This window comes from Frigoribacterium sp. UYMn621 (genome assembly GCF_040549525.1).
Classification (GTDB): domain Bacteria; phylum Actinomycetota; class Actinomycetes; order Actinomycetales; family Microbacteriaceae; genus Lacisediminihabitans.
In genome coordinates, this window is record NZ_JBEPTM010000005.1 from 171,559 (window position 1) to 227,922 (window position 56,364).

At 67.3% G+C, this 56,364-nt stretch carries 55 protein-coding genes (2 of these 55 cut by a window edge); 24 read left to right on the forward strand and 31 right to left on the reverse strand.

The window, feature by feature from the left end:
* The 8 genes from ABIB54_RS10705 to ABIB54_RS10740 form a co-directional block, all read right to left on the reverse strand.
* A protein-coding gene (locus tag ABIB54_RS10705; protein ID WP_354575493.1) for an error-prone DNA polymerase crosses the window boundary here: on the reverse strand, positions 1-1,872 show its 5' portion. Its footprint begins 1,572 nt before the window's first position; only the first 1,872 of its 3,444 coding nucleotides appear in the window; the start codon lies at positions 1,870-1,872; the stop codon falls past the left edge of the window.
* Between the two features lie 175 nt (positions 1,873-2,047).
* The gene (locus ABIB54_RS10710; protein WP_354575494.1) at positions 2,048-3,661 is read right to left on the reverse strand and encodes a DNA polymerase Y family protein; all 1,614 of its coding nucleotides are present in this window, start codon (positions 3,659-3,661) and stop codon (positions 2,048-2,050) included.
* Positions 3,661-4,425: a DnaE2-dependent mutagenesis accessory factor ImuA' gene (gene imuA', locus ABIB54_RS10715; RefSeq protein WP_354575495.1), complete on the reverse strand. Its 765-nt coding sequence runs from the start codon at positions 4,423-4,425 to the stop codon at positions 3,661-3,663. The genes ABIB54_RS10710 and imuA' overlap by 1 nt, the downstream gene beginning before the upstream one ends.
* A gap of 107 nt (positions 4,426-4,532) precedes the next feature.
* On the reverse strand, positions 4,533-5,042 hold the full coding sequence (locus ABIB54_RS10720; protein ID WP_354575496.1) for a GtrA family protein: 510 nt from the start codon (positions 5,040-5,042) through the stop codon (positions 4,533-4,535).
* Positions 5,032-5,889 (reverse strand): polyprenol monophosphomannose synthase, encoded by an 858-nt coding sequence (locus tag ABIB54_RS10725; RefSeq protein WP_354575497.1) that lies wholly within the window; start codon positions 5,887-5,889, stop codon positions 5,032-5,034. Before ABIB54_RS10725 ends, ABIB54_RS10720 begins: the two co-directional genes overlap by 11 nt.
* Positions 5,886-7,502 carry a glycosyltransferase family 39 protein gene (locus tag ABIB54_RS10730; RefSeq protein WP_354575498.1) on the reverse strand — a complete coding sequence of 539 codons (1,617 nt, stop codon included), beginning with the start codon at positions 7,500-7,502 and terminating at the stop codon, positions 5,886-5,888. Before ABIB54_RS10730 ends, ABIB54_RS10725 begins: the two co-directional genes overlap by 4 nt.
* 120 nt (positions 7,503-7,622) lie before the next feature.
* Entirely contained in the window at positions 7,623-8,996 is a 1,374-nt protein-coding gene (locus tag ABIB54_RS10735) for a sensor histidine kinase (RefSeq protein WP_354575499.1), read from the reverse strand.
* 13 nt (positions 8,997-9,009) lie between these two features.
* On the reverse strand, positions 9,010-9,681 hold the full coding sequence (locus ABIB54_RS10740) for a response regulator transcription factor (RefSeq protein ID WP_354575500.1): 672 nt from the start codon (positions 9,679-9,681) through the stop codon (positions 9,010-9,012).
* A 188-nt stretch (positions 9,682-9,869) separates the two neighbouring features.
* Between ABIB54_RS10740 and ABIB54_RS10745 the strand changes: the two genes are divergently transcribed.
* From ABIB54_RS10745 to ABIB54_RS10770, 6 genes are all read left to right on the forward strand, one after another.
* Positions 9,870-10,325, forward strand: a complete 456-nt coding sequence (locus ABIB54_RS10745) for an SRPBCC family protein (protein ID WP_354575501.1) — start codon at positions 9,870-9,872, stop codon at positions 10,323-10,325.
* A gap of 63 nt (positions 10,326-10,388) precedes the next feature.
* Positions 10,389-11,984 carry a S53 family peptidase gene (locus tag ABIB54_RS10750; protein ID WP_354575502.1) on the forward strand — a complete coding sequence of 532 codons (1,596 nt, stop codon included), beginning with the start codon at positions 10,389-10,391 and terminating at the stop codon, positions 11,982-11,984.
* A gap of 124 nt (positions 11,985-12,108) precedes the next feature.
* Entirely contained in the window at positions 12,109-13,155 is a 1,047-nt protein-coding gene (locus tag ABIB54_RS10755; RefSeq protein ID WP_354575503.1) for an ATP-binding cassette domain-containing protein, read from the forward strand.
* Positions 13,156-13,235: 80 nt separating this feature from the next.
* Complete coding sequence (locus ABIB54_RS10760; protein ID WP_354575599.1) at positions 13,236-14,003, forward strand: ABC transporter permease; 768 nt, start codon at positions 13,236-13,238, stop codon at positions 14,001-14,003.
* A gap of 65 nt (positions 14,004-14,068) precedes the next feature.
* Entirely contained in the window at positions 14,069-14,896 is an 828-nt protein-coding gene (locus ABIB54_RS10765) for an SDR family oxidoreductase (RefSeq protein ID WP_354575504.1), read from the forward strand.
* A 9-nt stretch (positions 14,897-14,905) separates the two neighbouring features.
* The gene (locus ABIB54_RS10770; RefSeq protein WP_354575505.1) at positions 14,906-16,147 is read left to right on the forward strand and encodes an amidohydrolase; all 1,242 of its coding nucleotides are present in this window, start codon (positions 14,906-14,908) and stop codon (positions 16,145-16,147) included.
* Here the strand turns inward: ABIB54_RS10770 and ABIB54_RS10775 are convergent.
* Positions 16,129-17,868: a gamma-glutamyltransferase family protein gene (locus tag ABIB54_RS10775; RefSeq protein WP_354575600.1), complete on the reverse strand. Its 1,740-nt coding sequence runs from the start codon at positions 17,866-17,868 to the stop codon at positions 16,129-16,131. The genes ABIB54_RS10770 and ABIB54_RS10775 overlap by 19 nt on opposite strands.
* A 147-nt stretch (positions 17,869-18,015) precedes the next feature.
* On the opposite strand from ABIB54_RS10775, the gene ABIB54_RS10780 reads away from it, so the two are divergent.
* The 4 genes from ABIB54_RS10780 to ABIB54_RS10795 all read left to right on the forward strand — a co-directional run bounded on the left by ABIB54_RS10780 (position 18,016) and on the right by ABIB54_RS10795 (position 20,989).
* Complete coding sequence (locus tag ABIB54_RS10780) at positions 18,016-18,417, forward strand: DUF2834 domain-containing protein (protein WP_354575506.1); 402 nt, start codon at positions 18,016-18,018, stop codon at positions 18,415-18,417.
* A gap of 4 nt (positions 18,418-18,421) precedes the next feature.
* Entirely contained in the window at positions 18,422-18,979 is a 558-nt protein-coding gene (locus ABIB54_RS10785; protein ID WP_354575507.1) for a DUF5655 domain-containing protein, read from the forward strand.
* Between the two features lie 45 nt (positions 18,980-19,024).
* Positions 19,025-20,164: a cation:proton antiporter gene (locus ABIB54_RS10790; protein WP_354575508.1), complete on the forward strand. Its 1,140-nt coding sequence runs from the start codon at positions 19,025-19,027 to the stop codon at positions 20,162-20,164.
* 141 nt (positions 20,165-20,305) lie between these two features.
* A complete protein-coding gene (locus tag ABIB54_RS10795) occupies positions 20,306-20,989 on the forward strand; it encodes a Pr6Pr family membrane protein (protein WP_354575509.1) in 684 nt (227 codons plus the stop codon).
* Here ABIB54_RS10795 and ABIB54_RS10800 read toward each other — a convergent pair.
* Positions 20,967-22,364, reverse strand: coding sequence for a flavin monoamine oxidase family protein (locus tag ABIB54_RS10800; RefSeq protein WP_354575510.1), 1,398 nt, complete (start codon positions 22,362-22,364; stop codon positions 20,967-20,969). The genes ABIB54_RS10795 and ABIB54_RS10800 overlap by 23 nt on opposite strands.
* Before the next feature lie 47 nt (positions 22,365-22,411).
* On the reverse strand, positions 22,412-23,089 hold the full coding sequence (locus tag ABIB54_RS10805; RefSeq protein ID WP_354575601.1) for a Pr6Pr family membrane protein: 678 nt from the start codon (positions 23,087-23,089) through the stop codon (positions 22,412-22,414).
* A 140-nt stretch (positions 23,090-23,229) separates the two neighbouring features.
* Between ABIB54_RS10805 and ABIB54_RS10810 the strand changes: the two genes are divergently transcribed.
* Positions 23,230-23,730, forward strand: coding sequence for an 8-oxo-dGTP diphosphatase (locus tag ABIB54_RS10810; protein WP_354575511.1), 501 nt, complete (start codon positions 23,230-23,232; stop codon positions 23,728-23,730).
* Here the strand turns inward: ABIB54_RS10810 and pcp are convergent.
* Genes pcp through ABIB54_RS10825 form a run of 3 tightly spaced genes read right to left on the reverse strand, consistent with a single transcriptional unit; the run spans position 23,708 to position 25,082 of the window.
* The gene (gene pcp, locus ABIB54_RS10815; RefSeq protein WP_354575512.1) at positions 23,708-24,355 is read right to left on the reverse strand and encodes a pyroglutamyl-peptidase I; all 648 of its coding nucleotides are present in this window, start codon (positions 24,353-24,355) and stop codon (positions 23,708-23,710) included. The two genes, ABIB54_RS10810 and pcp, sit on opposite strands and share 23 nt — an antisense overlap.
* Complete coding sequence (locus tag ABIB54_RS10820) at positions 24,355-24,798, reverse strand: hypothetical protein (RefSeq protein ID WP_354575513.1); 444 nt, start codon at positions 24,796-24,798, stop codon at positions 24,355-24,357. Before ABIB54_RS10820 ends, pcp begins: the two co-directional genes overlap by 1 nt.
* Positions 24,795-25,082: a mycoredoxin gene (locus tag ABIB54_RS10825; RefSeq protein WP_354575514.1), complete on the reverse strand. Its 288-nt coding sequence runs from the start codon at positions 25,080-25,082 to the stop codon at positions 24,795-24,797. The genes ABIB54_RS10820 and ABIB54_RS10825 overlap by 4 nt, the downstream gene beginning before the upstream one ends.
* 188 nt (positions 25,083-25,270) lie before the next feature.
* On the opposite strand from ABIB54_RS10825, the gene ABIB54_RS10830 reads away from it, so the two are divergent.
* Positions 25,271-25,678, forward strand: coding sequence for a four-helix bundle copper-binding protein (locus tag ABIB54_RS10830; protein ID WP_354575515.1), 408 nt, complete (start codon positions 25,271-25,273; stop codon positions 25,676-25,678).
* 62 nt (positions 25,679-25,740) lie between these two features.
* Here ABIB54_RS10830 and ABIB54_RS10835 read toward each other — a convergent pair whose 3' ends face one another.
* Positions 25,741-26,094, reverse strand: a complete 354-nt coding sequence (locus ABIB54_RS10835; protein WP_354575516.1) for a hypothetical protein — start codon at positions 26,092-26,094, stop codon at positions 25,741-25,743.
* 210 nt (positions 26,095-26,304) lie between these two features.
* Here ABIB54_RS10835 and ABIB54_RS10840 point away from each other — a divergent pair, with 210 nt between their 5' ends.
* Positions 26,305-27,108, forward strand: a complete 804-nt coding sequence (locus ABIB54_RS10840; RefSeq protein ID WP_354575517.1) for a DUF4433 domain-containing protein — start codon at positions 26,305-26,307, stop codon at positions 27,106-27,108.
* Between the two features lie 34 nt (positions 27,109-27,142).
* A complete protein-coding gene (locus ABIB54_RS10845) occupies positions 27,143-27,916 on the forward strand; it encodes a DUF429 domain-containing protein (protein WP_354575518.1) in 774 nt (257 codons plus the stop codon).
* 408 nt (positions 27,917-28,324) lie between these two features.
* On the opposite strand, the gene ABIB54_RS10850 is transcribed toward ABIB54_RS10845, so the two are convergent.
* Both ABIB54_RS10850 and ABIB54_RS10855 read right to left on the reverse strand, forming a co-directional pair.
* Positions 28,325-28,609, reverse strand: coding sequence for a YrhK family protein (locus ABIB54_RS10850; RefSeq protein ID WP_354575519.1), 285 nt, complete (start codon positions 28,607-28,609; stop codon positions 28,325-28,327).
* A 129-nt stretch (positions 28,610-28,738) separates the two neighbouring features.
* Positions 28,739-30,061 (reverse strand): GNAT family N-acetyltransferase, encoded by a 1,323-nt coding sequence (locus tag ABIB54_RS10855; protein ID WP_354575520.1) that lies wholly within the window; start codon positions 30,059-30,061, stop codon positions 28,739-28,741.
* 71 nt (positions 30,062-30,132) lie between these two features.
* Here ABIB54_RS10855 and ABIB54_RS10860 point away from each other — a divergent pair, with 71 nt between their 5' ends.
* Complete coding sequence (locus ABIB54_RS10860) at positions 30,133-31,461, forward strand: M18 family aminopeptidase (protein ID WP_354575521.1); 1,329 nt, start codon at positions 30,133-30,135, stop codon at positions 31,459-31,461.
* A gap of 7 nt (positions 31,462-31,468) precedes the next feature.
* Here the strand turns inward: ABIB54_RS10860 and ABIB54_RS10865 are convergent, their stop codons facing one another.
* Positions 31,469-34,714, reverse strand: a complete 3,246-nt coding sequence (locus ABIB54_RS10865) for a DEAD/DEAH box helicase (RefSeq protein WP_354575522.1) — start codon at positions 34,712-34,714, stop codon at positions 31,469-31,471.
* Between the two features lie 69 nt (positions 34,715-34,783).
* Between ABIB54_RS10865 and ABIB54_RS10870 the strand changes: the two genes are divergently transcribed.
* On the forward strand, positions 34,784-35,074 hold the full coding sequence (locus tag ABIB54_RS10870) for a putative quinol monooxygenase (RefSeq protein ID WP_354575523.1): 291 nt from the start codon (positions 34,784-34,786) through the stop codon (positions 35,072-35,074).
* 58 nt (positions 35,075-35,132) lie between these two features.
* Here ABIB54_RS10870 and ABIB54_RS10875 read toward each other — a convergent pair whose 3' ends face one another.
* Both ABIB54_RS10875 and ABIB54_RS10880 read right to left on the reverse strand, forming a co-directional pair.
* Positions 35,133-35,777, reverse strand: coding sequence for a histidine phosphatase family protein (locus ABIB54_RS10875; protein ID WP_354575524.1), 645 nt, complete (start codon positions 35,775-35,777; stop codon positions 35,133-35,135).
* Between the two features lie 13 nt (positions 35,778-35,790).
* Complete coding sequence (locus ABIB54_RS10880; protein WP_354575525.1) at positions 35,791-36,129, reverse strand: tryptophan synthase subunit alpha; 339 nt, start codon at positions 36,127-36,129, stop codon at positions 35,791-35,793.
* 57 nt (positions 36,130-36,186) lie between these two features.
* On the opposite strand from ABIB54_RS10880, the gene ABIB54_RS10885 reads away from it, so the two are divergent.
* The 6 genes from ABIB54_RS10885 (at position 36,187) to ABIB54_RS10910 (ending at position 40,334) form a co-directional block, all read left to right on the forward strand.
* Entirely contained in the window at positions 36,187-36,531 is a 345-nt protein-coding gene (locus ABIB54_RS10885) for an MmcQ/YjbR family DNA-binding protein (protein WP_354575526.1), read from the forward strand.
* A complete protein-coding gene (locus tag ABIB54_RS10890) occupies positions 36,528-37,304 on the forward strand; it encodes an EI24 domain-containing protein (protein ID WP_354575527.1) in 777 nt (258 codons plus the stop codon). Before ABIB54_RS10885 ends, ABIB54_RS10890 begins: the two co-directional genes overlap by 4 nt.
* Positions 37,305-37,349: 45 nt before the next feature.
* Positions 37,350-38,354: an LLM class flavin-dependent oxidoreductase gene (locus ABIB54_RS10895; RefSeq protein ID WP_354575528.1), complete on the forward strand. Its 1,005-nt coding sequence runs from the start codon at positions 37,350-37,352 to the stop codon at positions 38,352-38,354.
* 295 nt (positions 38,355-38,649) lie between these two features.
* The gene (locus tag ABIB54_RS10900) at positions 38,650-38,850 is read left to right on the forward strand and encodes a DUF2188 domain-containing protein (protein ID WP_354575529.1); all 201 of its coding nucleotides are present in this window, start codon (positions 38,650-38,652) and stop codon (positions 38,848-38,850) included.
* A gap of 22 nt (positions 38,851-38,872) precedes the next feature.
* The gene (locus tag ABIB54_RS10905; RefSeq protein ID WP_354575530.1) at positions 38,873-39,406 is read left to right on the forward strand and encodes a carboxymuconolactone decarboxylase family protein; all 534 of its coding nucleotides are present in this window, start codon (positions 38,873-38,875) and stop codon (positions 39,404-39,406) included.
* A gap of 115 nt (positions 39,407-39,521) precedes the next feature.
* Complete coding sequence (locus ABIB54_RS10910; protein ID WP_354575531.1) at positions 39,522-40,334, forward strand: SDR family NAD(P)-dependent oxidoreductase; 813 nt, start codon at positions 39,522-39,524, stop codon at positions 40,332-40,334.
* A 46-nt stretch (positions 40,335-40,380) separates the two neighbouring features.
* Here ABIB54_RS10910 and ABIB54_RS10915 read toward each other — a convergent pair whose 3' ends face one another.
* Positions 40,381-40,974 carry a thermonuclease family protein gene (locus ABIB54_RS10915; RefSeq protein WP_354575532.1) on the reverse strand — a complete coding sequence of 198 codons (594 nt, stop codon included), beginning with the start codon at positions 40,972-40,974 and terminating at the stop codon, positions 40,381-40,383.
* A 69-nt stretch (positions 40,975-41,043) separates the two neighbouring features.
* Positions 41,044-41,868, reverse strand: a complete 825-nt coding sequence (locus ABIB54_RS10920; protein WP_354575533.1) for an endonuclease/exonuclease/phosphatase family protein — start codon at positions 41,866-41,868, stop codon at positions 41,044-41,046.
* Positions 41,869-41,923: 55 nt separating this feature from the next.
* Between ABIB54_RS10920 and ABIB54_RS10925 the strand changes: the two genes are divergently transcribed.
* Positions 41,924-42,172 carry a DUF1653 domain-containing protein gene (locus ABIB54_RS10925; RefSeq protein WP_354575534.1) on the forward strand — a complete coding sequence of 83 codons (249 nt, stop codon included), beginning with the start codon at positions 41,924-41,926 and terminating at the stop codon, positions 42,170-42,172.
* Between the two features lie 10 nt (positions 42,173-42,182).
* Here the strand turns inward: ABIB54_RS10925 and ABIB54_RS10930 are convergent, their stop codons facing one another.
* Together ABIB54_RS10930 and ABIB54_RS10935 are read right to left on the reverse strand one after the other, a co-directional pair.
* The gene (locus ABIB54_RS10930) at positions 42,183-43,388 is read right to left on the reverse strand and encodes a cation:proton antiporter (protein WP_354575535.1); all 1,206 of its coding nucleotides are present in this window, start codon (positions 43,386-43,388) and stop codon (positions 42,183-42,185) included.
* 14 nt (positions 43,389-43,402) lie between these two features.
* On the reverse strand, positions 43,403-43,891 hold the full coding sequence (locus tag ABIB54_RS10935; protein ID WP_354575536.1) for a cation:proton antiporter regulatory subunit: 489 nt from the start codon (positions 43,889-43,891) through the stop codon (positions 43,403-43,405).
* A gap of 90 nt (positions 43,892-43,981) precedes the next feature.
* Here ABIB54_RS10935 and ABIB54_RS10940 point away from each other — a divergent pair, with 90 nt between their 5' ends.
* Positions 43,982-44,284 carry a GNAT family protein gene (locus tag ABIB54_RS10940; protein ID WP_354575537.1) on the forward strand — a complete coding sequence of 101 codons (303 nt, stop codon included), beginning with the start codon at positions 43,982-43,984 and terminating at the stop codon, positions 44,282-44,284.
* Here ABIB54_RS10940 and ABIB54_RS10945 read toward each other — a convergent pair.
* From ABIB54_RS10945 to ABIB54_RS10975, 7 genes are all read right to left on the reverse strand, one after another.
* Positions 44,226-45,005, reverse strand: coding sequence for a M50 family metallopeptidase (locus ABIB54_RS10945; protein WP_354575538.1), 780 nt, complete (start codon positions 45,003-45,005; stop codon positions 44,226-44,228). The genes ABIB54_RS10940 and ABIB54_RS10945 overlap by 59 nt on opposite strands.
* A complete protein-coding gene (locus tag ABIB54_RS10950) occupies positions 44,978-46,117 on the reverse strand; it encodes an alkaline phosphatase family protein (protein WP_354575539.1) in 1,140 nt (379 codons plus the stop codon). The genes ABIB54_RS10945 and ABIB54_RS10950 overlap by 28 nt, the downstream gene beginning before the upstream one ends.
* A gap of 93 nt (positions 46,118-46,210) precedes the next feature.
* Positions 46,211-49,528: a glucodextranase DOMON-like domain-containing protein gene (locus ABIB54_RS10955; RefSeq protein WP_354575540.1), complete on the reverse strand. Its 3,318-nt coding sequence runs from the start codon at positions 49,526-49,528 to the stop codon at positions 46,211-46,213.
* Between the two features lie 94 nt (positions 49,529-49,622).
* Positions 49,623-51,791: a transglycosylase domain-containing protein gene (locus tag ABIB54_RS10960; protein ID WP_354575541.1), complete on the reverse strand. Its 2,169-nt coding sequence runs from the start codon at positions 51,789-51,791 to the stop codon at positions 49,623-49,625.
* Positions 51,792-51,923: 132 nt separating this feature from the next.
* Positions 51,924-54,446, reverse strand: coding sequence for a phosphoketolase family protein (locus ABIB54_RS10965; RefSeq protein ID WP_354575542.1), 2,523 nt, complete (start codon positions 54,444-54,446; stop codon positions 51,924-51,926).
* Positions 54,447-54,569: 123 nt separating this feature from the next.
* On the reverse strand, positions 54,570-54,938 hold the full coding sequence (locus ABIB54_RS10970; RefSeq protein ID WP_354575543.1) for a YbjQ family protein: 369 nt from the start codon (positions 54,936-54,938) through the stop codon (positions 54,570-54,572).
* 176 nt (positions 54,939-55,114) lie between these two features.
* On the reverse strand, positions 55,115-56,364 hold the 3' portion of the coding sequence (locus ABIB54_RS10975; protein ID WP_354575544.1) for a RecQ family ATP-dependent DNA helicase. It continues 850 nt past the right edge of the window; only the last 1,250 of its 2,100 coding nucleotides appear in the window; the start codon falls outside the window, past its right edge — the gene reads right to left on this strand; it ends in the stop codon at positions 55,115-55,117.

Here is a 56,364-nt window from a genome sequence, read left to right on the forward strand (position 1 = left end):
CGTGGCGAGCTCCCACTCTTCACCCAGATGCTCCCGCACGAGGTCGAACGTGTGCTGGATGGCGTTGAGCATGCCGAGCCCGAGCAGATCGAACTTGACCAGCCCCATCCAGGCGCAGTCGTCCTTGTCCCACTGCAGCACCGTCCGGCCGTCCATGCGACCGTGCTCGATCGGGCAGACCTCGCCGACGGGCCGATCGGTGAGCACCATGCCGCCGGAGTGGATGCCCAGGTGTCTCGGGAGCTTCAAGGCCTCGAGGGCGAGGTTCGTCACCGCATCCGGGATGTCGTGGTCGACACTCGAGAGCAGCGCACCGTGGCGCTCAACCTGCTTCGACCACGCATCCTGCTGGCCAGGGCTCGCTCCGAGCGCCTTCGCCATATCCCGCACCGCGAATTTGGGCCGGTACTGGATCACGTTGGCCACCTGCGCCGCGTTCTGCCGACCGTATTTCTCGTAGACGTACTGGATCGCCTCCTCACGCCGGTTGGAGTCGAAGTCGACGTCGATGTCGGGCTCCTCCTCCCGCATGCTCGAGAGGAAGCGCTCGAACGGCAGTTTGTAGCCGATCGGGTCGACGGCGGTGATGTTGAGCAGGTAGCAGACCGCGGAGTTCGCGGCCGACCCACGGCCCTGGCAGAGGATGCCGCGATCCCGCGCGAACTTCACGATGTCCCAGACGATGAGGAAGTAGCCCGGGAAGTCCTTCGCCTCGATCACGTCGAGTTCGTGGGCGATACGGTCGCGCTCCGAGGGGGCGAGCTGCGGGTAGCGCACCGGCACGGCATCCCAGACCAGGTGGCGGAGGTAGCTCATCGGGGTGTGCCCCTCGGGAACCTGCTGTTTCGGCAGCTTGGGACGTGCCCGCCGTAACTGGAACGAGAGCTCATCGGCGATCACGACGGTGTGCTCGACGGCACCGGGATAGCGGGCGAATCGCGCCGCCATCTCGGCTCCGGAGCGCAGATGGGCCGCTCCGGATGCCGGCAGCCAGCCATCCATGTCGTCGAGGCTGCGACGGGCGCGCACCGCCGCAAGGGCCGACGCCAGCCGGTACTGCTCCGGCCGCGCGTAGTGCACGTTGCCGGTGGCAACCACCTGAAGCCCGCGCCTCCCCGCGATCTCGAAGAGCGCATCGTTGTGGTCGCTGGCGAGCGGGGTGCCGTGATCGAACAACTCGACGATCACGTTGCGGTGGCCGAACAGGTCGACGAGCCGGTCGATCTGCCGGGTCGCGGCCGCGGGGGACTCCTCGAGAGCCTGCCGCACGGCGCCCTTGCGGCACCCGGTGAGGATCGCCCAGTGCCCCTCCGCGCGGGCGGCGAGCTCGTCGAGGTCGTAGACCGGACGCCCCTTCTCGAGCCCGGCGAGCTGGGCAGCGGTGAGTGCGCCAGCTAGCCGGTGATAGCCCTCCTCGCGGCGGGCGAGCACGAGCAGGTGGCTGCCCTCCGGATCGGCGGAGCCGTTCTGGGGTCGGCTGAGGCCGAGAGAGAGCTCGGCACCGAAGACCGTGTCGATCTGCGGATGCTGCTCCGCCGCCTCCGCGAGGCGCACGACCCCGTAGAAGCCGTCGTGATCGGTCATCGCGAGGGCGTGCAGCCCGAGCCGGGAGGACTCCTCGAGCAACTGTTCGGGGGAGGACGCCCCGTCGAGGAAGCTGAAGCTCGAGTGGGCGTGCAACTCGGCGTACGGCACCAGATCGCCCGCCGGTGCCTGCACTGTCTCGAGTGGCGCCTCATAGGCGCCACGCTTGTGCGACCAACCGGGGCTGTCGCCGCCATCCGCCCTCACCGGCACCTCTCGGGGTCGCCGAACGTCGGACAGCGCCTTCTCGAACTCTGACCAGGGGATCGGCGGGTTGTTCCAAGCCATCAGTCGCCTCCCTGCCGGCTGCCCTGCCGGCTGCCTGCGCGCGAAAGTGGGCGAATGCGGTCATCCCGGGCTGGCGTGCCGACCCGGAATGACCGCATTCGCCCGGATCGCGGGGAGGACGGGGAACACGGGGAGCACGGGCGGCACGGGCGGCACGCGCGGCACTCCACGCCCATCAGTCGTACCTCGCTTCGGCCCACCACACGCGACTGTCGAGCACGAGCAACCAGGCCACCCCGGCATCGTCCACGACCTGGAAACGGCTCGCCCGGCGAAAGCTGTCGGCGTCCCACCAGCGCTCGTCGATGATCCAGGGGCCGGCCCAGGCCGCAACGGGATGCAGGGTGCGGCCATCGGTGGAGAACCTGGCAGGAACGCCGGAGAGCACTCCGCGCTCATCCAGGTCGACGGCACTGCCCGCGGAGTCGATCACCATCGCCGGCTGGGGTGCCTCGAACACGGTGCCGGGCGTCGGGGTGGGCAGTTGACCGGGCCAGGGAAGACCGTCGGGCTTCGCCGTCTCGGTGCGGTCCCCCCACGCCACGAGACTCTGGCGGTCGAGCAGGGTGCGTCCGCCCCCGATCGCGGCGGTGAGCACGGCGCCATGCCCGAGCATGCTCTGCACCCGCGAGAGCCCGTGGTGGATCCGTTCGTCATGCCCGGTGCCCCACAGCCCCTCTTCGTGGTTGCCGATGGCGTCGACGCTCTCTGGCACGACCCGCACCCGGATGATCCCGGAGCTCAGACCACTGCCGAATGGGTTTCCGGCGATGGTGCCGCTGCCCTGCAGTTGCCAGCGCACCCGGTCCACCACATCCGCCGCCGTGAAAGAGCGCGGATGCAGCCAGGTGCGCTCCGACAGCTCTCCCGACTCCGAGTCCACCTCGACGCGGATCGAGGTGCAGACGAGCCGTGCCTGCACCAACTTCTCGATGAAGCGATCTGCGGATGCGCGGAAGCCGAAGGTCACCTGGTCGATGCGGTCGAGTGGCGGTTCGAAGCCCACCGCGCTGTCGAGTTCCTCCGGCACGATCCGGGGCACGACGGCACGACTGTCGAGACCGCGGGCGAGCGCATGCACCCGGGTGCCGGTGTCTCCGAAACGCTGCTCGACATCCCGTGGTTCGAGCAGGGCGAACTCACCGAGAGTGCGGATGCCCAGCCGTCGCAGGAGGGTGGCGAGGGCCTCTTCGCCGAGCAGCCCCACTGGCATGCCCGAGAGGAACTCGGCGGATCCTCCCTCCGGCACGATGCGGATGCGTTGCCGCTGAGGGCTGCGCGCCGCATGCTCCGCGGTGAATGGCCCATCGGCGATACCGACCCGTGAACCGTGGATGCCGAGCGCATCGAGCGCATCGAGCAGCCACAGCGCCGCCTCCTCCTCGCCGCCGTAATAGCGGGCGGGTCCGCGGGCCCGTACCGCACAGGTTCCCGGACGCAGCACCTGGGCTCCGGGCATCGTCTCCTCGATCGCCTCGAGCACCGGCTCGAAGGCGCGGATGTCGAGCGCGGGATCGTAGTCGAGCACCCGGAGTTCCGGACAGCGGGCCTGGGCTTCGCGCAGCCGGAGTCCGCGCCGCACCCCCTCACCGCGCGCCGATGCCGAGCAGGCGAAGACCTGGCCGGCGTCGATGAGGGCGAGTAGGGCATCCGCTGCGGTCGGATTGCTGCCGGTGCCTGTGCCGGTGCCCGCGAGGCGCAGCGCAGCAGTGATGGGCCAGTCGGGGCACCACAGCACGATGGTGCGCAGGGGGGCGCCGGGCGGGGAAAGAGTGGTGGTGCGACGCATCAGGCCGTCGCTTCGTGAAGATGAGCCTCGCGAAGATGAGCCTCGTGCCGGTACGCCTCGTGCAGATGAGCCTCGTGCCGGTTGCTCGTCTCCGGCTGGGTGAACCTGTCGACCTCGGAGAACTGCTCGTTGAGATCGGGCAGCCACAGACGCGCACTCCGCGGGCGCCCGGCGCGACTGGAGACCGTGACCGTGGCCTGCCGGGCGCTGAGATGACCGTTGCCCTGGCCGATACCGCTCCAGCGACTGTCGGAGAGGCTCAGCATCGCCTCGCTCTGCGGCCATGGCCCCAGCACGATGAGGGTCGCCCCGCGCTGCCTCAGCCGGGCGCTCAGGCGCGCGACACTCGAGTCGCTCGCTCGCTTGGGCGGCCGGGTGACGACCACCCCGAGCACATCGGCGATCGCCGCGGTGACGCCGAGCCACTGCTCGCCGGGATGCGGCACAAGCACGAGCCGCTCAAGGTCGATGCCGAAATGCTGGGCAGCCTCCACCCCGAACTCGGGGACGCCGATGACACCGCACCACGAACCCGCCGCAGAGGGACCGGCGAGCAGCGCCATGAGCAGCGTCGCGGAATTATCCACCGAGTAGGTCGCGCCCTCTTTGAGCCCCCCGCCGGGCAGCAGACCGGCGATCGCCGGGTGAGTGGGGATCGTGCGAGTATCGAGAGTGGTCGCCTGCATCGAACGGATGCGCGCCTGAAGCTCTTCGACGGTGGCTCGCGTGGGCGAGTCGTCGAGAACTGCTGCTGCGGAGGCCATTCCCTCATATTCGAACATACATTCGAATATGTCAATTGCCACCGACATCCGTACGGCGTGTCGCGGGAACGGGTTGCCGAGCCGAGAGTGCAGCGGCCGCGGACGATCTACGGAGCGAGTACCTCACTGCGCGAAGCCAGGGGAGCGACGGCGACGGAAGCGCCGCGACGGTGTCCGGAGAAGACCCAGAACCGGTACAGGGCGAACCGGAAAGCCGTACCGAGCGCGAGACCGACCACGTTGGTCGCGAGGTTGTCGTCGAGAACCGAGGTGAAGCCCAGCGCGTAGTGCGAGATCCAGAGACAGCCGAGGGCGATTCCCGCGCCGATCAGGCTCACCACGGCGAACTCGACCCCCTCACGCAACACGGCCGCGCGGCTCGTCATTCGACGCTCGGTGCGGAAGGTCCAGTAACGGTTGCCGATCCAGTTGACCACGATAGCGATCGACGTGGAGATCACCTTGGCGATGATCGGGCCACCGTGAACGAGATGAGGCTCGAACACGGTAGTGCGCAGCGCGTTGAACACCACGATGTCGACGACGAGGCCGACACCCCCGACGAGCCCGAAGCTCAGAAGCTGCCGCACGAGCGCTCTGCGAGAGTCACGCGACACGATTGCGCTCCCCGCCCAAAGTCGTGCGAAGCACGCGCACCTCCGCGGCCCGCGAATCGGCCTGCTCGCGAGCGAGTCGCAGAGCGGATGCCGCGGCGACGGCCGACCGGTGGTCGCCTCTCAGCCGCGCGGGGAGGCCCTGGAGACCCCAGAGCGTGACCCGCAGGATGGCTTCCTTCACAATGCCGGAGCTCATCTTCGACTCGCCGTGGACACGCTCCACGAAGGTGATGGGCACTTCGGAGACGCGCAAGCCCGCGCTGTATGCCTTCCAGAGCATGTCGATCTGGAAGCAGTAGCCCTGGCTCAGCACATCCTGGTAGCCGATCTCGCGCAGCGCGTCGGCGGTGAAGGCCCGGAAGCCGCCGGTGATGTCCCGCACCGGGAGCCCGAGGGCGATCCGTGCGTACAGGCTGCCTCCCTGGGAGAGGATGATGCGCTTGAGGGGCCAGTTGACCACGGAGCCGCCGCGTACCCAGCGGGACCCGAGCACGACGTCCGCATCGTCGAGCGCGGAGAGGAGGCGTTCGAGCTGCTCCGGCTGATGGGAGCCGTCGGCATCCATCTCGACCAGGCGCTCGTAGCCGCGCTCGAGACCCCACGCGAACCCGGCCCGGTAGGCGGCGCCGAGTCCTTCCTTGCCGGCCCGGTGCAAGACGTTGATCCGGTCATGACCCGAGGCGAGTGCCGACGCCATCGCGCCGGTCCCGTCGGGGGAATTGTCGTCGACGACGAGCACGTCGACACCGGGAGCACACCGAAGGACGCGCGCGATGATCTCGGCGATGTTCTCCCGCTCGTTGTAGGTCGGCACGACCACGAGGGTGCGGTTCTCTGTCTGGTTCATGGTGTCTCCCGGGTGAGTTCGTAGACGACGGTTCGATGGACGGGTATCTGGCGTGAAATCGAGTAGCCCAGTCGTTCGAGAGCGGCGATGTTGGCCGGGATCGCGGTCGATCCCGGGGTGGAGAGCTCGAGATCCCAGACGGTGGATGTCGTCTGGAGGGACGGGGCGATGGCCGCGATCGGCCACACCGAATCCCAGATGCCGGAGCGCTGCGTGTAGGGGGTGCGCAGCGTGACATCGGAGAGCCCGGTGAAGTACTGCGGGTAGAGGTGGAGGGCGAGTCGCGGTTTGCGGGAGGGTTTCGCCGTCTCATCGAAGACGACGGCATCACCCGCTTTCGCCTGCGATCCGATCACCTGGGCGGCCTGACGCAGGTCGCTTCCGCCGTCTTTGGCGAACTCGGTGCGCTGGAAGACGTCCGTCGGCAGGGCGAGTGCCAGGAGGGCGAGTACCGCAGCGGCACGGATCCAGCCCGCGGCGGCTCCGCGGCTGAAGAGCGCGCACACTCCGAAGGCCACGAGGATCGAGACCGCCGGCGTGCAGAAGGACAGGTAGCGGATCGTGTACATCGGAGCGACGACGGCATTGCCGAAAATGAGGAGCCCCATCGGCAGCACCACCCAGCCGAGCAGGAGGGCGACCGCCCGGTCGCGCGAGCGGATGAGTGCGACGACGGCGACAACGATCAGCGCCCAGCAGGCGAGTGCGAGCCAGGGGTTGCCGAACCACTGGATCACGAACATCCGGGTGAAGGTGACGTAGTTGCGGCGATCGAGGAAGGAGATCTGGCCATGCTCGCCGAGGGCGTAGACGATGACGGGCGCCGCGAGAAGCACCCCCGCCGTGACCGCTGAGAACCAGCGACGGATGACGGCCCGGCCGGGGCGGGCGGCGAGGAGCGCGACCGCGAAGACCACGGCGAGCAGCACGAGGTAGAGGAAGACGTAGATCGAGGCGGCGAAGAGGAGGGCGAAACCGATCCACGGCAATCGGCGGGTGACGCGGCGCTGCAGGAGTGTGACGAAGAGCACCGTCAGCCAGGTGGCGACCGCCGTTCCGATCGCGTAGGACCGGCCTTCCGCGGCCATGTAGCTCACCCGGGGGAGCAGGATCATGACGAGGCCCGCCACCACGGCGACCGACCGGGGGGACGTGGAGCGCGCGAACAGTCGGTGGGCGAGCACCACAGTGCCCGCGACCGCGACACCGGCCGCGATGGTGCTCGGCAGCCGCACCGATAGCTCTGATGCGCCGAAGGCATCGATCCAGAAGTGCAGGAACAGGTAGTACGCGCCGTGAACGGCGTCGACCCGTCCCAGTTCCCGCCAGATCGTGGCCAGTGGTCGCTCCGCCGACATGACGCTTGCCGCTTCGTCTCCCCAGAATGCCGGGATCCAGGAGCCGATGAAGGTGAACAGCCAACCGGCCGCACCGAGAAGCGCAGCGACGGGACCGATGCCCGCGTCCGCACCGAACCAGCGAGACGGCCGCTGGCCCCCGAATCTCGTGCCACTCTGTCGCTCGGAACGGCGAACCGCCTCGGCATGGTCGACCGCATCGATCTCGATCGCTCCGGTATCTGCTGCGCCGGTGCCGATTTCGGTGGTGCTCACGCGCCGTCCCCCTCGGATGATGTGCTCCGGCGGCAACCGGTACGACTTCATCCTCGACAGCGGGACTTGGCGTTCTGTGCAGATCCGCACCCGTCGGCGTGAGAATCCATACAGGTTGGGCTAGTGCGCCCCATTCGTGGCCAGTGCCGGCAGCGATACCGTCACGGTGAAACCGGCGGCATTCGACAGGGTCACCGAGCCATTGGCGGCCTGCACGATGGCCTGCACGATGGCCAGCCCGAGGCCGCTTCCGCCGTTATTGGCCGCGCGGGCGGCATCCGGTCTGCTGAACCGGTCGAAAGCCACGGGCAGGAAGCTCTCCGGCATCCCTGGCCCGGAATCGACGACGGTGAGCAAGAGCTCGCGGTCGGAGTGCCGGAGCGCGATTCGCACCGAACCCCCGTGCGGCTGGGCGGCGATCGCATTGCTGGTGAGGTTGTTGATGATGCGTCCGAAGTTCTCCACCGCGATGAGATAGCTGGAGTCCGTCGGTTCACCGGCGACGTCGAAGTCGATGGTCACGGTGCTGGCCACGGCGACCATCCGGGCACGGTCGACGGCCGCGGCGAGTTCATCGGCCAGCTGCGTCCAACTGCTCCGGATGTCCGGTGCCCGGGCCTCGAGCTGCGACAGCTCGAGAAGTCCTGTTGCGAGCCCGGACAGGCGTGCGACGGAGCGCTGGGCGCTCACGATCTGGGCCTCGAGGGCGTCGGCGTCCCCGTGGGAGAGATGCGCGAGTTCGAGTTGCGCCATGAGGATGGCGAGGGGGGTACGCAACTCGTGGCTGGCATCCGAGACCAGTTGGCGTTCCCGGTCGACGGACTGCCGAACGTCGCTGATGAACAGGTTGAGTGTCGTCGCGAGCTCGGAGAGCTCATCGGTGGCGGAGCCGATCGGCAGGGGCTCGGTCGATCCCTGTGCGACGAGGGCCTCCGCCTGCTTGCGCATGCGGTCGACGGGTCGCAGGGCCGCGCCGGTGAGCAGCCAGGAGGCCACACCGAACCCGATCACGATCACGAGGGCACCGATCATCAGCGCCTGGGTAATGCGGTCGAGGGAGAGGATCGATGAGTCTTCATTGCGGGCGGTGATGATCGTCCAGGTGCCCTGGTTCGTTATCACCGTCGCGTTGTACACCCGATAGGAGTCATCCGCATTGACCACGGTGTTCGTATTGTCGGGGAGTTTGACGATCTCCGCCACCCGGCTTTCGAGGGTCCGTGGCAGGCTCGATTCCACCACGGTGCCGGCGGGATCGATCACGGCAACCAGCTGCCCGGTGCCAGCCCGTTCGAAGCTCGGTGTCCCGTTATCGGTGATGTCTGTGACGTAGGGGGCCGCATCATGACTCAGCAGGGTTGTCGTGGTGGTGCTGAGGATGTGTTCCACCTGTGCGCGGAAGACAACCACCGCGGCGGTGGCAAGCACGATCGCGATCACCAGGGTGCCGATGGTGATACGCCACCTGATGGTGACGTGGCGGAGGATTCTCACTGCCGCGTCCGGGTCACAGGGTCTCGAGCAGGTAGCCGGAGCCGCGCTTGGTGACGATCCGCACCCCGGAAGCGAGGGGTTCGAGTTTGCGGCGCAGGTAGCTCACGTACTGGTCGACGATGTTGGGATCGATGTTCTGGGTCGACCCCCACACCTCTTCGAGGATTCGCGTGCGACTGACCACCGAACCGGCGTCCCCGGCGAGCAGACGGAGGAGTGCGAACTCCTTCGGACTCATCGAGAGCGGATGCCCACCGACACTCACCGCGACCGCGAGCGAATCGATGCGGAGACCACCGACGGTGAGCACGAGCTTGTCGCCGCTGGCATCCCGGCGAAGCAGCGCTCGCACCCGCGCACTCAGCTCGGCGAAGGCGAAGGGCTTGGTGAGGTAGTCGTCGGCTCCCGCGTCGAGGCCGAACACCCGATCCTCCACCGCATCGCGCGCGGTCAGCAGAAGCAACGGCATCGAACTCCCCGACTGGCGGATGCGCCGGCAGATCTCGAATCCAGACATCTGCGGAAGCATTACGTCGATCGCAGCGAGCGAGAACTCCTCGGTGGAGACCGCGATCAGGGCATCCACCCCGTTGTCGACGACGTGGATGTCGTAGCCCTCCGCGGCGAGACCGCGCTCGATGAGCGCGCCCATCTGCGGATCGTCCTCCACCACCAGGATCTTCACCGGTTCTGTCTCCTTCGATCCGCCTGACAAGCGAATGCTGCAATGCTCGCACCTTTTGCCCGCGGGTACCCTCCCGCGCACGCCGGGTCAACCCTCGCGCCCCAAGGCTGGAATTCTGCTGGGCGCCGAGCCCGGGCCGGCGGGAGGTCCGTACCGTTCGGCGCATCACCGATCAGAAGGAGAAAACAATGGCCCAGGTCATCCAAACCATCGACGTGGATGTTCCCGTCACGACCGCCTACAACCAGTGGACCCAGTTCGAAAGCTTCCCGCACTTCCTCAGCTTCGTCGAGTCCATCTCCCAGATCGACGACACCCACAACCACTGGGTCGTGAAGGTCGGAGGAGCGGAGCGCCAGTTCGACGCCGAGATCACGGAGCAACACCCCGACGAGCGGGTGGCCTGGAAGAGCACCGGTGGGGACGTCACGCAGGCCGGCGTGGTCACTTTCCACAAGCTCGACGACAGCACCAGTCGCGTCACCGTGCAGTTGGACTGGGAGCCGGAAGGACTGGTCGAGAAGGCCGGCGCCGTGCTGGGCATCGATGACGCGAGCGTCAAGGGCGACCTCAAGAACTTCAAGAAGTTCATCGAGGAGCAGGGCAGCGAACAGGGCGCCTGGCGCGGCGACGTGAGCAACTGAGCCACGACTGCGAGCTTGCCGGCGCATCTTGATTCTCGGTAGACGTACCGGTAGACCGTAACCATGTCCGAACACTCCGATACCTTCCCCGACCTGCCCCTTGTTCAACTCCCGGGAAGCAACCGCCAGTCGGCCGACGTGATCGCGCCGGCCGCCGTGCCATCGCCAGAGGGCACGGCCATCGAGGTGACAGTGGTGTTGCGGCGGCGCGCCGGGGCGAGTTTCGATCCCTCGGTTCGTCTGGGTCGCAAGGAATTCGAGGCCACGATGGGTGCGGATGCCGCGGACGTCGAGCTCGTCACGACGACTCTCGAGGGCCTCGGCATCCGGGTCATGTCATCGGACATCGCCTCCCGCCGGATTCGGATCTCCGGCTCGGCGATCACCCTCGGGCGCGTATTCGGCACCCATCTCGAATCGGTCACGAGCCGGGCGAGCGATGGCGCCGAGGTGCAACATCGCAACCGCAGCGGGATGCTGATGGTGCCGGCCGCCCTCGACGGCATCGTCACCGCTGTGCTCGGGCTGGACGACCGCCCCCAGGCGCGCGCCGAGTTCCGGGTGGCGCAGGCTCGCGCGGTGGCGGTGAGCTACACGCCCCTCGATCTCGCCGAGATCTACAACTTCCCCCCGCAGTTCGACGGCACGGGCCAGACGATCGCGATCGTCGAACTGGGCGGCGGCTTCGCTCGGGCCGAATTGGACTCCTATTTCGGGAGCCTCGGCATCACCGGGCCGAAGGTGGCAGCGATCGGCGTCGATGGCGCGCGGAACGTTCCGGGGGCCGACGCTGCGGGGGCGGACGGCGAGGTGCTGCTCGACATCGAAGTGGCCGGGGCACTGAGTCCGGGCGCCGATATCGTGGTCTACTTCGCCCCCAACACCGACGCCGGTTTCGTCGACGCGGTGAGCGAGGCCACTCACGCGGCGATCACACCCACCGCGATCAGCATCAGCTGGGGACAGAGCGAAGACGCCTGGACCGCCCAGGCACGGCACGCCCTCGACCAGGCCTTCGTCGACGCCGCCAGCCTGGGCATCACCGTCACCGCGGCGGCGGGGGACAACGGCAGCTCGGACGGGGCTGCGGATGGGCGGAACCATGCCGACTTCCCGGCATCCAGTCCCCACGTCCTCGCCTGCGGCGGCACGAGCCTGCGGGCCTCCTCTGGACGGGTGATCTCGGAGACCGTCTGGAACAACGGTGCGGGCGCCGGAGCGACCGGGGGAGGCGTGAGCGATGTCTTCGCGCTCCCGAGCTGGCAGAAGCGCGCGGGCGTGCCGGCATCATCCCGCGGTACCGCCGGACGTGGGGTGCCGGATGTCGCGGCAGTAGCCGACCCGAGCACCGGGTACGAGGTCCTGGTGGATGGCGAGAAGAAGATCTACGGCGGTACCAGCGCGGTAGCCCCACTCTGGGCGGCGCTGGTGGCGCGCCTCGCCCAGGCCTCCGGGGCGCCATTCGGACTGCTGCATCCGCGACTCTACGAGCTCGCCTCTGTCGCGGCTCACGAAAACGGGTTCCGCGATATCACGGCGGGGAACAACGGTGCTTTCGCCGCCGGACCGGGATGGGATGCCTGCACGGGTCTCGGCGTTCCCGACGGTGGTGCATTGCTGGCCGCGCTGACGCCACCCCGGGTTCCCTCCGCCGCCTAGAGTTGCGAACCGCAGGCTTCCGGCGAGGCTGCTCGTGTTCGTCGTCGCGGTGCGAATGCCGGTCTGATCGCCGTACTGCCGCGGACCATTGCCCGGTGTCACCGGCCATCGCTACCCTCGGCTCATGGCGTTCATCGAGGCGACAGGCCTGACCAAGACCTACACCCCCAAGGGTGCCGGGCCCGTCCACGCACTTGACGGGCTGGATCTCGCCGTTCCCCAGGGCACCGTCACCGCCCTTCTCGGGCCGAACGGTGCGGGCAAGACCACCACGGTGAAGGTCCTCACCACGCTCACCCGTCCCACGGCGGGCAGCGCGCGCATCGACGGCATCGACGTGCTCACCCAGCCAGAGCGCATCCGCCCGATCATCGGGGTCTCCGGCCAGTATGCCGCCGTCGATGAAAACCTCACCGGGTTCGAGAATCTCGATATGGTCGGCCGTCTCTATCACCTCGGCGCGGCCCAGTCCCGCATCCGCGCCCAGGAACTCATCACCCTGTTCGACCTCGAAGAGGCGAAGAATCGTCCGGTGAAGGGCTTCTCCGGAGGCATGCGTCGACGGATCGACCTCGCCGGCGCCCTGGTGACCCGACCGAAGGTGTTGTTCCTCGACGAACCGACGACGGGGCTCGATCCACGAAGCCGCCTGGGCATGTGGGACATCATCAACAGCCTGGTCGGTCAGGGCACGACGGTGCTGCTCACGACCCAATATCTGGAAGAAGCCGACCAGCTGGCAGACAGCATCTCGGTGATCGACGACGGCAAGGTCATCGCGAAAGGTACCTCCGACGAGCTGAAGGCGTCGATCGGGGGTCAACGGGTCGAGATAACCCTGGTCGACCCTGGCGACAGCGAGGCGACCGTTGAGGTGCTGCGTCGCTTCGGCGATTCCGAGCCGGTGACGACGGCGGAGGGTCGCGAACTCTCGGTGAACGCTTCGGACGCGCCCGTTGCGCTCCAGTCGATCCTCGCGGAGCTCGGCAGTCGCGACATCCGACTGTTCGATGCCGGGATGCGGCGTCCGACTCTCGACGACGTCTTCCTGCGGCTCACCGGCCACTCCGCCACTGTCGAGGCGGCGGATGTCGCACCGAGCAGGAAGAAACGCGCCGAGGAGAAACGCGCTGGGAAACGCGCCGCAGAGAGTGAGGACAGCCGATCATGACCACCGCAGAGCGCACCGCCCCGCTGGGCACGAGCACCGGAACGGGCTCGGCAGTCTCCCACTGATTCTCCGACGGCTGGATCACGACCCGCCGCAACCTGATCAAGATCAAGCGCGTGCCCGACATCCTCGTTTTCACGACGCTCCAGCCGATCATGTTCGTGCTGCTCTTCACCTACGTCTACGCGGGCGTGATCAACATTCCCGGCAGCAGCTACAAGGAATTCATCATGGCGGGCATCTTCGCCCAGACCATCGTGTTCGGATCCACCTATTCGGGTTCGGCGATGGCCCAGGATCTGAAAGACGGGATCATCGACCGATTCCGCACGTTGCCGATGAGCCCCTCCGCCGTGCTGATCGGGCGCACGAACGGCGACCTGTTCATCAATGCCGTGTCCCTCGTCGTGATGATGACCACCGGATTCATCGTGGGGTGGCGCATCCGATCCAGCTTCCTCGAGGCACTCGGCGCCGTCGCACTGCTCTTGTTGTTCGCCTACGCGTTCTCATGGGTGATGGCCTTCATCGGAATGAGCGTGCGGAGTCCAGAGGTCATCAACAACGTGTCGTTCCTGATCCTGTTCCCCCTCACCTTCATCTCGAACGCGTTTGTTCCCAGCGATACCCTGCCGCCACCCCTGCGGATTTTCGCGGAGTTCAACCCGGTATCGGCGCTCGTTTCGGCGGTGCGCAACCTCTTCGGCAACACCCCGCCCGGTTCGCCGGTCGCCGACAACTGGGCGCAGCAGAATCCCGAAATAACGGTGTTGATCGGCATAATCGTGCTCTTGGTCGTCTTTGTACCGCTCGCGATCCGTACCTTTGCGAGCGTCAGCAGCCGCTGAGCCGGACTCCGCCTCAGACGCGAAACCGGGAGGCTACTCCCACATTCGCTGGCTAGCGTGGACGGATGACTGTCATCGCGATCACCGGTTCCACCGGGCATGTCGGCGGCCTCCTGGCCCGAGAGCTCGCCGATCTCACCCCCACGCTCGTGGTGCGGGATGCCGCGAAAGCGCCGGCGATCGCCGGATCGCGGGTGGTGGTGACCGACTACGGTGATGCCTCCAACGCGGTGCGCGCTCTCGAGGGCATCGACGTGCTGTTCATGGTCTCCGCCGCAGAGTCGAAGTTCCGGCGCGTACAGCACCGCACCTTCATCGAAGCCGCGGCCGCCGCCGGAGTGCACCACATCGTCTACACCTCGTTCTTCGGCGCCGACCCCCAGGCGGTCTTCACCCTCGGGCGCGACCACGCCGACGCCGAGACGGCGATCCGCAGAAGTGGAATGCAGTTCACGCTGCTGCCGGACAACTTCTATTCCGACCTGCTTCCGTTCTTCGCAGACGACTCCGGAGTGATCCGCGGGCCGGCCGGAGAAGGTCGGGTGTCGGCGGTGGCCCGGGCCGATGTCGCCGACGTCGCCTCCCGAATCCTGCGCGCCCCCGATGACCATGCCGGAGTCACCTACGAGTTGACCGGACCCGAGGCTCTCACTCTCGGGGAGGTCGCCACCCGCGCGGGCGCCGCCATCGGACGAGACCTCAGCTATGCCGCCGAAACGCTGCCGGAGGCCTATGAATCACGCTCTCACTACGGGGCGGAACAGTGGCAGCTCGATGCCTGGGTCAGCACGTACACGGCCATCGCCGACGGCGAGACCGAACGGGTCACGGACCATGTCGAGCGCGTCACCGGACATCCTGCCCGCACCATCGAAGAGGCACTCGCGGGTTAGCGTGGAGGCATGACTCCTTCTCGCCCCACCACCGTCGTCGCCATCACCGGCGGCTATGTCGTGCCCGTCTCATCCGACCCGATCGAGAACGGCACGGTACTCATCGAAGATGGCGTGATCACCGAGGTCGGTGCGCACGTGCGCATTCCTAAAGACGCGGTGATCATCCCCGCCGACGGCACCTGGGTGCTTCCCGGTTTCATCGAGTCGCACGGGCATGTCGGGATCCACGAGGAGGCGAACGGTCCGGCGGGCAACGACACCAACGAGATGACCAATCCCAACATGGCTGCGGCGCGGGCGATCGATGCCATCGACATCGAGGACGAGGGCTTCCGGGATGCCCTCAGCGGCGGCATCACCAGCGTTGTCGTCAAGCCCGGCAGCGGTAACCCGATCGGCGGCCAGACCGTCGCTATGAAGACCTGGGGTGGACGCACGATCGACGAACAGGTGATCAGCGACTCCGTGAGTGTGAAGTCGGCACTGGGCGAGAACCCGAAGCGGGTATACGGCCACAAGGACAAGACGCCGGCCACCCGCATGGGCGTGGCCCTGGTGATCCGCCAGGCCTTCGAGGACGCCAAGTTCTACGCTGCCCAGCGCGCCAACGCCGCCGACAACGGTGAGCCATTCAAGAAGGACCTCTGGCTCGACACGCTCGCCCGCGTACTCGACGGGGAGCTGGCCTGGGACCAGCACACACACCGTCACGACGACATCGCCACCGCCATCCGTCTCGCCGACGAGTTCGGCTACCGGCTCGTGGTCAATCATGGGACCGAGGCCCATAAGATCGCCGACATCCTCGCCGAGCGCGGTATCCCGGTGATCTTCGGCCCGATGTTCACCTCCCGATCGAAGGTGGAGTTGAAGGATCGCGCGATCGCCAACCTCGCGACGATCGCGGCGGCCGGTGTGACCGTGGCGATCACCACGGACCACCCGGTCGTGCCCATCAACTTCCTCGTTCATCAGGCTTCGCTCGCGGTGAAGGAGGGGCTGCCGCGGGATGTCGCGCTCCAGGCACTCACGGTGAATCCGGCCTCGATCCTCGGTCTCGATTCGCGGGTCGGATCGCTGTCAGAGGGGCTGGACGGCGACGTGGTGTTGTGGTCCGGCGATCCTCTCGACATCAATTCCCGGGCCGAGCGTGTGCTCATCGGCGGCGTGACGGTCTACGAGTGGGACGAGACCACCCATCGCGGTATCACCGTCGAGCGCGGCGGCGATCACCGGCCCGCTGCGTAGCCCTGCGCCCCTCGGGGGTTGGCCGCGGCCGTGAGCAGACCGGTGGCCGGATCTCTGCCCACCGACGAGAGCCTGCCGAGGCTCCAGTCACCCGAGACGGTGACTGCGTGCCCGCGCTCACGAAGCTCGTCGATGACGGCCGCGCCCAGGCGCCCCTCGACGACCGCACCCGCCGGCTCCCAGGTGCGCGGCCAGAAGGATTCGGGGAAGGAGGTGGTGTGGAACGCCGGCGCGTCAATCGCCTCCTGCGCCGAATATCCGCCGACGAGGGTGCGCAGGAGGTAGAGCAACTGCCACTGGTCCTGCTGGTCGCCGCCAGGTGTTCCCAGGGCGGCGATCGGATGACCGTCACGGAACAGCATCGTGGGGGTGAGGGTGGTGCGCGGACGACGCCCGGGCACCAGGGCGGAGGGCGCATCCGGGTCGAGCCACATCATCTGCAGGCGGCTACCGAGGCAGAAACCGAGTTCGGGGATGGTGGGGGAGGACTGGAGCCAGCCTCCCGACGGAGTCACCGAGATCATGTTGCCCCAGCGGTCGACGACATCGATATGGCAGGTGTCGCCGGCGGTCACCCCGGCGGGGGAGACCGTCGGTTCGCCGCTTCCGGCGAACCCCGTTGTTTCGACGCTCTCGACGGCACTGCGGAGGGGAGGCAGATACGCCGTCACGCCGGGAACCACTCCGGGGCGGAATTCGCGAGATGCGCCCTCGGCGATGAGGGCGCGTCGCTTCGCCGCGTACTGCGCCGAGAGCAGATGCGTGAGCGGCACCTCCACGTCGCCGTAGTAGGCCTCCCGGTCGGCGAGGCTGAGTTTCTGGGCCTCGATGATCGTGTGGGCGCCCACTGCGGTGGAGGGGTCGAGGTGAGCGTCGTCGAACCCGTCGAGAATGGCCAGGGACTGGAGTAGGGCGGGACCCTGGCCCCACGCTCCCGATTTCGCCACCGTGACACCGCGGAATTCGAGGGTGGTCGCCGGTTCGTAGCTCGCTCGGAAGTCCGCGAAATCCCGTTCGTCGATGACGCCCGCGTGATCAGTGCCGGAGGAATGCCGGTGCGGCGCGCGCGCGAATCGTGCGGCGGCCTCGGCGACGAACCCGCTGCTCCAGGCCCGGCGAGCGGCATCGATGCGCGCCTCGCGGGAGTCGGCGTCGCGGCCGGCAGCCACCAACCGGTCGAGGGTGTCGGCGTAGGCGCGATTGGTGAACAGTTCGTCCGCGCCGGGGAGTCGGCCATCGGGCATCCAGAGCGCAGCCGAGCTCGGCCAGTGGCGCTCGAAGAGTTCGGCGACCGCGGCGATGGTCGACCTCACCCTGCCGAGGAGCGGATGCCCGTCCCTGGCATAGTCGCGCGCGAAGGCGAGCACCTCGCCCAGCTCCCATGTGCCGTGATCCCTCAGAAGCAGCAGCCAGGCGTCGACGGCACCCGGCACCGCTGCGGCGAGTGCCCCGGCCCCGGGAACCAGGTCGAGCCCCTCGGCGCGGTAGTGCTCGATCGTCGCGTTTCGCGGCGCTGGCCCTTGCCCCATCAGGACCACCGGTTCGGAGGGACTCAGGGCGGTGGCGAAGATCCCCACGAGATCACCACCGGGCCCGTTCAGGTGCGGTTCGACGATGTGGAGCACGAATGCCCCCGCTGCGGCGGCATCGAAGGCGTTGCCCCCGCGCTCGAGCACCGCCTGGGCGGAGGCGGTCGCGGTCCAGTGGGTGGAGGCCACCATTCCAAACGTGCCCTGCAGTGTTGGGCGGGTGGTTTCGGGGGCGGGTGGGGTGAAGGGAGTCTCAGAAGTCACAGTCTGTAAATTGTAGGCGCGACCGATGCGAGTCGACGGGGTGCGGATGCCGGCACGAGCGGCCATCATGGGTGCATGACACCTCCCACCGGCACCGGGTCGCCCCGCAGCGGCATCGCCCAGCACTGGACCCCCCTCGCCGTGACCTATCTCGTGCTCGCGGTCATCGGCCTGATCGGTACCTGGACTTTCAACATCTCCGCGATCGTGCAGGTTCGCGATTTCGTGGGCGACTGGGTCAACAGCGGTCCGGCGGTGTCTTCGCTCACCGTCGACCTGCTCATCGCGGCGGTCGCCGGCAGCATCCTCATCATCGTGGAATCGCGGCGGCTCGGACTCCGGGGTGGCTGGATCTATGTCGTCCTCGCCGGCGTCACCGCGTTCGCATTCGTGTTTCCCCTGTTCCTTGCCATGCGCGAACGGGCAATCACCCGGCGAACTGTCGCCGATTCCCGTTCGACCGAACCGGGGGAGTGACGCCATGTCCTTTCAGGCCTACCTGGACACCATCAAGGCCAAGACGGGTCTCGACCCCGAGGACTTCCGGCCGCTCGCCCGCGACAGGGGCCTGCTCGAGCCTGGTGTCACCGCAGGCCAGATCAAGAGTTGGTTGAAGGCGGATTTCGACCTCGGGCCGGGTCATGCGATGGCACTCATCTCGATCCTCACGCCGAGCGGCAGAGCTTCGGCAAGCTCCGACGACAAGATCGACGCGATCTTCGCGGGAGCCAGGGCCCACTGGCGCCCGTTCGCGGACACGCTCATCGAGGCAATACGGGAGTCCGGGCGGGATCTCAGCCTCGCGCCAACCAACACCTATCTCAGTCTGGTCTCCGATGGTCGCAAGTTCGCGATCCTGCTGCCCACTGCCGCGCGTCTCGACATCGGGATCAAGCGAAAGGGTGTGGCCCCGACGGGGCGTTTCGAGGCGGCCGGATCATGGAACACGATGGTCACCCATCGTGTTCGCGTCGATGACGACTCTGGACCGGATCCCGAGCTGCTCGAGTGGTTGCGCCGGGCACATTCCGGCACCTGATGCGGGCCGCAACCGCTCCGTCCGCGCGCAGGCTAGCCTGACGCGATGAGCTTCTCCCTGCTCGCCCTCGTCGTGCTCGTCGGGCTTCTCGGCCCGCTGCTCGCGGGCCGAGAGTGCTGGCACCTGCCCGGCGTGGTGGGGGAACTGTTCGGGGGACTGCTGGTCGGGGCATCCGGTCTTCGCCTGCTCGACTCGAAGGAGCCGACGTTCATACTGCTCGCCAACGTCGGTTTCGCCCTCGTCATGTTCGTCGTCGGTTCACACGTGCCCATCCGCGAGGGAACGATTCGGCGGGCACTCGGCAGGGGGTCGCTCGGAGCGGTGCTTGTCGGGCTTGTCGCCGCTCTCGCCGCGATCGGGCTCGCCGGCCTGTTCGGCACCGGACACGCCGCCCTCTACGGGGTGGTGATCGCCTCGTCATCCGCCGCGCTGGTGCTGCCGATCGTCGGTTCCCTGAAGCTCGGGGACACGACCCAGCTCGTCGCGCAGGTGGCGATCGCGGATGCCGCCTGCATCATCGCCCTCCCCCTGGCGATCGACCCCGCACGGGCGCTCACGACGGGAATCGGTGCGATCGCCGTCGTGGCCGCGGCGGTGATCCTGTTCTTTGCGTTGCGCGCACTGGACCGCAACGGCCTGCGCAAGCGAGTGCGTCGCCTTTCCGAGCGTCGCAAGTTCGCACTCGAACTGCGCATCAACCTGCTCCTGCTCTTCGGTCTCGCCGCGCTCGCCCAATTCGCCCAGGTGTCGGTGCTCCTCGCGGGATTCCTGCTCGGGCTCGTGGTGGCGGCGATCGGCGAGCCACGACGGCTCGCCCGTCAACTCTTCGGCATCACCGAGGGATTCTTCGGACCCCTGTTCTTCGTCTGGCTCGGCGCGTCGATAAGCCTCTCCGATCTCGGGAGCCATCCCGGCATGATCCTGCTGGGTGGGTGCCTCGGGGGCGCCGCGATTCTCAGCCACCTCTCGGCCCGGTTGGTCTCCCAGCCCCTGCTGCTCGGTGTGGTTGCCGCGGGCCAACTCGGGGTTCCGATTGCCGCGGCGGCACTCGGCAACCAACTCCGGGTTCTGCAGCCGGGAGAGGATGCTGCACTGCTGCTCGGTGCCCTGCTCACGATCGTGGCGACGACGGTGGCCGCGAGCGTCCGCGCGCGGCGGCAGCAGCACACCGCGATCGCCACCTGACCCCGTCGTGCGCCATCCCCTTCGATTACGGAGTCGCTTTCGGCGTGCGGGGCGAATGGGTCGACGGGCTGAGACTTCGTAGACTGCAGGGTGCGGTCGAGTCCAGTTTTCCCTGGGACCGCGGCGGAGGTGGACAGCACGGTGAAGCTACGGGGGACATTCGGCGCCCTCCGGCTGCTCATGGCGGCGGTCTGTCTGGTGGCCCTCGTCTCCCGCTTCCTCTGGGGACTCGGGTCGGCGACCTTCACCCCGGGCAACTTCTTCGCCTACCTCACCATCCAGAGCAGCATGCTGTTCCTGGTCGTGACGATCATCGCCGCCGTCGTCTCGCTCCGGGGGCAGGATGATGCACCCTGGCTGGATCTGGCGCGGGCGACCGTGCTCAGCTGCACGGTGTCGTGCGGCATCATCTTCGCGCTGATCATCGAGCAGTCGGGGGAGCGGGGTTTTCGCATCGACGTGCCCTGGTCCGACGTGGTGTTACATTTCGTGCTGCCGGCGGTGGCCGTTCTCGACTGGATCATCGGCACGGGGCGCGGCGTCGCCCCGTGGCGCAGCATCGCCATCGTGCTCGTCTTCATGCTGGGCTGGGGACTGGTGACGCTCGCGCGGGGCCCCATCGTGGGCTGGTACCCCTACTTCTTCCTCGACCCGGCCCAGCTGGCGAACGTCGCACAGTTCTTCTTCTACGGCTCGATCGCCGTGCTGCTGTTCGGGGGCATCTCGACCGCGCTTGTGGCGGTGAGTCGCACCATGCCGCTCGGTGAGCGCTGGACGGCACGCTGGGAGGTGCGCTCGGCGCTCACGCCACCGCGAACGGAGTGAGAGAGGTCAGAACGGATTCGAGAAGGGCGTCGTCGCTGAGTTTCACCACGCGTCGAGCCGCCTTGCCTCCGACTATTCCGACCAGGACGGGTTCGCCGGTGATCGCCTGGAGGTTTACCCAGTCCGTGATGTCGCTGTCGGTGCCGACGAGGCTCCAGACCGCCGCATCCGTCGACCAGAACGGCTTGTCGAATCTCAACCAGACGGTCTCCACCGCACCCATCCCGAGGGCGGCGATGGCGGATCGGTGAGGGAATGGCAGAAGGGGGTCGAAGGCCACCGCATTCTTCTTGAGCACACCGAGCGGCACCGTGACGATGACGCGGTCCACCGTGAGGGATTCGCCCGTGCCGAGTTTGAGACTCACCGATGAATCGCTGTAGGAGACGCCGAGCACCGCTGTGGACAGGGACACCCGGACTCCGTCGAGAGCATCGGTGATGAGTGCCGAGTACCCGCCGGTGACGATCCTGTCGCGGGCCGGCAGGTCCGCGAGACCGTACCAGGTGGAGAGTTCCGAGGCGCTCGCACCCGTCTCCCCGGCGAGAGTCGCCAACGCGGTGTCGAGCAGATCACTTCCGGCGAGTCCGTCCACGGTGGTGCCGGCCGCCGTCGCCGCTGCACCCGAACCCTCCAGCGCCGCGGTGAGACTCGGGTCGACGAGCTGGGCTTCCGCCCAGGTCCGAGCGGTGCCGAGTGCCGGGCCCGCGACAGTGTTGTCCGCGGTGTGTCCATCCACTCCCTGGGCACGAAGACCGGTGAGGGGGTTCGACTCGATGCCGAGCGCGGCGAGTCGCGAGAGCAGCGACTGGTCGGCCACTTCGCCGAGCCGCCACGCACCGAGCTCGACACTGAGCGGCCAGGACTTGGGCGTGCGGGTGTCGATGCGCCCGCCGACACGATCCCGTGCTTCCAGCACGATGACGTCGACGCCGCGTTGCACGAGCGCACGAGCGGCTTCGGAGCCGGCGGCACCGGCGCCGATGACCGCGACCTTCTCGCCGGCCGACACCATCCCCAGCACCTCGGAGGCGACCCTGGCTCCGGACTGCTGGGCTCCGAGCACCGTTCCGGCGCGGTCGGCAGAGGTGGCCTCCCCGGCGAAGAAGACTCGTCCGCCGACCGACTGGGACAGATCATCCCGATGCTGCGGTGTCGCACCGGGCGAGAGGAAGCTCTGGGAGCCTCGGGCGAAGGGATCCGTCGACCACGCACTCCGTTCGATGCCGGAGGGCCGTGGCACGGGGAAGGACGGAGTGGGGGAGGGCGTCGCGGATGTCGTCGGACGAGGGGATTTTTCGACGCACGCCGTCACCACGAGCAGGGAGAGTCCTGACCCTGCACCGAGGAGGAAACTGCGGCGGCTGAACGACATCTCAGCGCCACTGTACTCGGAACACCCGGGGGCGGCCGACGGGCGCCTCAGGGCGCGGCGCGGTCAGCCCTCGCCGTGAGCCGCGCAAAACCGATGGCGGCCGAGGCCACCGCCACGATGAACGCGGCGATCCCGACGACGTAGACGAGAAGGCTCGGGATGCCACCCGGGCCCGCCGGCTCGAGGAAGGGGTAGGGATACCAGCCGGTGAGCGCACCGCGGATCATCGTGAAGGCCAGCCAGGCGAGCGGATACGAGACGACGAGCCAGAGTCGCTTCCACGGCACGCGGGCACGCCCGGGAGCCAGCAGCCAGTCGAGCACAATGAAGATGGGCACCCAGACGTGCATGACCTCGTTGCACCAGCGCGGCGGCTCGTAGCTGCCATCACCCGGGATGTTGCGCAGCAGCACGTTGTAGACCAGCCCGGTGATCACCGCGTAGGAGAGGACGGCGACCCGCACGCTGGTGAACAGCTCGGTGTCCCGCGGACCACGAAGCGCGAGGCTGCCCCCGACCAGCAGCACCACGACGTTCATCATGCTGGACTCGATGGTGAAGTAGCTGAAATACTCTCCGGGTTTGAACGAGTCGTGGAGCAGGTCCGCGGTCACCTGGGTGACGAGCGCGGCGAGCACGAGCAGCCCGACGGCGATGCGCAGGAACCCGAATACTCGGCGCAGGGCAGCAGCATCGGTGCGTACCGGGGAATCGACAACAGACATCTTCGTCACCGTTTCACCATAATGGCTCGCCGCTGCGCGCACGAACCACGCGTTCGGTCCGGTTCCGCCCGCGGACTGGGCCGCGCATTCTCCTCTCCCGTGCCGTCGAACGGGCTATCCGCGGCCCCTATGCTTGCCGGATGCCACTGCCTGAGGTCTGCGTCTGCTATCTGCTTCGGCAGGGAGCACGGGGCGAGGAAGTGCTGCTCGGCCGCAAGAAGTTCGGGCTGGGTGAGGGCAATCTCGTCGGGCCCGGCGGAAAGATCGAACCGGGGGAGACTCCCGAGCAGGCGATCAGGCGGGAGGTCGCGGAGGAGACGTCGATCGAACTCGGCCAGGTCGAACTCGTCGGCGAACTGACCTACCCTTTCCCGTTCAAGCCGGCCTGGAGCCAACGGTCGTGGGTGTTCCTCTGCCGGGAGTGGCGCGGCGATGCCCGGGAGTCCGACGAACTGGTGCCCGAATGGTTTCCGGTGGCCGAGATCCCGACCGGTCGGATGTGGGATGACGCCCGGTACTGGGTGAAGGACGCCCTGGCCGGTCGCTTCGTGAAGGCCACCTTCGAGTTCGGCGCCAACCTGCGCACCGTGTCGTCCTCCGACCACCCGGCATTCCCGATCAGTACTCCGCGCCGCCCCTGATCCGTTCGAGGGATTCCGGTTCTAAGCAGACCTCGATTGCCAGCTCCAGTGCCCGCGCGATGGTCTCGATCGGAACACTCGGATGCGCAGTTCCCACCGCGAGCTCTGGCGAGCTCGGCACGTGAATGAAACCGGCGCGGACGTGGGTACCCGCGACAGTGCGCATCAGGCTGTACATCACGGCGTTGCAGACGAAGGTTCCCGCGGTCTGCGAGAGGGTCGACGGAATTCCTTCGGCAGCCAGCCGCGCGACTATCGCCTTGACCGGCAATCCGCTGAAGTACGCGGCGGGTCCGGCCTCATCGACCGGTTCATCGAGCGGCTGGGCGCCGGCATTGTCGGGAATCCGGGCATCGGCCAGATTGATTGCGAGCCGCTCGGGGGTGATGGCGGGGCGCCCGTTAGCGAGGCCGGTGGCTATGACCAACTCGGGACGATGCTCAGCGATGAGACTCCCGATCAGCTGCGGAGCGCCGTCGAAGGCCACCGGCAGCACCGCGGTGACGAGCCGGATCGGCGAGCTCCACCGGGACGCGACGAGTGCGACCGCGTCCCCGGAGCTGTTCGACGCAGCGCCGTCGAAGGCCTCGAAGCCGGTGAGAAGGATGGTCGAGACCCGGGGCATCACAACAGCACCCGCTTGTAGGACCGTCCATCGTCGAGGGTCACGGTCGTGGCGCTGAGGGTTCCCCGGCTGATGCGCAGGTACACCGCCTGCGCCGTCACCCCGAGGATGCGAGCGGCGTCGGCGACGGATTCCCCGGGAAGTCCCGTCGGCACGCTGCTCGGGCGTGCGGAGCGTTTGCGCCCGGCGGCCAGCCGCTCGGCGATCTGATCATCGGTTCCCTGCCAGCGCCACTTGGCGGCTGCGACTCCGAGGCCTGCGGCATCCGCCACCCGGTCCCAGCCCTCGCCGGCGTCGAGGGAGTCCCGCACCGCCCGCAGCAGGGCGGGATCCCGCTCGAGTGCGAGAGCGGCCTGCCGCACCGCCCGAAGACGATCGAGGGGCTCCGTCGCGGTCTCCAGCGAAGCGAGGGACCGCCGGGAATCCTCGGAGAGAAAACTCATCGACCCGCGGAAGCCGCATCCGTCAGGCGAGCCTGCACCGTCGCGAGCGAGGGATTGGTGGCAGTCGATCCATCGGGAAAGATGAGGGTCGGCACGGTCTGGTTGCCCCCGTTCACCTCCGCGACGAGCTCAGCCGTTCCGTCCACCTCTTCGATATTCACCTCGGTGTAGGGCACGCCCGCACGCTCGAGCTGGCCCTTGAGGTTGCGGCAGTAGCCGCACCAGGTGGTGGAGAACATCAGGACGGAACCTGCGGGAGGCGTGAATTCGGCACGAGTGGGCATACCTCGAGCCTACGACCCTCGAAGCCGGGGTGCGGGGGCCGGCTGTCCCGAGGTCTCACCCGGGGAGGTCACAGCACCGGGAGGGACAGACAACGGCATCCCCCGAGGCGTAGGTTGGAGCCGATCGGGCCGTTACTCAGTACCGCCGGACCCTCCGACGCGAGTCAGCCCAGGCTGGACTGAAAACGATGTCGAACACCGCGATGCAGATGATGGAAATGCACTCCGACGCCCTGCAGGGCATGGACATGGGGGCGATGCAGGAATGCATCGAAGCCTGCTCGGCCTGCGAGCAGGCGTGCACGATGTGCGCCGGCTCGATGGCCATGTCGAAGGAAATGGCGATGTGTGCGGCCATGTGCCAGAACTCCGCCGACATGGCGAACACCATGATGCGCATGATGCTCCGCCCGAACGGCATGAACGGGCCGGCGATTATGGCGATGCTCCAGGCCATGGTGGTGGCCTGCATGAGCTGTGCCGACGAATGCGAGGCGATGGCCGGGATGAGTGCCGACTGCGCGATGTGCGCCGAGGTCTGCCGCCAGTGTGCGATGGCCTGTCAGAAGATGATGGACTCGATGCTCGCAGCCTAGAAACCGGTCGGCACACCTCATCAGCGGGCACCGCGCGGTGACCTCCGCGCGAGCGTGCAGAGTCAGCGCGGTGCGCGCAGCACACTCACCCGAGTCGTGCCGACGGCAAGAGTGCCGTACAGCTCGTGCAGAGCCACCGGTTCGCCGACCGAGACGACCGCACTGAGGTCGTCATGATTCCAGACCCACACGATGTCGGGACGGTCGAGGAGTGCCACGGCGAGCCAGCTTCCGCCGAGCCCGCCGATGGATGCCACGTGAACGACGACTCCGTCGCGCCACTTGCTCGGTGTCGCGGCGGTGGCTCGGTCACGGATCGCGGAGACGGCGTGGCCCGCATCCGCCGACATGCAGGGTGTTCCGGGGGAGTGAGTGCACGGCATGATCGCGGTGACCGGTGGTGTGGTGTGTGACATGCTGGCCTCCTGCCCTGGGGATTCGGATTCGTCGCTTCTTTCCCCCGAGGGTAGGTTGCGGGGCCGGGGATGTCATCCCGCTGCGTAACGCGACGAAACACGGCCGAAGGCTCGACTTGCTGCCCGTGGTGCACCACCGGCATTAAACCTGCGTAACGTTGTCTCTGGAGTGCGCCAACCACGGACTTCGCGCAAATGAGAGGTTCTGCTGTGGCCGAATGTATTCACGGACTCGAAGCGGGCCTGTGCGACCAGTGCTTCCCCAAGGCCGTTCCCGTGCTCGAAGTGGTCACGGCGGCGGGCCAGCGCAACGCGCGGGCCAAGGCAGCGGTGACGCGCCGCGCGGCATCCGCGGCCTCGAAGACTGTCGAGAGCGTGAGCGACCAGCGCATCTACCACCTCACCCACATTCGCAATCTCGCCGGCATGCTCTCGTCCGGGGCGATCCTCGCCGACGGCAACGAGACCTTCAGCGGGCGCCCTGAGGTGGACCTCTCCTCCCCGGAGACCCGGGAATCGCGACGCGCGACTGCCGTATCCGGCCTCGGTAGCGCGAACGTGGCCGAATTCGTGCCATTCTTCCTCGTGCCGAACTCCACGATGTGGGAGGACATCCGCTCGGGCTCCGTCGACGCCCGTCTCTCTCCCGAAGCGCGAGGAGCGGTTGCCGCTGACTTCGTGCTGCTCGTGAGCACGGTGAAGCATGCGACGGAACACACGGATGACGGCGCCATAGTCGTGACCGACGGAGACGCCGCCCACGTGCTCACCCGCTTCGCCGCCTCCACCGAGTCGAGCGAACGGATGCTGCGACGCCTGCGCGCCGACGACAACGCCGAGACCATCGTGGAAGCCGAGCTCCTGGTCAAGGACAGCCTGCCCTTCGAACTGGTGACGCTGGTCGGGGTCGCCAACGATCGCGCGCGGGAAGAGGTGCGCGCGATCCTCAAATCGTCGGAGTACAGCCCGAAGGTCTCCGTCTACCCGCCCTGGTTCCAGAAGCCAGAGGCCTGAGCCCCCGCACCCAACGGGGAGCGGAGGAGCCACCGTGCTGACCGCCGGCGTGGATCTTGCGGCCGAGCCGCGGGGAACCGCACTTGCCGTCATCGACTGGTCGGGGGACTCGGCCCGCGTCGTCGAACTCGAACTCGGAGTCGGCGACGACCGGATCGCGGACGTCGCACCGACGGTGGCATCCCTCGGCATCGATTGCGCCTTCGGCTGGCCCGACGACTTCGTCTCGTTCATCACCCGGCACTCCGCGGGCGAGCCCCTGCAGCGCCTCGCCGCGGAGGGTGGCGGATCGGGCATGGAGTGGCGACGACGACTGGCGTACCGTGAGACCGATCGCGCTGCGCGCGAGCGCACCGGGCGCTGGCCGCTGAGCGTCGCCACCGACCGCCTTGGGCTCACCGCCATGCACTGTGCCGCGCTGCTCGACGCGCTGGCCGGGGTGCTCGGCCCCATCGACCGGGCGGCGGGAGGCGTCGTGGCTGAGGTCTACCCCTCGGCCACGCTTCGACTGTGGGGCTTTTCCACCGTCGGCTACAAGACGGATGCCGCCGTGCGCAGGGTGTTGCTCGATGCGATCGTCGATCGCGCGCCGTGGCTCGATCTCGCGCCGGTGGCCGGAGTCATGACCGCCTCCGATGATGTCTTCGACGCGGTCATCGCGGCCCTCGCCGCTCGCGCCCACGCCCTCGGGCTGTGGCATCGGCCGCCGACCCGGTCCCTCGAGCGCGCCGGTCGGGAGGGCTGGATCGTGCTGCCCTCTGTGGACCTCGCCGAGCTGGCTCCCGTCCCGGGGCGAGCGCTGGCATAGCCCGGCTCCTCTCGTGTGACACGGGTGATTCGACGCGGGTGATGCGACCCGGGTTGAGTTCGGCGCGGACGGGCCTCATCGCGGAAGAGTGCGCATGTCCGGGGATGTCATTCCAGAGGGAGAGAATCTGGCACCTTCACGTTCCCCCCGCCGCCCCGGCCGCTGTCGCAGCACACGATGACTCGAATCCCTCGCCGGCCGCCGGCCTTCCGCACCCGTGACGCCACAGAGAAGACGGACGCAGAGAAGGCCGACACGGAGATAGCGGACACAGAGAAGGCCGCCACAGAGGCTGCACTCGCGCTGTCTCCTCGCCTCGGGTGGATCTCCTCCGTGACATCGTCGCAATCGTCCGTCGTCGCGGTGCTCTGCACTCGGGGAACCGGGGGTTGCCGTAACCCATTACCGTCAGAAGTCCCTTGCGGTTTCTCGTGGCTCCCCTGACCCGATTCGCCCCAGATGGATGCGTCGGGTCAGGCGGATCAGCGGTCTGACGATCATCTGCACACTGCCGATGAGAAACAGGGCGGTGGCAGTGGTCGAGGTCGACGGGGAGAAGAACAGGGCGCTACCGACGATGAACCAGAGTGCGATGAGGATGTCATTGGCGATGCTCAGCGCTTCATAGCGTTGTCGCACGATGAGCTCGTGGTTGCCGACGGCCACGGTCAGGGAGTTGTCTCCGGAATTCATGCAACCAGTCAATCACTCACTCCGCCGACCGACGGGCCGAGAACCCGAGGTCTGCGCCCGCGCGATCCTGAACATCGAACCCGACAATCCCATGCCGAGGTGTCTCTCGCTTCTTGGACTCTCCGGCGCTCAGAACCAGATGCTGAGCCAGGGCGTGACCGGCGAGCGGAAGGAGGCATCGAGGGACGCGGCCGAGCCCGGTCGCAGTTCGGTGATCCGCCCGGCCCGGGCCAGGGTGATGGCGGAAACACCGCCGAGGTACAGGGCCCCGAGGTCGTCGACCGTCAGCGCAATAGCCGCGGCGTCATCCGGAGCCTCGGCGTCGAGATGCTCGACGCTCGCGCTGCCGTCGGCCGCGACGGTGAGGAGGAACAGTCCGTCGGCGAAGCCGAGGTCGTCACTCACGTCGAGCACGAAGACACCGGCCGTGCTGTACCGCCGGGCGGAGAGCGCGACCGGCACATCCAGGATGCGCGTCCACAGGTGTTCGCGCACCCCGTTGCGCTTCACGGCACGGGGATCGGAGACCTGCCAGAGGAGCGGTTCGTCGAAGCTGCGCAACGGCGCGGAGATCGAGGAGACGAGATCCATCTCGAGCAGGAACCGCCAGAGCCCGGCGTAGGCCTCATCGGTGGCCGACACGAGGAAGGTGAGGTCGAGCCGGTGCTTGGTGAAGTCGTCGCCCACCTCGACCACCCGGTACGCGGCGAAACCCTGCAGCTCGCCCTCGTCATCGTCGAATCGCACGACCCGGAGGCCCTTCGCCGATTCGGGATCACCGTCGATGCCGAGAAGCCGTTCCCACAGGAGGTCGGCGAACTCGACCTGGCCCGGGGTGCGCAGCCGCACCCGTTGCACCAGTTCGTAGCCCTCCTGCAGCAGCGTCTCCGGCTCGACGAGGCCGAGGGAGCCGGAGGTCTCCGGCCCGATCCACCGCGCGCGTGTCGTGTCGATGGTCCAGTCGGCGCTCATGACGGAGGGTCCGAATCCGTAGCGGCGGTAGATCGTGGCCTCGGTAACGGTGAGGATCGCCACGGGCACATCGAGAGAGACCGCCGTGCGCAGTTCGGCCTCGAGCATGGCGCGCGCGATTCCCCGACGACGATGGGTGGGCGAGACGGTGACGGCGCTCACGGCCCAGGCGGGGATGCTCATCTCGCCCGGCACGGTGAGGTCCATCACCCAGGTGCTCACGGTGGCCACCGGCGAGTCGGCATCCGCTGCATCGGGATCCCAGACCCCGGTGGTGCGATGGTGTGCGATGTGGGGGAGCTGAACGTCGAGCTTCTCCTGCGACATGCGCGTGCCGTGGAAACCGCGGTTCTCCGCCTGAACCCAGGTGGTGAGTGCCTCACGGTCGGCGGTGTCGACGAGCGAGAAGTCGAGGCCCTGCGCGGCGAGACGTTCGGCGGAGAGGGCATCGATCGGGGCTTCGGCGTATTCGTAGGTCACTGTTCGAGGGTAGCGGGACGCACGCACCGGCGTGCGGGGTCGCGACCGGGCACGCGTGCTTGAATGAGCAGATGACCGCCTCGCCCGTTGCCCCCACGCCGGCGGGTCGTTCCACCGCCGATTCCGCCCGCACCCACCTCGCCGATCTCGCCGCCTTCGTGCAGGCGTCCCCCTCGTCGTTCCACGCCGCCGCAGAAGCCGCCCGCCGGTTGTCCTCCGCCGGTTTCACGGCGCTGGAGGAATCCGAGGACTGGCCGGTTGCCGCTGGTCGATACTTCGTGGTGCGGGACGGAGCCATCGTGGCCTGGATCGCGCCGGACGGCGCCGGGCCGACAACTCCGTTCCGCATCGTCGGCGCCCATACCGACTCTCCCGGTTTCGTGCTCAAGCCCAAGCCAACCACGGCGGCGCACGGGTGGTTGCAGGCGGGAGTCGAGGTCTATGGCGGCCCGCTCTACAACTCCTGGCTCGATCGGGAGCTCGAATTCGCCGGACGGCTCGTGTTCGACGACGGCAGCACCGCACTGGTGCGCACCGGGCCGTTCCTTCGGTTCCCGCAATTGGCGGTTCACCTCGATCGCGGGGTCAACAGCGAAGGACTCACCCTCAATCCGCAGCAGCACCTCAACCCCGTGATCGGTGTGGGCGCGCTGGCGGACACTGATGTCGTCGCCCACCTCGCCGGCCTCGCCGGCCGCGACGGCCGTAACGTTGTCGGCTACGACATCGTGACCGCCGACACCGCGGAACCCCGCGTCTTCGGGCTGGACGACACCCTGTTCGCATCCGGCCGACTGGACAACCTCTCCTCGGTTCACGCCGGACTGGTGGCACTACTGGCTGTCGCGGGGGAGCCGGCTCCAGCAGCAACGGCCCCTTCGATCGCGGTCTTCGCGGCATTCGACCACGAGGAGGTGGGGAGCGAAACCCGATCGGGCGCCGCGGGACCGTTCCTCGAGAGCGTGCTGGCCAGAATCGGCAACGCCATCCCCTCGGATCGCGCACGCGCGCACGCGCAATCCTGGTGCCTGTCAGCGGACGCCGGCCATGCGGTGCACCCGAACTATCCGGAACGCCATGACCCGGTCAACCGGCCCCTCGTGAACAGCGGACCACTGCTCAAGATCAACGCGAACAAGCGCTACGCCACCGACGCGCTGGGTGCCGCGGAGTGGGCGCGAAGTTGCCGCCAGGCCGGGGTGGACTACCAGGAGTTCGTGTCGAACAACTCCGTGCCCTGCGGATCGACGATCGGTCCGATCACCGCGACGCGACTCGGCATCCGCACCTTCGACGTCGGCATCGCGCTCCTGTCCATGCACTCCGCCCGCGAACTGTGCGGGGTCGAGGATCCCGCGGCACTCGCGTCGGCGATGACGGCGTTCCTGGCCCCGGCCTGAGGCCGGTCTATTCGAGCAGGCCGCGGATGTCGTCGGCGGTGAGTGCCGTGCTGAAGACCGCGTCGTCATCCATCACCGCGTCGAAGAGTCGCGCCTTGCGGTCCCGCAGGGCCATCACCTTCTCCTCGATCGTGCCGGTGGCGACCAGCCGGTAGACGTTCACCGGTCGGGTCTGGCCGATGCGATGGGTGCGGTCGACGGCCTGGGTCTCGGTGGCGGGATTCCACCACGGGTCGAGCAGGAACACGTAGTCGGCCTCGGTGAGATTGAGTCCGAACCCGCCGGCCTTGAGGCTGATGAGGAACACCGGCGCGTCCCCGGACTTGAAACGCGAGATGACGTCCCCGCGGTGCAGCGTGGATCCGTCCAGGTATTCGTGGGCGATGCCGGCGGCATCCAACCGGCTCGCCGCCTTCCGCAGGAACGAGGTGAACTGGCTGAAGATGAGGGCGCGGTGCCCCTCGGCCACCACGTCGTCCAGCTGGTCGAACAGCGCGTCGAGCTTCGAGGAGGGGATGTCGGCGTGCGCCTCGTCCACGAGGGACGCGTCGAGGCTCAGCATCCGCAGCAGCGTGAGTGAGCGGAACACGATGAAGCGGTTGCGATCGAGATCCTCGATCAGGCCGAGCAGCTTCTGGCGTTCCTTCTGCAGCACGGTGTCATAGAGCTTGCGGTGCCGAGGCGCCAACTCGACCTGGAGCACCTGCTCCTGTTTCGCGGGCAATTCGGCGGCGACAAGGTCCTTGGTGCGGCGCATCATCAGCGGACGGATGCGACGGCGAAGCTGGGCGATCCGTTGGGCGGCGTGTTCCGTGGACTCACCGGAGGCGATGGGCCGCACATACTCCTCGGCGAACCTGCGACCGGAGGGGAACAGTCCAGGCGCAACGATGTGAAACAGCGACCAGAGGTCGGTGAGGCTGTTTTCCATCGGAGTGCCCGTGATGGCGAGTTTGAACGGCACCTGAAGGGAGAGGGCGGCTTCGTGCGCCTTCGATGCCGGGTTCTTCACGAACTGGGCTTCGTCGAGCACCAGGCCAGACCATCCGAGTGCCCGGTAGTTGTCGATACCCAGGCGGAACAGCGCGTAGGAGGTCACGACGATGTCGGCGCCGTGCGCGAGCTTTGCCAGTGACTGCCGGGTGGTGGAGACACCGCGAACGGTCAGCGAGGGAACGAAACGGGCGGCCTCCGCCAGCCAGTTCGAGACGACGGAGGTGGGGGCGACCACCAGGAACGGCTCGCCCGGCGCCTCCGCCCGGGCGTGGGCGATGAGCGAGAGCGCCTGAAGGGTCTTTCCGAGACCCATGTCGTCGGCGAGGATGCCACCGAGTCGCTGCCCCCAGAGAAAGGCGAGCCAGTCGAAACCCTCCTTCTGGTAGGGACGGAGACTGGCATCGACGCTCGCCGGCACGGGAGTGGACTCGACCGAATCGATCGCAAGGAGACCCTTCGCGGATTCCCGCCACGCCTGCGCTTCGACCGTCTCATCGGCGAGATCCTCGAACTCCGACCAGAGGCTGGCCTGATACCGGCTGATCCGCACGCCGGTCTCCCACTCGGCCATCGCCGAAGCCTCATCGATGAGCCTCTTCAGCTCTTCGAACACCGGCTGATCGAGCGAGAGGTACGAATTGTCGACAAGGAGCACCTTCGAACTGCCCTGAGACAACGCGGTGAAGACCTTGGTGAACGGCACATCCCGACCGTCGATGTGGATGTACACGCCGAGGTCGAACCAGTCGCTGGTGTCGGTGGCGACGGTCGTGAAGGTCAGCTTCGGGATGCCGGTGAGCTCCCGATAGTCGGGGCGCGTCCCCACGGAGTCGACTCTCACACCGTCCAACGCGCCGAGCGTCGGCAGCACCCGATCGACGAACTCTGCCGCCTCGAGCCCCCGCAGGGTGTCATCCGAGAGGGTGCCGAGAACGCGCTGGACGCGCTCGAGCACCCGATGCTCGGTGGTGAAGTCCCGATCATCGGCGCCGCGAAGCGACTTGCGAACTCCGGAATAGTCCCAGTCCCATCCGATCTTCACCGTCTGTTTCGGCTGGTAGGCGATCGTGAGCACGAGTACCGGTGGACTCAGCTTCGGCAGCGCGACCGAGGCATCCGCACTGGCCACGCTGATCGTGCGACTCAGTCTCGGGTAGTAGTCCCGCAGGAACTCGTCGACGTCGGAGCCCGGCACGACGACGGGATCGACCGGCCCGAGAAGCGCGCGCTGCTCCTCCACGAGCGGGGTGGATGTCGCGGCCAGGACGAATCTCGGCCGCGGGACGAACTCCCACACGTAGACGCCGTGGTCGCCGATCGGACCGGCGGCCGCGGCCGGATGCGGCTCCCCGTCCACCCTCAGGATCGGCGAGAGGCGCAGATCCCCGTCGAGCCGGGCATCGATGCTCACCGTGGCGTCGCGCCCGACCGTGACGCTCGTCTCCTTCTTGCCCGTGACCAGCGCGATGTCGCGAGCTTCGGCATCCGCGAGCAATTGCCAGAGCAACGGGCTGTGGAAGTCATCGAGGTAGAGCCAATCGGGCTCCTGCCCGGAGTAGACCTCTCGGGTCGACCGGTGCAGTGCGGCGAACTGGGCGAACCAGCGCTGCTGTTCGGTCGCGAGTGCGAGTCGGTTGGCCTGGTAGCCCAGGGAGTTCCAGGTGACGCCCCCCCGGGTCCAGTTGCCCGTCTCGCTGAGGAGCACTGGCCGCACCCCCAGCCGACGGGTGCCGGTGCTCGATGCGGTGGCGGTCTTCGCGCTGGGGCCGTTCCATTGGCTACGTGAGCGCGGAATCAACTCCCTCAACTCCAGAAGCAGTCCGATGCGGGCGGTCCGACCCCCGGACGACCCGCTGCGATCGGTGAGAGCGATGACGGCGCTCTTCCAGTCGGCCGGTGTCTCGGCCGGGGCCTCGGCCGGCGCGGCGACAGTCTTCACGGCCAGTCCGGGGAGCTGCTTGAGCGTGGTGGTGTTGCTCTGCAACAGCATTGCGGCCACATGCTTGCAGTCGAATCCGACCGGGCAGGAGCAGAGACCACCCGTCGGCTTTCCGGTGGCCGCCGACACGATCGCGCTGCAGCGATAGGGCTGCGGCGCCGAGCCGCTCACGGTTGCGCCCACCACCCGGGTCTCCGGGTTCCAGCTCACACTGGAGACGAACCCTCCGCGGGAGTACGCCAGTCCACGCTGGAACGCGGCGGGGCCGACGAGTCGCTGGATGTCGGTGATGTCGACCATCGGTGCGGCGTCGGGCATTCTTCCATGGTCTCACGAGGGTGCGACCCAGCAGACGGCGCCATCGCGCCTCGAAATAGGATCTTAGGCATGTTCCTCACCATCGCCCACTACACGATCACTGCCGGAAACGAGCGGTCAGTGCTCGAGCTGGTCTCCGAACTCGAAGCCGCCAGTCGCGAAGAGGAGGGCTGCATTTCGTTCGATGCCTACCTGAAGACTGGTGATTCGCAGCAGCTCGTGTTGCTCGAACGCTACGAGAGCGCTGCGGACTTCGAGACCCACCGCGCGTCGCCACACTTCGAGCGACTGGTGCTCGGCCAGATCGTGCCCCTGCTCGCCGCCCGCACCGTGGAGAGTTTCACGCTTCTCGAGGCGTGAACCGCTGCAGTGACCCAGCCGTCCCTGCAGCGGCACACGAGGAGCGGGCGCGAGGCGCCTAGGAGCGGCCGACCGGCTCCCCGGTCGGATCGCCCGCCGCTTCGTCCACGAGATCCGGCCCACCGATCGGCGTGCCGGCCCACGACACCAGGGTCCAGCCCGACTCGGGAGATCCGGCGAGCTCGACCACTCCGGTGTTGTCGAGCTCATGGCTGCCGGCGAAGATCGGGGGCACGTTCGTCGCGCGGCCCGCGGTCCACACCCGGATGGCCGCACCGTGACTGAACACCGCGGCGGTGTCCAGGTGCGACACGGCGGCGATGCCCCGGTCGAAGCGATCGAAGAAGGCGTGACCATCAGTCGCGCCCGGCATCGTGACATCCAGCTCGCCCGATCCCCAGGCGAACGCGGTCTCGAGATACGTCTGAGCGGATGCCTTGTCCGACCGTCCCTCGAGATCACCAGCCTCGATCTCGTGCAGTCCGTCGATCACGGTCGCCTCGGCGAAGGGACGCGCGGTGAGCTGGGTGCGCACCAGTGTCGTGGCGAAGACGCCATCGATCAGCTGGGTGCTGAGTGACTCGGCGACGGCGATGGCCTGACGTTCGCCGAGCGCGGTGAGACCCGGACCGGGGTGCGCCGTATCGAGTTGGCCGAGCACATTGGCGGGGGTCTGTCCGTGACGGATGAGCAGCAGTCGCATGATGTTCTCCAGCCTATGGTTCGCGGATGCCGTCGGTCGGCGCCATCGCCCCGTGCTGCCCGAGCAGGCGCCACACGAGTGTCGTCAGGGGCGGATATTCGAGAGCGATCTGCCGCAGCACCCGGTATTCGCGCGTCGGGGAGGGCCGTTGGCCATCATTCGAGGCGATCGCATCAGCGCGAAGGAGGTAGACGACGAGTTCGTCTTCGGTCGGGAGCTCTTCCATGAACGCCCAGGGATCCTCACCCGCAAGCAGACGCTCGTGAATCACGGTCTCGAGTTCCTGTCGGGCCTCGGCCCGCAGCACCTCCAGGCTCACCCGACCACGAAAAGGGGCATGGTTCGACGGCATCGATTCAGCCTAGGCGCGGGTCCCTGGGAGTGCACATCGATGGGTAGGGTCGAAGCCATGACCCCGGATTCCCTGCGCGAATTCTGCCTCTCGTTGCCCCTGGCCACCGAGACCTTCCCCTTTGGCGACGAGACCTCGGTGTTCAAGACCAGCGGCAACGGCAAGATCTTCGCCCTGTCCGCGCTCAGCTCCGACTCGTTCGACGTGACCCTCAAGTGCGATCCAGAGGAGAGCATCGCTCTGCGGGCGGAGTTCGCCGCGATCATCCCCGGCTACCACCTCAATAAGAAACACTGGATCACCATCCGCCTCGATGGTTCGGTCGAGGACGACCTGGTCGAACAGCTGATCTCCTCCAGTCATGCGCTCGTGCGGCCGCGAATCCCGCGGGCTCGCCAGTGAGGTCGTTCTTCTCGGGGATGGGATATCTCGGTCGCGGCCTTCGACTCTGGATCACTTCACCCCGGCTGATGCTCCTCGGTGCGATCCCCGCGGTCGTCGTCGGCGCCCTTTACGCCACGGGAATCGTGCTCGTCGCGCTCAATCTCGATGCGATCGCCGGCTGGGCGACACCCTTCGTGCGACAGTGGGCGGAGCCCTGGCGCACCGACATTCGCGTGCTCGGATCTGTTGCGGTGATCGGGGCAGTGGTACTGCTCGCGGTCTTCACCTTCGCAGCGGTGACCCTGGCCGTCGGCGATCCCTTCTACGAACGGATCTGGCGCGCCACCGAGAAGTCTTTCGCATCCGATCCCGGCGATGACGGCATGCCGTGGTGGCGTTCGGCGCTCGGCGGTCTTCGGCTCTTCCTCACGACCGCGTTGCTCGGCCTGCTGCTCTTCGCCGGCGGGCTCATCCCGGTCGTCGGACAAACCGTGGTGCCCGTGCTCGGTGCATTCATCGGGGGCTGGTTTCTCGCGGTCGAGCTCAGCGGATTCGCCTTCGATTCCCGCGGAATCGACCTGAGGGGCAGACGACGGATGCTCGCAGCCCGCCGGTCACGAACCCTGGGTTTCGGGGTGCTGACCTACCTGCTCTTCCTGGTGCCCTTCGCTGCGATCGTGATCATGCCCGCGGCGGTCGCCGGCGCGACCATGCTGGCGCGCGATGCCCTCCCGGACGTCGGATCGCGCCCGCCACCCGCGGCCGGAACATCCGCCAGCGCAGACGAATAGTCAGCGGGCGGGAACGAATCGCGTGCGAGATGCGTTGCCGAGAGTATGACGATCCCCCTCTCCATCCTCGACCTCGCTCCGATCGCCCCCGGGCAGAGTGTCCGGGATAGTTTCGCCAGCAGTGTTCGCCTCGCGCAGGCCGCCGAAGCCAACGGCTACACCCGGGTCTGGTATGCCGAGCACCACAACATGCCCACGATCGCGTCATCCGCCACCAGCGTGCTCATCGGCCATGTCGCCGATCACACCTCGACCATCCGACTCGGCTCTGGGGGAGTGATGCTGCCGAACCACTCTCCGCTCACGATCGCGGAGCAGTTCGGGACCCTTGCAGAACTCCATCCCGGACGCATCGACCTCGGACTCGGACGCGCCCCCGGCAGCGATCAGAACACGGCGCGAGCGATGCGACGCGACCCCCGCTCGTCGGACCAGTTTCCCGAGGACGTGCTCGAACTGCGGGCCTTTCTGCGCGGCGAGTCGATAGTGCCCGGAGTGCAGGCCGTTCCCGGCGGGGGCACGGATGTTCCGCTCTACATCCTCGGATCCTCGCTCTTCGGTGCCCAGCTTGCCGCCGCCCTCGGCCTCCCGTACGCGTTCGCCTCGCACTTCGCCCCCGATGCCCTGCACGATGCCATGGCGCTGTACCGCAGCGAATTCCGGCCCTCGCGCCAGCTTCAGGAGCCGTATGCGATCGCGGCGGTCAATGTGATCGCATCGGAAGACGAATCGGATGCGCGGCAGCAGTTCGAGACCACCCGACGCGCGCGGGTGCGCAGCCTGATCGCCCGTGGACCCTCCGCGATCGACTACACCGACGACCAGATCGATGCCTTCCTCACCACACCGGAGGGGCGGAACATCGCCAATATGATGCGCTATTCGGCAGTCGGCACCCCCTCGGAGGTACGCAACTTCCTCGGGGAGTTCGCGGCCTCTGTGCAGGCGGACGAACTTATCACGGCCCACCAGTCGCGAGACATCGACGACAGGCTCCGCTCGGTGGCGCTGACCGCGGAGGCGATGCGAGCCCTCCAGCCGGTCGAGTAGGAGCGCCAGCGACGTGTCGAGACCCGTCGTGCCGGTCGAGTAGGAGCGCCAGCGACGTGTCGAGACCCGTCGTGCCGGTCGAGTAGGAGCGCCAGCGACGTGTCGAGACCCGCTGTGCCGGTCGAGTAGGAGCGCCAGCGACGTGTCGAGACCCGTCGTGCCGGTCGAGTAGGAGCGCCAGCGACGTGTCGAAACCCGTCGTGCCGGTCGAACAGGAGCACCAGCGACGCGTCGAGACCCGTTACCTCGAAGAGCCGGGGTGGCGCGAATGCGGTCCCGGGCGCACTCTAGAGACATGACTAACGGCGACGTGGAAACGATGGACAAAGACGGCCAGTGGGTGAACCGGGTGATCGGCGAGCCGGAACGCAGCGAGAGCTACAGCAGCAAAGAGGAGGCGATCGAAGAGGGACAAGCGCTCGCCGACCAGCTCGGTACGACGCACACCGTGCGCCCGGCAGTGGCGATGGGCGACATCACCGATCCGCAGGAATAGTGCGCGCCGGTCAGGTCTCATTGTGAGCGCCTTCATCACGCCGCCCCGGCGAATTCCGTTCTTCCTCCGTGTCGGCCTGTGGGTGGCCGAACGCACCACAGGAGAGCACCTCCTTGGCCCGCGGCTCCTCAGCTGGTATCCGCGGGCGGCGATCGGCTCCGGCATCCTCGAGTCCCTCGTCGCCCATCATGACGGGCGGGTCACCGAGCGAATGCTCAAGATGGTGCGCCTGGCCGTCTCGTTCACCGTCGAGTGTCCGTTCTGCATGGGCCTGAACGCCAACGGCTGGGAGAAACTGATCTCGGAGGATGAACTCGCCGCAGTTCAGGGACGGCGCCCTCTCAACGACGTGCCCTCCCTCACCCCGGAAGAGCGACTCGCTGTCGAATACGCCCGGCTGGTCTCCGCGACTCCCCTCGCCTTCCCGCACGGTTACGGCGAGGTGTTGCGCGCTTCGTTCACCGAGCGGGAGATCGTCGTGCTCGCCACTACTGCTGCCCAGGTCAACTACTGGGCGCGGGCGCTTCAGGCGCTGGGTGCGCCAGCCGTGGGCTGACCTTCGCACGCTGAGCTTCGCCCGGGTTGAGCTTGGGAAAGCCTCCGCGTCGAGCTGGCGCAAGACACGGGTCCCACTGGTGCGAATACCCAGCCGCCGCAAGTGATAATCGACAATGCCCGAAACCATCATCATCACCGGAGCCAGCGATGGCATCGGTGCCGCCGCCGCCCGCGAACTCTCCTCCCAGGGACACACCGTCGTCATCGTCGGTCGCTCGCCCCAGAAGACGGCGAGAGTCGCGGATGCCCTTGGCGCCGAGCACTTCGTCGCGGATTTCTCGAAGCTCAGCGAGGTGCGCCGCCTCGCCGCCGAGCTGCGCGAGCGTTACCCGCGCATCGACGTGCTCGCCAACAACGCCGGAGGCATCTTCGGCGACCGCACCATCACCGAGGACGGCCACGAACTCACGCTCCAGGTGAACCACCTCGCACCCTTCCTGCTGACCACCCTGCTGATGGATCGCCTGGTCGAGAGCCGGGCGCGCGTCATCAACACCTCGAGCGTCGCGAACCTCAGCGGCACCATCGACATCGACGACCTCGACCTGGCCGCCCAGTTCAGTGCAGGCAAGGCTTACAGCAACGCCAAGCTCGACAACATCCTCTTCACCAAGGAGCTCGACCGCCGCTTCGGCGCGGACGGCATCAGCACGGCGGCCTTCCATCCCGGAGTCGTCGCCTCGAACTTCGCCAGCGAATCGACCAGTCCGCTCCGTGTGATCTACCGCAGCATCCTGCGCCACACCCTGATCTCGAACGAGAAGGGTGCCGATACCCTGGTCTGGCTGGCGACGACCACCCCCGGCACTGACTGGACGCCCGGCGAGTACTACATCAAGCGCAAGCCCGGACGCACCAACCGGCAGGCGGATGATGCGCAGCTCGCGAGCGCCCTGTGGGAGCGCAGCGCGGAGATGGTCGCCTAAGGCAGAGGGCTCGTCCGCCAAGCCCTCTAGAGCGTCGGGGACCGCACTACGCACACGCCCCCGACCACAACCCGAGCCTCGCATCCCTGGCACGCGCCACTGCCGCCTGCACGGTCGCGAATCCGGCCACGTTCTGGCCGTAGCGCACTGCTCGCCCGAGACCCTCTTGGGCCAGCACCTCGCTCACGTTCTGCCCGCTCGCCGTGACGACCGTTGCCAGCGTGCGCCCGTACTGGTCCACCCTTTCCGCGTCGAAGACCAGCCCGACCGTCGATCCCACGGGCGCCAACTGCTTCAGTCGAGCGGATGCCTCGGGCCCCATGCACTGCACGGGCGTGTTCTCTTTGACCGTCTCGGGCGTGTCGACGTTGAGCAGCCGGATGCGCGTGCGCACCCCGCCGAGGGAGACATCGAGGGTATCCCCATCCACGAGGTGGGTGACCCGGCCCTGCTCGGTGGGGATCAGCGGTGGTGGAGAAGCAGCCGCATCCGACGACAGCGCGGGAGACGGAATTCTGGGGAGGTCTTGACCAACGCCCGCAGTCTGGAGCCTTGGCAGCACGAAGACGATGAATGCCGCGGCGATCACCACGATCGTGAGGAGCAACGGAGCAGAGCTTCCTCCACGTCGCTGGTCCATGGCACAACGGTAGCGTCTCCCGTGCTCTCTCGAACCGATGCCCGCACCCTGTCCGAGGCGGTGCGGTTCTCACTCGGGCAGGGTGACGATCGCCTGCACGGGTGCGTGGTCCGAGGGCCAGGCACCGTCGAACCGGGCGACGTTGACGCCCGCGCGGCACACCGAGATGCCGGATGTCGCGAGGATCCAGTCGATTCGCTTGTGATCGAGTCTTGGTGGCTTGTAGTCGGGGAAGGTGCCCCACGCCTCCGAGACATGTTCTGACGCGACATCCCACGTGTCCACGAGGGTGCCCCCGGTGGTGATGGCCTGGTAGGGGAGTGAGCCGACGCTCGTGTTGAAGTCTCCGGTGACGAGGGCCGGTAGGGAGCTGGCCGCGACGATCGCGCGCACTTGAGTGGCGGAATGGATGCGGGCATTGCGGGACCGGTGGTCAAAGTGGGTGTTCAGTGCCCGGAACTCGACGCCCGTCTCCCGGTCACGAAAGACGGCCTCGACGAGCACGCGCGGAACCTTGTTGCCCCAGGTGGTCGAACCGCTGGCCTCCGGAGTGTCCGAGAGGGCGGTCTGCGTCCAGTGCAGCATCGCGAGACGTCGACCGTCATAGAACAGCGGGCATCCTTCGCCGCCTCGGTCGGCGTTGCGTCCGTAGCCCACGGAGCGGTAGCGGGTGCCGAGGGCATGGCGCAGGAACGCGGCCTGGTCTGGAAGGGCTTCCTGAACGCCGATGATCGTGGGCAGCTCCGCCTCGAGTAGTCGAGCCACCAGCGGCCGGCGCTTGACCCAGCGGTCCGGATTGCCGGGCAGGAGGCGCGGCATCCTTCGGCGGATGTTGAAACTCATCACCTGGAGCTCTGGCGCGGTGACGGGGCCGAGGAGGGGAGTATCCGTCACGCGCCAAGCCTACGGTCGACAGCTGCCGCGCGTGCGCAGGCGCTAGCCTTCACGGATGGTTGACACGCACGATGGTTCGGCCGCGGAGACTTCCTCCGTCCACGCCGGAACATACCGCCACTACAAGGGCAATCTCTACGAGGTCATCGGGGAGGCAACACACTCCGAGACCGAGGAGTCGCTCGTCGTCTACCGTGCGCTCTATGGGGAGTTCGGGCTCTGGGTGCGGCCTCGCGAGATGTTCCTCGGCGACGTCGACGTGGATGGCCGGAGGCTACGTCGGTTTGCGCCAGTGGATGCCTGATCCGTCGGGATCAGCCCGGTTCCGACGCGACCCCGGCTGCGCGCACCCTCTCCTGCCGGGCGCTGATGCGGCGGCGGAACCAGGCGGCGTCCGTCATCCGGGCCAGAACCGGTCCGGCGATCACGGTCAGCAGCACGTAGGCGGTCGCGAGCGGGGCGAGTCGCGGCTCGATGCCGGAGCCTGCCGCGAGGCCGGCGATCACGATCGAGAACTCGCCGCGCGGAGTCATCGCGAATCCGGTGCGCCACCGGCCGGGAACGCCGATTCCCGCGGCCGCCGCCGCGCGGTAACCGGTGAAGGTCTTGGTTGCGATCGTCACCACGGCGAGGATCGCCGCCGGAAGCAGCACCGGAGGGATGCTGGCCGGCTCGGTTGAGAGGCCGAAGAACACGAAGAACACCGCGGCGAACAGGTCGCGCAGCGGAGAGAGCAACTGCTGCGCGTTGTGCGCCACCCGGCCGGAGAGCGCGATCCCGACCAGGAACGCGCCGACCGCGGCCGAGACGTTCACCTCCTGGGCGATGCCGGCCACGAGCATCGTGAGCCCGAGCACGCCGAGAAGAAGCGATTCCGAGTGGTTGGCGGCGAAGAGCCGGGAGATGATGCGTCCGTGCCGCAGCGCGAGGTACAGGATCACCGCGACGACGAGCACGGCGATGACCAGCGCGGTCGCTCCCGCGAGCATCCCGGCCCCGATCACCAGCGCCGACAGCACGGGAAGGTAGAAGGCCATCGCCAGGTCCTCGATCACCAGGATAGACAGGATCGTCGGCGTCTCCCGGTTGCCCAGTCGACGCAGGTCCCGCAGCACCTTGGCGATCACCCCGGACGACGACACCCAGGTGATTCCGGCCAGAGCGACTGCGGCGACCGGGCCCCACCCGAGCACGAGGGCGCAGAGTGCGCCGGGCAGCGCGTTGAGGACGGCATCCAGGATTCCCGCCCTCCGGGAGCTCTTCAGGCTGGTGACGAGCTCGGTCGGAGAATATTCCAGTCCGAGCATGACCAGCAGCAGGATCACACCGAGTTCGCTGCCGAAGGTGAAGAACTCGTTGCCGGCATCGAGGGGCGCGAATCCGCCGACACCGAACGCGAGCCCGGCGAGGAGGAAGAACGGGATCGCCGAGATACCGATGCGGTCGGCCAACCGTGACAGCAGGCTGAGACCGAGCAGTACAGCCCCGACTTCGATGAGGAGCAGGGCGGCGTCATGCATCGGCGGAGGGGATATCAGCCGTCGGTGAGAACGCGGGCGAGGGCGTCGAGCCCGGGGCGGGTGCCCACCGCGACGATGGTGTCGCCGGCCACGAGGGGAGTGTCCGGGGTGGGTGAGGGGATGACATCCGCGCCCCTCACGATCGCGACGATCGACGTGTGGGTGCGCGTGCGGGCCTTGGTAGCGCCGAGGACCTCGCCGGCGTAGGGAGAGCCGGCGGAGAGGAGCAGCTGCTCGGTGAACAGTCCCGCGGCCTGCTCGCGGATGCCCGCGAGTTGCCCGAGCATCAGGGAGGCCCCGAGCACATCGGCGAGGGCTGCAGCCTCCTCGTCGCTGAGGGCGATGGAATCCACGGCCTCGTCCGGGTCGTCCACACCGAACAGGGCGAGTTCGCGCTCTCCCGACCGATGGGAAACCACGCCGATGCGGCGACCCTTCTTGGTGATCACGTCGTGGCGCGTGCCGATGCCCGGCAGGTCCACCTTCTCGACTCGTACGCTCACGCGGCAACCCTAACAGCCGGGCCGGTCCTGCCAGGCAGAACTTCGACGTGCCGGATTGCCCCACTCGCGCCCAACGCCCAGACTGGGACGATGCGGATCCGTCCCTATCGACCGGAGGATGCCGCGGGCACGCTCGACGCGTTCCGCCGTGCCATCCGCGTGACCGCAAGCGCAGACTACACGGCCGCCCAGGTCGCGGCGTGGGCACCGGACGAGATCGACCTCGCCGCCTGGGCACGCCGGAGGTCTGCGACCGACACTCGAGTGATGTTCGTGCATCCGGAGTTCGGTCGACGGGGGATCGCCGAACGTGCGACCCGAGCTCTCCGGGTGCTCAGCTCGACAGGTAGGACCACACCGCTAGCACGCAGCATCCACCGATCAGGACCGTGAAGAGCGCGAGCCAGAACGGTGACGGCACACCGGTGCGGCGGAAGAGCAGGTAGGCGTCGGAGGTGGCCAGCTGGTCCCTGCGCCAGACGTGCACCCCGATCACAGTGCCGAGACCGCGAATCGAGCCGACGATCAACGCGATTCCGATGACGAGAAGCGCGTAGCCCTGCACGACCGGAGCGGCGTAGAACCAGAGCGCCGCGCTGACGGCTGCGGAGGCGAGAACGATGAGCGCCCCGAAGACGTTGCGGATGACCACGAGCGTGAGCAGAAGCAGCACCCCACCGGCGAACAGCGCGATCGCGGTGTAGCCGTTGAAGACGCTCCAGAGCTGCGCGGCCCCGACGATCGCGGGCGCGGGATACCCGAAGACGCCGCTCACCACCGCGCCGAGGGTGCCCTGGCCGCTGCTCATCGCGTCCCCGGAGTGGTTAGGGCGAATTCGGATGCCGTGAACCACCCGCCCGGTGAGGATCGCGGCGACGGCGTGGCCGAGCTCGTGCACCAGCGTGGTGAACAGCCCGAACCATCGCCAAGTCGATCGAGGCAGGCTGAGAGCCGCCGCGACCGCCAGGATGCCGAGAAGCACGGGGAGCGGAATCGCGACCGGAGCGGTGCGCGTGAACAGGGCCTGCCAGGATGTGTCGATGCAACCAGTCTGCCAGCCGTGAGGCGGAGCAGCCGGCCGCGGAACTACTTCCTGCCGGTGAACATCGGCCACATCGCGACGACCCCGCCAGCGGTGTCGCCCGCGTGGCCAAGGTGGCCGAGGTTCCAGTTGTCCTCGATTGTGGTCAGCAACGAATAGTGGTTGTAGGCGGTGTGATCCACGAAGTGCCGCGGGCCGGACGCCGTCACGACGATGGCCGGGATGAGACCGCCGCCGTACGTCCCACCCGGCCAGGTCGCGCTGATCCGCGCATCCGCTGCACCCACGTACGGAGAGTCGCAGCACCCCGTCGCGCTCTCCCAGCCGCCGGTCGTGGTGTTGCCGGTGAAGTCGTTCTCGTCCGTGACGATCACGATCGCCGAGCGATTGGTCCAGGCCTTCGAATGCTTAATGGTGTCGACGGCGGTGTGCACGAACGCGTCAGCCTTCTGCTTAAGCGACGCGTCGTTCGCATCGTCCTTCACGCTTCCGTAAGGGCAGGGCGTCTCCGCGCGGTCGACGATGGTGCCGTAGACCCCACCGTGCATGTCGTTGCACTGGTCCGGGCTGATCCAGACGTACTGGGGTGCCTTCGGTCCGTTGAGGTCGGCGGAGAGCTGCGAGTAGTCCTTGATGTTGGCCATCCGGGCCGGATCGTTCTTGATGTCGTCGAACAGCACGAACGGATTGTGCTTCTTCGCGTACAGCGACGCCGTGGTTCCGTTCGGGAAAACCGGTCCGAACCGGTCGAGCTTGTTGGCGGGCAGGGCCTCCATGTAGGCGCCCCAGCTGATGTGGTGCGCCTCGAGCTGGTCAACGAGGTTCACGCGGTCGAGGTTGATCACGTTCTGGTCGTTGTCGTCCTGGATGCCGAAGTTGTCTCCCGCGATGGACGCGATGTAGTTCGGCATCGATGGGTGGGTGACCCCGTAGTAGTTGTCGGCCATGGAATACTGGCGAGCCAGTCCGGTGAGGTATGGCGCGTTGGCATCACCGATCACGCTGGACTTGGAGTGGTTCTCCAGCATGATCACAAAAATATGATCGAAGCTGCCGCTCTGCCGGTGGGATGACGGATCGTCGGACTGGTGGCCGCCGGTCGAGGCGCTTGCCGCGGTGGCGGTCAGCGCGAGGGCCGCGACGGCGGCCAGGGCGCCGAGGGTGAACCGGGATCGAAGTTTCATGGAGATTTCCTTCTGTGTTGATTCGAGCGGTCGTGATTCTGTCGTGATGATTCTGTCGTGGGAACGGATGAACGCGCGTCGAATTCTCGACTGCTACGGGATGACCACCGCCGCGAGCTTCACCGGCCCCGCCGTGTAGTCGAGCTCGCTCGCCTGGGACACTCCCGACGGCACGATCGTGTCCATCACCTTCGGCACGGTGTTCGGGTCGGCCGAACACAGCGGCGTCGCTGCGGCCGCCGCGCACACCCCGAAGCTGTAATCACCGGCCGTCGAGCTGAACGCGCGGGTCTGGTCCACGCCATGCGTGCCGTCCTGGCCCGTGAGGGTCACGGTGAAGCCCCATCCTGACGCGGGCGTTCCTCCGAGCGCGGTCTTGTCCACGCTGAAGGTGATGTAGCGGCTGACCGCGTTGGCGCCGACCGTCACGGCTCCGAGCGAGGCGCCCGAGGCATCCACGAACCTGTTGTTTCCGAACCCCTGCGCCTCGATCAGTCGGCTCCACGGGGTGAGGGTCGAGTAGTTCATCCCCGGGTAGGAGGATGCCGCGGAGGTGGCTGTGGCGCCGGGCGGAGAGACGTAGACATCCACCAGCTGGGCACCGTTGGTCGATCCGAAGGTGGGGGTGAGGTCTGCGGTCTGCACCCGGAAGGTGATCGTCGATCCGGTGTCGTACACCTGGAAGCGGTCGAGGTCGAAGGCTCCCGCGTGGAAGTCGCCGGCCTTCGGGTAGGCGTAGTTGCCCGGGCCGTTGTCGTCACCGGTCGGGTCGTCGACGCTGTAGAGCAGCGTGCCGTTCACGACATCGTTCACCACGGAGCGCACCACCTGCGCGGTGCCCCCGTTCGACGCGGTGCTCGTGATCACGAAGACGTTCGTGCCGGCGGCCGAGGTCACGTCGACGCTGAATGACCCGTCCGCGGCCGCAGTCGTGTGTGTCAGTGTGGTGACACTGTTCGCGTCGGTGGCGACATCCGCGATGTCGATGGATGCTCCGTGGGCGGCCGTTCCGCTGACCGTCGTCGTCGCCCCGGTGGCCGATCCGTCCGCGGGGGCCGTGACGGTGAGCGGGGTCGAGCCCTGGCTGTGGGACACATAACGGTCGCGCACCTGGGCGGGCTGTTCGAGGCTGCGGCCCGCCGCGAGATCCGCGGTGAGGCGCACCTGCGACGCCGAACCCCAGGTGAGCGGCGAGGCGGATCCGTCCGCCTTGCCGTTGACAAAGCCGATGGAGGCCGTGGCCGGGTCGGTGCCGAACGGCGAGGCGGCCACATCAGCCCGGTCCCACACCTGCTCTGGCACGAGTCCCGGGCCGGAGTTCATCCGGTTGATCGACACCAGCACGGAGGATGCGTCGGACTTCTGTCCCTGGGCCAGATACTGTTGCGCCCGCTCGGCGCCCAGCACGGGCCACGGGTGTCCGGTGCCGGAGAAGTTGTTGGTCCAGGGAGCCCCGGTGACTGAGCAGTTCGTGCCGGCGCCGACGAAGCAGTCGCCATAGCCGTCGCCGTTGTAGCGCAACCATCCGGCGCCGCTGTCGGTGGGACGCTGGATCGTGGCATCCGTCACGGCGAGCGAATTGAGGATCACCGGATCGGTCGCGGGCAGGATGCCGAGGCGCACGTACTCGAGGAAGCCGGCATCCGCTACCGCGCGCTGGTCGAGCGTCGGGCCGCCGTTGCCCACGTTGTAGCTGATCGCCGCATTCGGGTCACCGGTCTTCGAGAGCCGGATGAAGTACGGAGAGCTGGAGAGCGGTCCGTTCGTCGTCACGCCCCAGGTCTTGATCGTGCGCTGGTACTGGTCGGCGGTCGCGCGCCAGACTCGCGCGCTGGCGGGATCGTGGTGCTGGTCGGCGATGGTCGCCGCGGCGATGAGGCCCGCGATCTCGGCGGCGATGGTGGAGGGGGAGTAGCCGGTCTGCTCCTCCCAGCGTTCGACGCCGAAGCTCGGGCCGTGGCTCACGAGGAAATTCGCCGCAGAGCGCACGCGCGGCCAGAGAGCGTCGTCGCCGGCGAGTCCGGACTGCAGCGCCATGAGGATCGGGTAGGCCGTCTCATCCAGTTGGTCGTTGAAGGCGTCGGCGGCCTTTGTGCCATCCAGCAACGAGTTGCGGGGTTGCGAGCCGTTGGCCTGCTGGCTCTTCAGCAGCAGGTAGCGCACCGTCGCCTGGGCGGTGGAGACATCGCCGTCGGTATAGAGCGCGGTCCAGGCCTCGTAGAGGTCGCGCGCGAACACCTCCTTGTAGCCGCCGACGAAGAGGTTGTTCGGGTCGTTCGCCACGATGGACTGGCCCCACGGGGCATCCAGTCCGGCAACGATCGCGCCCGGATATGTCTTGTCTTCTGAGGCCTTCACCACATTGGCCGACTGGTAGTAGTTCTTGATCGCGGCCAGTCTCTGCGAGCCGGTGAGCCCGGGGGTCGTGAGCACCGGGAACCTGAGGCCGGCGTCGTAGCGAGCCCAACCGGCGAGGTAACTCGCCGTCAGGCGCGCCTGCGAGGAGCTCACTGTCGCTCGCGCCGTCGCGACGGCCGCAGCCTGGGAGGTGCCGAATCCGAGCGCGAGCACGGCTCGGCCGTCGCGGTCACGCTGCACGCCGACGGTCTGCTCGACATTGCCGTTCGTCGCCGTCGTCGTGACCGGGCCGAGAGTGTGGGATGAATCGAGCTGGACGAGTCCGTCGCTCGCTGTTCCGACGAATCCACTGCTGGCGCTGCTGAAGGACCGATCGCCCGAGAGGGCGAGATACGAGGGCACGGCATAGGCCGTGCGGTTGGCCTGGCTCGTCGTCTTCGTGTCGAAGGAGACAGGCACGGACTGCCCGCTGCTGGTGTCGATGACGGCGCTGTCGGCCCCTCCGTTGGCAGCGCCTCCGCCGCCGTTCCCGCCCGCATTCGCGTCGAGACGCACGTAGAGGGAGTAGCTGCGAGCCGCTTTCGTGAGCGGCTGGAAGGTGGTGCGCACCACAACGCTGTCACGGGCAGGGTCGGTGAGGTAGGTGTTCACCAAGCGGTAGGCACCGCTCTTCGCGGTCGACGTGATCGTGCAGACCGTGCCCGTGGGATCGGATGACACGGTGTAGGTGGTGTCACGGCTCTGCAGGTCGGTGAAGGAAGAGCCGTCGGTGACGAGGTACTGCATCGTCTCGACATTCGTCGCGTCGAGGGTGGGTGCGTAGACATCGGAGAGGATGCCGTTCGCCACGGTGAACCAGATCTTGGAGTCGGTCGTGCGCGAGGTGCCGACACAGTCCTTGCGGGACTGGCCCTGGTGGCTCGTGGCACCGGGCGCACCGGCCGCCTCGGCCGCGGGGGTGGCTGCGGTGGAGGCGGAAGCCGAACCCACCGACAGCGTCACGAGGGCGAGGCTTGCAATGAGGGCTGGCGCGACGAGGCTGCGTCGGATCATGGGGGTCTCTCCTTTGAGAACGTTCTGATTTCGAACGCTAGCCGCCCGACCGAGCCCGGTCAACACCCGATCTGTCTACCACGCAGATCGCGGGCTATCTGCCGGGGCGCTGAGCGGCTGCGGTTCCGCGCCCGCTGATGAGCGCAGGATCGGGAGCGGGGAACGCGCCACCGCGATACTCCGGATTCGCGTTCAGTGATGTCATGGTGTTGCGGAAGATGTTGAACTTGGTGTTGTAGCCGTTGGTGCCGGAAAGCGTGATCTTGCGCAGGGAGCGGTGGCCGCCATCCGTGTTGCCCACCCACACCGCGAGGGACATCTTCGTGGTGGTGGCGATCAGCCAGTTCTGCGCGGCATCGTCGGTGGTCCCGGTCTTGCCGACGATCGGAACGCCATCGCGTGGACGCCCGGGCGTGCCGGTGCCGGAGGACATGACGGCGCTCAGTGCGTAGGCGACCGTCGCGGCGACGTTGGGTGCGATCGCCTGGGTGCAGGAGCGGGCCTGCCCCGGGGCGTCCTTGCCGTCCGGCCCGACCACCCTGTCGATGATGGTCGGTGCGCAATACAGGCCGTTCGCGCCGACTGTCGCGATCGCGGCTGCCATGGTCACCGGGGCGATCTCGTTGGTACCGATGATCGCCGCGGGCTGTGCACCGAGCTCCGCCCCGTCGGCGCGGTGAACGCCGTATGCCTTCGCGGTGTCCCGGATGTCGCAGACATCGAGCTTCTGCGCCATCGAGATGAACGCGACGTTGACCGAGTTCTTGGTGGCGGTGGCGACGGTCATCATGCCGCCCTCCCCGGGAGAGTCATTGTGGAACACGAAGGGTGCCTGACCGTCCGAATTGACGCACCGGGAATTGAAGCTGCTCAGGTTGAAGGCCCGTGACGTGCCATTGACGACCTCGCTGAGCGTGTGTCCCTTCTTCAGCCACTGGGTGAGGGTGAAGATCTTGTAGGTGGAACCGGTCTGGAAGCCGATCGAACCCCCGTACTGCTTATCGGTCATGTAGTCGACGGCGGTCGTTGTCGGCCCACCTCCGTCCTTCGAGTTGTCGAAGCCCTTGTTCTGCGCCATCACCAGAATGCGACCGGTGCCGGGTTGCATCGCCACTGCCGCCGCACCCAGTGCGAAACGCGTTTCCTGCGGGGGAGCGCTCGCGACGAGATTGTTCTGCGCCACATCCTGCTGGTTGAGATCGATGCTCGTATAGATGCTGTAGCCGCCGGCTGCCCAAGCCGCGGCCCGAGCCTCCGCAGTGGCGCCGAGGGCGGTGAGCGTGGGGACCAGCCGCAGGGCGAAGTCGCAGGCGAACTTCGCGTCGGCCGCGTAGAGACATCCGTTGTTGGGGGTGCGCAGCTTCGGTTCGATCGGTGTCGCCAATGCCGCCTGGTAGGCGGCGTCATCGATGTAGCCGAGGTCATGCATGTCGAACAGGATCAGGTCGCGGCGCTCCTTGTTGGCGGCATAGAGCGCCGGATCGCTGAGATTTCGCGCATTGGGCTGCTGCACCATGGCGATGAGACTCGCGGCCTGGGGGAGCGTGACGTCCTTGGCACTGACACTGAAGTACTTCTGCGCCGCCGATTCGATGCCGTAGGTGTTGCCCCCGAAGCCGGCGATATTCAGATAGCCGAGGAGGATCTCCTTCTTGGAGTACCGCTTCTCGAGCCCGATGGCGAACTTCATCTCGCGCAGTTTGCGGTTGAGTGTGTCGTCGATCGCGGCCGCATAGGCCGCCTTCTTCTTCGCCGGATCGTCCACCCGCAGGGCGCGCTGGATCAGGATGTTCTTCACGAGTTGCATCGCGATGGTCGAACTGCCGCTGGTGATCGACTTGTGCACCAGGTTGCCCGCCGCCGCCCGCACGATCGCCTTGACGTCTACTCCGCCGTGCTCCCAGAACCGGCGGTCTTCTCCGGCGACAGTCGCTTCGGTGATGAATTTCGACACGGCATCCCAGGACACACTCTGGCGATCCTGATCGTAGATCGTCGCGATGGCTACGGGCGCGCCGTCACGTTGGGCGTAGATCTGGTTGCGCTCGGTCTGCGTATCGATGGTGAGATACCCCGGCAGATTGTCGAAGAATCCGATCGAGGCGCTCGCACTGCGACTGGCGACCAGAATCGACGGAAGGGCGAGGGATGCCACGAGCACGCCGGCGAGCAGGCTGAACAACACCAGACCGATCAGGGAACCGAATACCGTGCCCCGTTTGCCATAGTCCGACACCGAGGACTGGCTCATGGCGGTCTGCAAGGGTGCAGGCTCCCGCAATTTCCGACTCACAACCGGGCCCCCTTCGCCACACGTCTCCATTGTCGGTCGCGCTGGACGTATCGGTCTACCCCGATACGGCGCGTGCCCGAATTGTGACCTTCTTGCTCACCCTCAGCTGTTGTCCCCGCCCGTTTCGGCGGCGGAGATCGCGCCGACCCCCGATCCGTTCCAGGTCCAGTCGGCGACTTCCGGGATGTCCTCGCCCTGCTCGCGGGTGTACAGCCGAGCGCGCTGGCGGGAGTCCTGCATGTCCTGGCGGAGGCCCGCAGAACGGGCGGCGAGACCGGGAACGCGATCGATCACGTCCATCACGAGGTGATAGCGGTCGAGGCTGTTCAGCATCGCCATGTCGAATGGCGTCGTCGTTCCGCCCTCTTCGTTGAAACCGCGCACGTGGATATTGGCGTGCCCGCTGCGACGATAAGTGAGCCGATGGATCAGGGTCGGATAGCCGTGGTAGGCGAACAGCACGGGCTTATCGGTCGTGAAGATCGCGTCGAACTCTCTGCTCGCAAGGCCGTGCGGGTGCTCCGATTCGTCCTGGAGGCGCATGAGGTCGATCACGTTGACGACCCGCACCTTGAGCTCCGGCAGTCGCTCGCGCAGGATGGATGCCGCCGCCAACGTCTCAAGGGTCGGCACATCGCCGGCGCACGCGAGCACGACATCGGGCTCCTCTCCCTCGACCTCTGTACCGGCCCACTCCCAGATGCCGACTCCGCGGGTGCAGTGCGCGATCGCGTCGGGCATGCTCAGCCACTGGGGGCTCGGCTGCTTTCCGGCGACGACCACATTCACGTAGTCGACAGAGCGCAGGCAGTGGTCGTAGGTAGACAGCAAGGTGTTCGCATCGACCGGGAAATACACCCGCACGATGCTCGCCTTCTTGTTGACCACATGGTCGATGAACCCCGGGTCCTGGTGGCTGAACCCATTGTGGTCCTGGCGCCATACGTGGCTCGACAGCAGGTAGTTGAGCGAGGAGATGGGCAGACGCCACTCGAGCTTCTTCGACTCCTGCAGCCACTTGGCGTGCTGGCTGAACATCGAATCGATGATGTGGATGAACGCCTCGTAGCAGTTGAACATGCCGTGACGGCCGGTGAGCAGATAGCCCTCGAGCCATCCTTCGCACTGGTGCTCACTCAGCATCTCCATCACACGCCCGGCGCGAGCGAGGTGCTCATCGACCGGCCAGATCGCGCTGTCCCACTGTTTGTCGGTTGCTTCGTAGACGTCTTGCAGGCGATTGGATGCTGTCTCGTCCGGTCCGAAGATGCGGAAGTTGTCGGGGTTCGCCCGGATCACTCCGGCGAGCCACCCACCGAGCACCTTCGTCGCTTCCAACGCGACGCTTCCCGGCTCTCCGATCTCGATCGCCGACTCCCTGAAGTCCGGAAGCTCGAGGTCGCGACGCAGTCGACCGCCGTTCGCAAAGGGGGTCGCAGACATCCGAAGGTCGCCCTTCGGCGCGAGCTCCGCGATCCACTCGACCAGGCGGCCGGATTCGTCGAACAGCTCTGCCGGCTTGTACTTCAGCATCCAGTTCTCGAGGATGCGGGTGTGCGCCTCGGTGTCGCGGGCGTTTGCGAGGGGCACCTGGTGGGCTCGCCAGGTGTTCTCCACGGGCTTGCCGTCGATCTCAGCCGGGCAGGTCCAGCCCTTCGGCGTGCGAAGGATGATCATCGGCCAGACGGCGGTGCCCTCGAGCTCGCCCTCCGCTGCCGCCTTCTTGATGCGCGCGATCTCGTTGAGCACCTCGTCGAGGGTCTCCGCCATTCGCTCGTGCACGCGCAGGGGGTCTTCGCCGTCGAAGCCCCCGGAGACGATGTAGGGCTTGTGGCCGTAGCCGCGCATGAGGTCGAGAAGCTGCTCCTCCGGGATGCGGGCGAGGATGGTGGGGTTCGCGATCTTGTAGCCGTTGAGGTGAAGGATCGGCAGCACCACGCCATCCTGAAGCGGATCGATGAACTTATTGGAGTGCCAGGCTGTTGCGAGCGGACCCGTCTCGGCCTCACCGTCACCGATCACACACGCGACGAGAAGGTCGGGGTTGTCGAAGGCCGCACCATAGGCGTGCGAGAGCGAATAGCCGAGTTCTCCGCCCTCATTGATCGATCCGGGCACATTCGGTGCCGCGTGGCTCGGGATACCACCGGGGAACGAGAACTGCCGGAACAACCGACGGATGCCCTCCGCGTCCTCTCGGATCGAGGAGTACAACTCCGAATAGGTGCCTTCCAGGTAGCTATTGGCCACCATGCCCGGACCGCCGTGACCGGGGCCGGTGATGTAGAGGGTCTTCTGTTCGCGTTCCCGGATGATCCGGTTGAGGTGCGCGTAGATGAAGTTGAGCCCCGGGGTCGTGCCCCAGTGGCCCAGAAGGCGGGGTTTGATGTTCTCCAGCACCAGGGGGGTGCGAAGCAGCGGATTGTCGAGCAGATAGATCTGGCCGATCGACAGGTAGTTCGCGGCGCGCCACCAGCCGTCGATCTGGGCGAGCGTGTGCGGATCGAGGGGGGTGATGTTCTTGGACGGCCAGAAGGAGGTGCCCCCGGTGCCGTGCGAGGTTTCACCGGGCGTGTTCGCCGCGGGGGTATTCGCCGTAGCGACGGTGCTGATCGTGTCGGTCATCTGGGCTCCACTTCAGTCGGGCTGCGCGAGCTGCAGCCTGTGTGGCACCGTACTCGACCGTCATGACGTGAAGTAGTACGAAAGTCCCAAGTTTCGCGTGGGTGACCGGCGCTCCAGCCGGCCTCAGACGGCGAGCGGAGCGGACTGCAGTGTCGATCCGGGCTCGCCCGCGGCGATCGGAGAGACGATCACCGCACTGCCGTAGGCGCAGACCTCTGTCCAGTTGGTGCCGAGATCGGAGGTGTCGAAACGCATCGCGACGATCGCATTGGCGCCCTTCGCTTCCGCCTCGGCGATCATGCGCCGCATGACCTCCTGGCGGCTTTCGTAGAGCATCCGCGTCATCTCGGGAAGCTCGCCACCCGCGATCGAACGCAGGCTCGCCGTGAAGCTCGCGCCGATGTCGCGGGACCGCACGGTGAGACCCATCACCTCGCCGTAGATGGCGTCGATGCGGTAGCCGGCGATGTCGTTTGTCGTCACGATGATCATGATCGCCACCCTAATGCCGCTGCTGGCGAACGCGTGGCGGTACACCCGAGTTCTGCGGAGGAGCTGGGCGGTAGAGCTGTGTTGTGGAGCTGTGCATCCGAACCCCGAAACCCAGTTCTGCCTCGCTTTGCCCTGCTCTGCTCTGCCCCGGCTCTGCCCGGCTCCACGGCCGATTCTCACGCGCGCAGGGCGAGCACGAAGGGCAGCACGGACGCGGCGCCCGCCCGCCGCAGTTCGCGCCCGGCCACCGTGATCGTCCACCGGCTGTCCGACAGGTCGTCCACCAGAAGCACCGGTCCCGCGGGAAGAGCGAGTCTCGCCGGGGAGAACCTCTCCCAGACTCCCGCGAGTCGATAGGCGCTGTTGCCTCCGGGATCTCCCGAGGGTCCGCCGCCGGTCAGTTCGAGCGAACCGAGGTAGGGCAACTTTCCCGCTGCGGCGAGAGCCTCAGCCACAGAATCGATGAGCAATGGATGGTGGCGGGAGGGCATGCTGACAACGGCAAGCGGGCGTTCCTGCCACCCCCAGTCGGCGAGCACTCGCACGCACGCCGCGACCAGCGCCGGGCTCGCTCGGGCGTCGGGCGTCGCCGGCGCGAACAGGTTTCTGAGCGCCCCGCCCCAGCCGAGGTCGGTGAGTCGGGCCAGCGCCCGCCCCTGCTCGTTGCGCTCCGAAACCGCGATGTTGCCGCGAGCCGTGATGCCGAGCCGGTCCATGCCGCCGGGCCACTGGGCTCGGGGTTCGAGCACGACACCGACCCGGTCGAGCGAAGCCGTGGCGGCCGCGACGGCATCCGGTTCGATCCCGGTGGGGTACCAGGCGCCGGCGCAGCGGTCGCATCGTCCACAGGGCACCGCCGTATCGTCATCGAGGGCACGCTGCAGGAACTCCATGCGACATCCGAGGGTCGTCTCGTAGTCCAGCATCGACTGCTGTTCCGCCGCCCGCGCGGCGGCGATTCGCTCGTAGCGCTCGGAATCGTAGGTCCAGCGGGCACCGGTGGCCACCCAGCCGCCGGAGACGCGACGTACGGCACCATCGACATCGAGCACCTTGAGCAGCAATTCGAGGGGGGTACGCCGAAGGTCCACCCGGGACTCGATCGCCGCAGTCGACAGCGGCGAGCTGCCGAGCGCATCGATGACCGCGAGGGCCTTGTGTTCGACGGGCATTGACGAGGTGGCGAAATAGTTCCAGATCGCCTCATCTTCCGTGCCGGGCAAAAGAAGCACGTCGGCGTTCTCGGTTGCGCGACCCGCCCGGCCGACCTGCTGGTAGTAGGCAACCGGCGAGGACGGAGCACCGAGGTGGAGGACGAACCCGAGGTCGGGTTTGTCGAAGCCCATCCCGAGCGCGCTGGTGGCGACCAGTGCCTTTACCTCGTTCGACTTGAGGCGCCGCTCGAGCTGCTCCCGCTCGGCCGTGT

Bases quoted from the DNA above. Each gene is read 5' to 3' on its own strand.
- ABIB54_RS10775 (WP_354575600.1), bottom strand. From the start codon at position 17,868: ATGGTGGCCTCCACCCACTGGACCGCGACCGCCTCCGCCCAGGCGGTG.
- ABIB54_RS10745 (WP_354575501.1), top strand. From the start codon at position 9,870: ATGGCCCAGGTCATCCAAACCATCGACGTGGATGTTCCCGTCACGACC.
- ABIB54_RS10725 (WP_354575497.1), bottom strand. From the start codon at position 5,889: ATGAACCAGACAGAGAACCGCACCCTCGTGGTCGTGCCGACCTACAAC.
- ABIB54_RS10950 (WP_354575539.1), bottom strand. From the start codon at position 46,117: ATGAAACTTCGATCCCGGTTCACCCTCGGCGCCCTGGCCGCCGTCGCG.
- ABIB54_RS10865 (WP_354575522.1), bottom strand. From the start codon at position 34,714: ATGCCCGACGCCGCACCGATGGTCGACATCACCGACATCCAGCGACTC.
- ABIB54_RS10925 (WP_354575534.1), top strand. From the start codon at position 41,924: ATGGTTGACACGCACGATGGTTCGGCCGCGGAGACTTCCTCCGTCCAC.
- ABIB54_RS10915 (WP_354575532.1), bottom strand. From the start codon at position 40,974: ATGGACCAGCGACGTGGAGGAAGCTCTGCTCCGTTGCTCCTCACGATC.
- ABIB54_RS10875 (WP_354575524.1), bottom strand. From the start codon at position 35,777: ATGCGACTGCTGCTCATCCGTCACGGACAGACCCCCGCCAATGTGCTC.
- ABIB54_RS10880 (WP_354575525.1), bottom strand. From the start codon at position 36,129: ATGCCGTCGAACCATGCCCCTTTTCGTGGTCGGGTGAGCCTGGAGGTG.
- ABIB54_RS10800 (WP_354575510.1), bottom strand. From the start codon at position 22,364: ATGTCGTTCAGCCGCCGCAGTTTCCTCCTCGGTGCAGGGTCAGGACTC.
- ABIB54_RS10810 (WP_354575511.1), top strand. From the start codon at position 23,230: ATGCCACTGCCTGAGGTCTGCGTCTGCTATCTGCTTCGGCAGGGAGCA.
- ABIB54_RS10930 (WP_354575535.1), bottom strand. From the start codon at position 43,388: ATGCATGACGCCGCCCTGCTCCTCATCGAAGTCGGGGCTGTACTGCTC.
- ABIB54_RS10955 (WP_354575540.1), bottom strand. From the start codon at position 49,528: ATGATCCGACGCAGCCTCGTCGCGCCAGCCCTCATTGCAAGCCTCGCC.
- ABIB54_RS10830 (WP_354575515.1), top strand. From the start codon at position 25,271: ATGTCGAACACCGCGATGCAGATGATGGAAATGCACTCCGACGCCCTG.
- ABIB54_RS10910 (WP_354575531.1), top strand. From the start codon at position 39,522: ATGCCCGAAACCATCATCATCACCGGAGCCAGCGATGGCATCGGTGCC.
- ABIB54_RS10870 (WP_354575523.1), top strand. From the start codon at position 34,784: ATGTTCCTCACCATCGCCCACTACACGATCACTGCCGGAAACGAGCGG.
- ABIB54_RS10765 (WP_354575504.1), top strand. From the start codon at position 14,069: ATGACTGTCATCGCGATCACCGGTTCCACCGGGCATGTCGGCGGCCTC.
- ABIB54_RS10805 (WP_354575601.1), bottom strand. From the start codon at position 23,089: ATGTCTGTTGTCGATTCCCCGGTACGCACCGATGCTGCTGCCCTGCGC.
- pcp (WP_354575512.1), bottom strand. From the start codon at position 24,355: ATGCCCCGGGTCTCGACCATCCTTCTCACCGGCTTCGAGGCCTTCGAC.
- ABIB54_RS10900 (WP_354575529.1), top strand. From the start codon at position 38,650: ATGACTAACGGCGACGTGGAAACGATGGACAAAGACGGCCAGTGGGTG.
- ABIB54_RS10750 (WP_354575502.1), top strand. From the start codon at position 10,389: ATGTCCGAACACTCCGATACCTTCCCCGACCTGCCCCTTGTTCAACTC.
- ABIB54_RS10790 (WP_354575508.1), top strand. From the start codon at position 19,025: ATGAGCTTCTCCCTGCTCGCCCTCGTCGTGCTCGTCGGGCTTCTCGGC.
- imuA' (WP_354575495.1), bottom strand. From the start codon at position 4,425: ATGGCCTCCGCAGCAGCAGTTCTCGACGACTCGCCCACGCGAGCCACC.
- ABIB54_RS10710 (WP_354575494.1), bottom strand. From the start codon at position 3,661: ATGCGTCGCACCACCACTCTTTCCCCGCCCGGCGCCCCCCTGCGCACC.
- ABIB54_RS10825 (WP_354575514.1), bottom strand. From the start codon at position 25,082: ATGCCCACTCGTGCCGAATTCACGCCTCCCGCAGGTTCCGTCCTGATG.
- ABIB54_RS10850 (WP_354575519.1), bottom strand. From the start codon at position 28,609: ATGAATTCCGGAGACAACTCCCTGACCGTGGCCGTCGGCAACCACGAG.
- ABIB54_RS10770 (WP_354575505.1), top strand. From the start codon at position 14,906: ATGACTCCTTCTCGCCCCACCACCGTCGTCGCCATCACCGGCGGCTAT.
- ABIB54_RS10785 (WP_354575507.1), top strand. From the start codon at position 18,422: ATGTCCTTTCAGGCCTACCTGGACACCATCAAGGCCAAGACGGGTCTC.
- ABIB54_RS10895 (WP_354575528.1), top strand. From the start codon at position 37,350: ATGACGATCCCCCTCTCCATCCTCGACCTCGCTCCGATCGCCCCCGGG.
- ABIB54_RS10755 (WP_354575503.1), top strand. From the start codon at position 12,109: ATGGCGTTCATCGAGGCGACAGGCCTGACCAAGACCTACACCCCCAAG.
- ABIB54_RS10860 (WP_354575521.1), top strand. From the start codon at position 30,133: ATGACCGCCTCGCCCGTTGCCCCCACGCCGGCGGGTCGTTCCACCGCC.
- ABIB54_RS10885 (WP_354575526.1), top strand. From the start codon at position 36,187: ATGACCCCGGATTCCCTGCGCGAATTCTGCCTCTCGTTGCCCCTGGCC.
- ABIB54_RS10820 (WP_354575513.1), bottom strand. From the start codon at position 24,798: ATGAGTTTTCTCTCCGAGGATTCCCGGCGGTCCCTCGCTTCGCTGGAG.
- ABIB54_RS10965 (WP_354575542.1), bottom strand. From the start codon at position 54,446: ATGACCGACACGATCAGCACCGTCGCTACGGCGAATACCCCCGCGGCG.
- ABIB54_RS10780 (WP_354575506.1), top strand. From the start codon at position 18,016: ATGACACCTCCCACCGGCACCGGGTCGCCCCGCAGCGGCATCGCCCAG.
- ABIB54_RS10940 (WP_354575537.1), top strand. From the start codon at position 43,982: ATGCGGATCCGTCCCTATCGACCGGAGGATGCCGCGGGCACGCTCGAC.
- ABIB54_RS10970 (WP_354575543.1), bottom strand. From the start codon at position 54,938: ATGATCATCGTGACGACAAACGACATCGCCGGCTACCGCATCGACGCC.
- ABIB54_RS10835 (WP_354575516.1), bottom strand. From the start codon at position 26,094: ATGTCACACACCACACCACCGGTCACCGCGATCATGCCGTGCACTCAC.